48 protein-coding genes and 1 pseudogene (1 of these 49 cut by a window edge) are annotated in these 57,671 nt (G+C 51.3%); 13 read left to right on the top strand and 36 right to left on the bottom strand.

Annotated elements, in window-relative coordinates:
* The 16 genes from ACE5LO_RS13415 to ACE5LO_RS13340 all read right to left on the bottom strand — a co-directional run.
* Window positions 1-679: the 5' portion of an LLM class flavin-dependent oxidoreductase gene (locus tag ACE5LO_RS13415; RefSeq protein ID WP_375520529.1), read on the bottom strand. The gene continues 380 nt to the left of window position 1, outside the view; 679 of the gene's 1,059 nt are visible here — the first part of the coding sequence; the start codon lies at window positions 677-679; the stop codon falls past the left edge of the window.
* Between the two features lie 160 nt (window positions 680-839).
* A complete protein-coding gene (locus ACE5LO_RS13410) occupies window positions 840-1,856 on the bottom strand; it encodes an SDR family oxidoreductase (protein WP_375520528.1) in 1,017 nt (338 codons plus the stop codon).
* A gap of 150 nt (window positions 1,857-2,006) precedes the next feature.
* The gene (locus ACE5LO_RS13405; protein ID WP_375520527.1) at window positions 2,007-2,738 is read right to left on the bottom strand and encodes a hypothetical protein; all 732 of its coding nucleotides are present in this window, start codon (window positions 2,736-2,738) and stop codon (window positions 2,007-2,009) included.
* Window positions 2,739-3,033: 295 nt separating this feature from the next.
* Complete coding sequence (locus ACE5LO_RS13400) at window positions 3,034-4,071, bottom strand: FecCD family ABC transporter permease (RefSeq protein ID WP_375520526.1); 1,038 nt, start codon at window positions 4,069-4,071, stop codon at window positions 3,034-3,036.
* Complete coding sequence (locus ACE5LO_RS13395) at window positions 4,068-5,093, bottom strand: FecCD family ABC transporter permease (RefSeq protein WP_375520525.1); 1,026 nt, start codon at window positions 5,091-5,093, stop codon at window positions 4,068-4,070. The genes ACE5LO_RS13400 and ACE5LO_RS13395 overlap by 4 nt, the downstream gene beginning before the upstream one ends.
* A gap of 146 nt (window positions 5,094-5,239) precedes the next feature.
* Window positions 5,240-6,286, bottom strand: coding sequence for an ABC transporter substrate-binding protein (locus tag ACE5LO_RS13390; RefSeq protein WP_375520524.1), 1,047 nt, complete (start codon window positions 6,284-6,286; stop codon window positions 5,240-5,242).
* Between the two features lie 122 nt (window positions 6,287-6,408).
* Complete coding sequence (locus ACE5LO_RS13385) at window positions 6,409-7,749, bottom strand: LLM class flavin-dependent oxidoreductase (RefSeq protein ID WP_375520523.1); 1,341 nt, start codon at window positions 7,747-7,749, stop codon at window positions 6,409-6,411.
* Entirely contained in the window at window positions 7,746-8,378 is a 633-nt protein-coding gene (locus ACE5LO_RS13380; RefSeq protein WP_375520522.1) for an RraA family protein, read from the bottom strand. Before ACE5LO_RS13380 ends, ACE5LO_RS13385 begins: the two co-directional genes overlap by 4 nt.
* The gene (locus tag ACE5LO_RS13375; RefSeq protein ID WP_375520521.1) at window positions 8,365-10,302 is read right to left on the bottom strand and encodes an IucA/IucC family protein; all 1,938 of its coding nucleotides are present in this window, start codon (window positions 10,300-10,302) and stop codon (window positions 8,365-8,367) included. The genes ACE5LO_RS13380 and ACE5LO_RS13375 overlap by 14 nt, the downstream gene beginning before the upstream one ends.
* Window positions 10,292-12,124: an IucA/IucC family protein gene (locus ACE5LO_RS13370; RefSeq protein ID WP_375520520.1), complete on the bottom strand. Its 1,833-nt coding sequence runs from the start codon at window positions 12,122-12,124 to the stop codon at window positions 10,292-10,294. Before ACE5LO_RS13370 ends, ACE5LO_RS13375 begins: the two co-directional genes overlap by 11 nt.
* A gap of 8 nt (window positions 12,125-12,132) precedes the next feature.
* A complete protein-coding gene (locus ACE5LO_RS13365; RefSeq protein ID WP_375520519.1) occupies window positions 12,133-13,407 on the bottom strand; it encodes an MFS transporter in 1,275 nt (424 codons plus the stop codon).
* Window positions 13,408-13,512: 105 nt separating this feature from the next.
* Entirely contained in the window at window positions 13,513-15,429 is a 1,917-nt protein-coding gene (locus ACE5LO_RS13360; protein ID WP_375520518.1) for an IucA/IucC family protein, read from the bottom strand.
* On the bottom strand, window positions 15,423-16,793 hold the full coding sequence (locus ACE5LO_RS13355; protein WP_375520517.1) for a diaminobutyrate--2-oxoglutarate transaminase: 1,371 nt from the start codon (window positions 16,791-16,793) through the stop codon (window positions 15,423-15,425). The genes ACE5LO_RS13360 and ACE5LO_RS13355 overlap by 7 nt, the downstream gene beginning before the upstream one ends.
* A gap of 146 nt (window positions 16,794-16,939) precedes the next feature.
* A complete protein-coding gene (locus ACE5LO_RS13350) occupies window positions 16,940-17,377 on the bottom strand; it encodes a LuxR C-terminal-related transcriptional regulator (RefSeq protein WP_375520516.1) in 438 nt (145 codons plus the stop codon).
* A gap of 39 nt (window positions 17,378-17,416) precedes the next feature.
* The gene (locus tag ACE5LO_RS13345) at window positions 17,417-19,300 is read right to left on the bottom strand and encodes a helix-turn-helix domain-containing protein (protein WP_375520515.1); all 1,884 of its coding nucleotides are present in this window, start codon (window positions 19,298-19,300) and stop codon (window positions 17,417-17,419) included.
* Window positions 19,301-19,420: 120 nt separating this feature from the next.
* Window positions 19,421-19,963 (bottom strand): hypothetical protein, encoded by a 543-nt coding sequence (locus tag ACE5LO_RS13340; protein WP_375520514.1) that lies wholly within the window; start codon window positions 19,961-19,963, stop codon window positions 19,421-19,423.
* 98 nt (window positions 19,964-20,061) lie between these two features.
* On the opposite strand from ACE5LO_RS13340, the gene ACE5LO_RS13335 reads away from it, so the two are divergent.
* The gene (locus tag ACE5LO_RS13335) at window positions 20,062-20,976 is read left to right on the top strand and encodes a phosphatidate cytidylyltransferase (RefSeq protein ID WP_375520513.1); all 915 of its coding nucleotides are present in this window, start codon (window positions 20,062-20,064) and stop codon (window positions 20,974-20,976) included.
* A gap of 52 nt (window positions 20,977-21,028) precedes the next feature.
* Here the strand turns inward: ACE5LO_RS13335 and ACE5LO_RS13330 are convergent, their stop codons facing one another.
* Both ACE5LO_RS13330 and ACE5LO_RS13325 read right to left on the bottom strand, forming a co-directional pair.
* Window positions 21,029-23,416 (bottom strand): GH36-type glycosyl hydrolase domain-containing protein, encoded by a 2,388-nt coding sequence (locus tag ACE5LO_RS13330; protein ID WP_375520512.1) that lies wholly within the window; start codon window positions 23,414-23,416, stop codon window positions 21,029-21,031.
* A 106-nt stretch (window positions 23,417-23,522) separates the two neighbouring features.
* Window positions 23,523-23,999, bottom strand: a complete 477-nt coding sequence (locus tag ACE5LO_RS13325) for a DinB family protein (protein WP_375520511.1) — start codon at window positions 23,997-23,999, stop codon at window positions 23,523-23,525.
* A 147-nt stretch (window positions 24,000-24,146) separates the two neighbouring features.
* Here ACE5LO_RS13325 and infC point away from each other — a divergent pair, with 147 nt between their 5' ends.
* On the top strand, window positions 24,147-24,665 hold the full coding sequence (infC, locus tag ACE5LO_RS13320) for a translation initiation factor IF-3 (protein ID WP_375520510.1): 519 nt from the start codon (window positions 24,147-24,149) through the stop codon (window positions 24,663-24,665).
* A 51-nt stretch (window positions 24,666-24,716) separates the two neighbouring features.
* Here infC and ACE5LO_RS13315 read toward each other — a convergent pair whose 3' ends face one another.
* Window positions 24,717-25,874: a glycerate kinase family protein gene (locus ACE5LO_RS13315; RefSeq protein ID WP_375520509.1), complete on the bottom strand. Its 1,158-nt coding sequence runs from the start codon at window positions 25,872-25,874 to the stop codon at window positions 24,717-24,719.
* A gap of 198 nt (window positions 25,875-26,072) precedes the next feature.
* Between ACE5LO_RS13315 and ACE5LO_RS13310 the strand changes: the two genes are divergently transcribed.
* Complete coding sequence (locus tag ACE5LO_RS13310) at window positions 26,073-27,512, top strand: SEC-C metal-binding domain-containing protein (protein WP_375520508.1); 1,440 nt, start codon at window positions 26,073-26,075, stop codon at window positions 27,510-27,512.
* 82 nt (window positions 27,513-27,594) lie between these two features.
* On the opposite strand, the gene ACE5LO_RS13305 is transcribed toward ACE5LO_RS13310, so the two are convergent.
* From ACE5LO_RS13305 to ACE5LO_RS13265, 9 genes and pseudogenes are all read right to left on the bottom strand, one after another.
* Window positions 27,595-28,809 carry a Fic family protein gene (locus ACE5LO_RS13305; RefSeq protein ID WP_375520562.1) on the bottom strand — a complete coding sequence of 405 codons (1,215 nt, stop codon included), beginning with the start codon at window positions 28,807-28,809 and terminating at the stop codon, window positions 27,595-27,597.
* A gap of 334 nt (window positions 28,810-29,143) precedes the next feature.
* Window positions 29,144-30,412 carry a PTS ascorbate transporter subunit IIC gene (ulaA, locus tag ACE5LO_RS13300; RefSeq protein ID WP_375520507.1) on the bottom strand — a complete coding sequence of 423 codons (1,269 nt, stop codon included), beginning with the start codon at window positions 30,410-30,412 and terminating at the stop codon, window positions 29,144-29,146.
* A 27-nt stretch (window positions 30,413-30,439) separates the two neighbouring features.
* Complete coding sequence (locus ACE5LO_RS13295) at window positions 30,440-30,706, bottom strand: PTS sugar transporter subunit IIB (RefSeq protein ID WP_375520506.1); 267 nt, start codon at window positions 30,704-30,706, stop codon at window positions 30,440-30,442.
* Window positions 30,703-32,772, bottom strand: coding sequence for a BglG family transcription antiterminator (locus ACE5LO_RS13290; RefSeq protein ID WP_375520505.1), 2,070 nt, complete (start codon window positions 32,770-32,772; stop codon window positions 30,703-30,705). Before ACE5LO_RS13290 ends, ACE5LO_RS13295 begins: the two co-directional genes overlap by 4 nt.
* Window positions 32,773-33,355: 583 nt before the next feature.
* Window positions 33,356-34,213, bottom strand: a complete 858-nt coding sequence (locus ACE5LO_RS13285) for a hypothetical protein (protein ID WP_375520504.1) — start codon at window positions 34,211-34,213, stop codon at window positions 33,356-33,358.
* Window positions 34,214-34,521: 308 nt separating this feature from the next.
* Window positions 34,522-35,982: a sensor histidine kinase gene (locus ACE5LO_RS13280; protein ID WP_375520503.1), complete on the bottom strand. Its 1,461-nt coding sequence runs from the start codon at window positions 35,980-35,982 to the stop codon at window positions 34,522-34,524.
* Window positions 35,979-36,692 (bottom strand): response regulator transcription factor, encoded by a 714-nt coding sequence (locus ACE5LO_RS13275; RefSeq protein ID WP_375520502.1) that lies wholly within the window; start codon window positions 36,690-36,692, stop codon window positions 35,979-35,981. Before ACE5LO_RS13275 ends, ACE5LO_RS13280 begins: the two co-directional genes overlap by 4 nt.
* A 214-nt stretch (window positions 36,693-36,906) precedes the next feature.
* Window positions 36,907-38,883 carry a polysaccharide deacetylase family protein gene (locus ACE5LO_RS13270; protein ID WP_375520501.1) on the bottom strand — a complete coding sequence of 659 codons (1,977 nt, stop codon included), beginning with the start codon at window positions 38,881-38,883 and terminating at the stop codon, window positions 36,907-36,909.
* A gap of 190 nt (window positions 38,884-39,073) precedes the next feature.
* Window positions 39,074-39,247, bottom strand: a pseudogene (locus tag ACE5LO_RS13265) (ABC transporter permease); the annotation flags it as partial.
* A gap of 424 nt (window positions 39,248-39,671) precedes the next feature.
* On the opposite strand from ACE5LO_RS13265, the gene ACE5LO_RS13260 reads away from it, so the two are divergent.
* From ACE5LO_RS13260 to ACE5LO_RS13250, 3 genes are all read left to right on the top strand, one after another.
* A complete protein-coding gene (locus ACE5LO_RS13260) occupies window positions 39,672-41,225 on the top strand; it encodes a reverse transcriptase domain-containing protein (RefSeq protein WP_375520500.1) in 1,554 nt (517 codons plus the stop codon).
* A 738-nt stretch (window positions 41,226-41,963) separates the two neighbouring features.
* Window positions 41,964-43,169, top strand: coding sequence for a glycoside hydrolase family 10-like protein (locus ACE5LO_RS13255; RefSeq protein WP_375520499.1), 1,206 nt, complete (start codon window positions 41,964-41,966; stop codon window positions 43,167-43,169).
* Window positions 43,170-43,742: 573 nt separating this feature from the next.
* Window positions 43,743-44,024: a hypothetical protein gene (locus tag ACE5LO_RS13250; RefSeq protein WP_375520498.1), complete on the top strand. Its 282-nt coding sequence runs from the start codon at window positions 43,743-43,745 to the stop codon at window positions 44,022-44,024.
* 712 nt (window positions 44,025-44,736) lie between these two features.
* On the opposite strand, the gene ACE5LO_RS13245 is transcribed toward ACE5LO_RS13250, so the two are convergent.
* The gene (locus tag ACE5LO_RS13245; RefSeq protein ID WP_375520561.1) at window positions 44,737-45,429 is read right to left on the bottom strand and encodes a GntR family transcriptional regulator; all 693 of its coding nucleotides are present in this window, start codon (window positions 45,427-45,429) and stop codon (window positions 44,737-44,739) included.
* A 150-nt stretch (window positions 45,430-45,579) separates the two neighbouring features.
* Between ACE5LO_RS13245 and ACE5LO_RS13240 the strand changes: the two genes are divergently transcribed.
* Window positions 45,580-46,113 carry a YbhB/YbcL family Raf kinase inhibitor-like protein gene (locus ACE5LO_RS13240; protein ID WP_511227994.1) on the top strand — a complete coding sequence of 178 codons (534 nt, stop codon included), beginning with the start codon at window positions 45,580-45,582 and terminating at the stop codon, window positions 46,111-46,113.
* A 199-nt stretch (window positions 46,114-46,312) separates the two neighbouring features.
* Here ACE5LO_RS13240 and ACE5LO_RS13235 read toward each other — a convergent pair whose 3' ends face one another.
* Window positions 46,313-47,233: a LysR family transcriptional regulator gene (locus ACE5LO_RS13235; protein ID WP_375520496.1), complete on the bottom strand. Its 921-nt coding sequence runs from the start codon at window positions 47,231-47,233 to the stop codon at window positions 46,313-46,315.
* Window positions 47,234-47,355: 122 nt separating this feature from the next.
* On the opposite strand from ACE5LO_RS13235, the gene ACE5LO_RS13230 reads away from it, so the two are divergent.
* Entirely contained in the window at window positions 47,356-48,096 is a 741-nt protein-coding gene (locus ACE5LO_RS13230; RefSeq protein ID WP_375520495.1) for an SDR family NAD(P)-dependent oxidoreductase, read from the top strand.
* A 40-nt stretch (window positions 48,097-48,136) separates the two neighbouring features.
* Here ACE5LO_RS13230 and ACE5LO_RS13225 read toward each other — a convergent pair whose 3' ends face one another.
* The gene (locus tag ACE5LO_RS13225) at window positions 48,137-48,583 is read right to left on the bottom strand and encodes a MerR family transcriptional regulator (RefSeq protein WP_375520494.1); all 447 of its coding nucleotides are present in this window, start codon (window positions 48,581-48,583) and stop codon (window positions 48,137-48,139) included.
* Between the two features lie 177 nt (window positions 48,584-48,760).
* On the opposite strand from ACE5LO_RS13225, the gene ACE5LO_RS13220 reads away from it, so the two are divergent.
* From ACE5LO_RS13220 to ACE5LO_RS13205, 4 genes are all read left to right on the top strand, one after another.
* The gene (locus ACE5LO_RS13220) at window positions 48,761-49,615 is read left to right on the top strand and encodes an SDR family NAD(P)-dependent oxidoreductase (RefSeq protein WP_375520493.1); all 855 of its coding nucleotides are present in this window, start codon (window positions 48,761-48,763) and stop codon (window positions 49,613-49,615) included.
* A 126-nt stretch (window positions 49,616-49,741) separates the two neighbouring features.
* Window positions 49,742-50,152: a MarR family winged helix-turn-helix transcriptional regulator gene (locus ACE5LO_RS13215; RefSeq protein WP_375520560.1), complete on the top strand. Its 411-nt coding sequence runs from the start codon at window positions 49,742-49,744 to the stop codon at window positions 50,150-50,152.
* Between the two features lie 3 nt (window positions 50,153-50,155).
* Window positions 50,156-50,794 carry a nitroreductase family protein gene (locus ACE5LO_RS13210; protein ID WP_375520492.1) on the top strand — a complete coding sequence of 213 codons (639 nt, stop codon included), beginning with the start codon at window positions 50,156-50,158 and terminating at the stop codon, window positions 50,792-50,794.
* A 47-nt stretch (window positions 50,795-50,841) separates the two neighbouring features.
* Window positions 50,842-51,147 (top strand): putative quinol monooxygenase, encoded by a 306-nt coding sequence (locus tag ACE5LO_RS13205; RefSeq protein WP_375520491.1) that lies wholly within the window; start codon window positions 50,842-50,844, stop codon window positions 51,145-51,147.
* Between the two features lie 292 nt (window positions 51,148-51,439).
* Here the strand turns inward: ACE5LO_RS13205 and ACE5LO_RS13200 are convergent, their stop codons facing one another.
* From ACE5LO_RS13200 to ACE5LO_RS13180, 5 genes are all read right to left on the bottom strand, one after another.
* Entirely contained in the window at window positions 51,440-52,090 is a 651-nt protein-coding gene (locus ACE5LO_RS13200; protein WP_375520490.1) for a hypothetical protein, read from the bottom strand.
* A gap of 74 nt (window positions 52,091-52,164) precedes the next feature.
* The gene (locus tag ACE5LO_RS13195; RefSeq protein ID WP_375520489.1) at window positions 52,165-53,562 is read right to left on the bottom strand and encodes a sensor histidine kinase; all 1,398 of its coding nucleotides are present in this window, start codon (window positions 53,560-53,562) and stop codon (window positions 52,165-52,167) included.
* A gap of 2 nt (window positions 53,563-53,564) precedes the next feature.
* A complete protein-coding gene (locus ACE5LO_RS13190) occupies window positions 53,565-54,218 on the bottom strand; it encodes a response regulator transcription factor (RefSeq protein WP_375520488.1) in 654 nt (217 codons plus the stop codon).
* A gap of 141 nt (window positions 54,219-54,359) precedes the next feature.
* Window positions 54,360-55,301 (bottom strand): SMI1/KNR4 family protein, encoded by a 942-nt coding sequence (locus ACE5LO_RS13185; RefSeq protein WP_375520487.1) that lies wholly within the window; start codon window positions 55,299-55,301, stop codon window positions 54,360-54,362.
* A gap of 128 nt (window positions 55,302-55,429) precedes the next feature.
* The gene (locus ACE5LO_RS13180) at window positions 55,430-56,074 is read right to left on the bottom strand and encodes a TetR/AcrR family transcriptional regulator (protein ID WP_375520486.1); all 645 of its coding nucleotides are present in this window, start codon (window positions 56,072-56,074) and stop codon (window positions 55,430-55,432) included.
* Between the two features lie 134 nt (window positions 56,075-56,208).
* On the opposite strand from ACE5LO_RS13180, the gene ACE5LO_RS13175 reads away from it, so the two are divergent.
* Complete coding sequence (locus ACE5LO_RS13175) at window positions 56,209-57,438, top strand: FAD-dependent monooxygenase (protein WP_375520485.1); 1,230 nt, start codon at window positions 56,209-56,211, stop codon at window positions 57,436-57,438.
* Window positions 57,439-57,671: the final 233 nt, after the last annotated feature.

Here is a 57,671-nt window from a genome sequence, read left to right as displayed (position 1 = left end):
AGGCGTCATGTCCGGCATGGGCGGCTGCTTTCTTATACAGCTCCACGAGCGGCTCGAACTGAACCGGTCTGCCGCCGATGATCGCCAGCACGAGCGGCAGACCGAGCAGGCCGGCGCGGATGACGGATTCCGTATTGCCCCCACTGCCGATCCACACCGGCAGTGGATTCTGTACCGGGCGCGGATACACACCCAAATTGTTGATGGCTGGACGATGCCCGCCTTTCCAGGTCACCTTCTCGGACTCCCGCAATTTCAGGAGCAGCTCCAGCTTCTCGTCGAACAGCTCGTCATAATCATTCAGATCATAGCCAAAAAGTGGGAACGATTCGATAAAGGAGCCGCGACCTGCCATAATCTCCGCCCGTCCGTTGGAGATGCCGTCCAGTGTGGCGAAATCCTGAAACACTCGCACCGGATCGGCGGAAGACAGCACTGTAACCGCGCTGGTCAATCTTATGCGTGTCGTCTGTGACGCAGCCGCAGCCAGCACCACGGCAGGTGAGGATGCCGCATAGTCCTGACGGTGATGCTCACCCACCCCATATACATCCAGCCCCACTTTATCCGCAAGGACTATTTCTTCAACCACCTCACGAATGCGCTGCGCATGACTTATAAGCTCACCGGTTGCAACATCTGGCGTTGTTTCTACAAATGTGCTAATCCCTATTTCCACTGAACTGTCCCTCCTGGTTCATATCCTTTTTTAGCAAAAGCTTGCCGAAAGATAACATTAAATCGAATATCTTTATATTGAACCATTTTCCGCAACTTTGCAAGTCCTTCTGTTTGTGATCCAACGAAAAGAAGAGTGCCCAACAAGGCACTCTTTAATTTCAACTATTCAATTTGTCAAATCCCTGCTGCATTGTGGAGATGACATCATCACACCATTGATCAAACTCCGGGTCTTCCTTCTGGAATTCGGGATGGGCCAGGATGTACTGAACTGTCCGCTTGATCCCCTGATCGAGACGGGTGGTGGCAGCAAAGCCGGGAACGAGCCTTTTTAGCTTCGAATTATCAAAAACAACGGAATTCGCCTTGTCCCCCAGCAAAGAGCCTCTGAGATCCTGCTTGCTGCAAGCAGCCAGGAATACGGATGGAACATGCACTGCGTTCAGCTTGACACCGAGCGCATCAGCAATGATTTCATAAATCTGATTCCAGGTCACCGTCTCGTCCGAAGTAATATGAACGGTTTCCCCGATCGCATGAATATTACCTAACAGTCCAATAAAACCCTTGGCAAAATCGCTGTTATGCGTCATCGTCCACAACGAAGTTCCATCGCCGTGAACAATAACGGGTTTATTCTCCAGCATGCGTTTGGCCACCTGCCAGGAGCCATTGCTTCCATGAACCCCAAGCGGGATGGAACGTTCGTCGTAGGTATGGCTTGGTCTTACAATCGTTACCGGAAAGCCGTGATCACGATACTGATTCATTAAATACTCTTCGCAGGCAATCTTGTTTCTGGAATACTGCCAGTATGGATTGGACAAAGGCGTTCCTTCCGTGATTCGGTAATCGGACAAAGGCTTTTGATACGCAGAAGCCGAGCTGATAAATATAAACTGTTTTGTTTTTCCCCGAAACAGGCGGTAATCACGTTCTACATGGGCGGGCTCAAAACCGATAAAATCAACCACTACATCAAAATTCAGGCTTTCAATCAGCAGGGCTACGTAGTATTCATCATTAATATCCGCCTGAAGGATATGCGCCCCCTTCGGCAGCAGCTCATTCCGGCTACCCCGATTCAGCAAATATAGCTCGACCCCTTGCTTCAATAGCTGCCTGGTGATCGCTGAGCTGATCGTTCCCGTCCCTCCGATAAACAGCGCTCTCACAACTGCACCTCCCAGAATGAATGAAATGAGCCAGATGAAAACTTATATGCTTAATCTTTTTTTACCATACCACGTGTACCCGGCAATCACAATTTTTTCAAAAAGCGGCTTAACTCCTTCTTTGGGGTCCGAAGCGTCGTTCCTCCAAATTTACGGTGTCCACTGATCGTGCACGATTCCTACAAGCGCATGATCCGGTCCGATCTTCTCGAAGACCAGACGCAGACTGCGCCAATCCATCCCGTCCGCTCCGGGATCGGTACCCCTAATATAGTAGTCCACAAAATCATATTGATCGGCAGGATATACCTCGTTCAGGTTGTTGATCGTCGTGCCCTCTCCAAGCACCTTGTTGACCGAAATCTCAGCGTCCTCCAAAAAGTCCACATCGTAGACAAACTGCTTATGATACTCCGCATACGGCATCTTGATCAACTCTCCGGAACCTGCAAACGTGCGCCATACACGCTCCGTAGGGTCTTTCATCAAACCCTCAAGCTCATCCCGCTTGAATACAAGGTCTGTTTTGGTATCGACATAAGCATAGGGCGAGAAACGGACCCCTTTCTCGGCATGGGCCCATGCCGCAATCTGGCTCATATCCCCATTTTTAAGCGATCTCATTACTGTCGTTGCCGCTTCCGTTACAGTCGGAGGCTGCCCCTCCAGGTCATCCAGCGGCTGATTTTGTGACGGCTCCTGCGGCTCTTGCACCTGCTCCTGAGGTTGCTCCTCCGCCTGCTCCTGGGGTTGCTCCTGCGCCTGTTCCTGAGGTGGTTTCTGTTTCTGTGGCTCCGTAGCGGCTTCGGGCGATCCGCTGCAGGCGGCCAGCAGAAGAACAACGGTCAGTACGGCCATCCAGCTTATGTTTTTAATCATCATTAACTCTCTCCTTCGCGGTCGGTCTTCCTTAACAGACGGATTATACCACAAAAAGGTTCCGCTTCCATTTCAGATCCTTGCAAATGATGTGATATCAATAGATGTACTCTCCGATGCGAACATGAACCTGAAGAGTTGAACGCTCTCCACCTAAAGCCATACGCTTTTGAGGAGAGGGCTTCTCGCCTTCATTGACAAAAAAGGGCAGTCCTCAAGTCATTTTGACCTGGGGACTGCCTTTTTAAAGAATGTCGAGACCGCCCACCTGTGGCATGGACATCACTCTTTATCCTGTTTATTGGCGACGATGGCGCAGAAGCAGCATGATAAAAAATGGAGCGCCTATTGCCGCTGTGAATACGCCTGCCGGAATATCCAGCGGCTGAAACAGCGTTCGTCCCGCGGTGTCAGCCAGCAGCAGCAGCAAAGCTCCAACCAGTGCAGCAGCCGGCAGCAATCCGCCATACGAAGGACCGACAAGCCTGCGTGCGATATGGGGCCCGAGCAGGCCAATGAATCCGACGGCTCCAACAAGCGCAACCGCTGACCCGGCCAGCGCCACAGTAATAAGAAGCAGTCCAAGGCGCTGCCGCTGCACAGCTGCGCCCACGCCAGCCGCCACATGCTCTCCCAGCTCATGCACGTTCAGATGCCGTGCCCCTGTCATCGCCAGCGGTATGAACAGCAAGGTCCACGGCAACAGAGTCAGCACCTGCTCCCATGAAGCTCCGTACACGCTGCCGGCCAGCCAAATATACGCCTTGCTGGCGGTAGTGATCGAGCTGAAGGACAGCATGAACATGGTCAATGAGCTTGCCCCGGCCGAAATACCGATGCCGATCAGTACGAGACGGATCGGCGATACCCCGTTCTTCCAGGCAAGGGCATAGATCATGCCTGATACAAGAGCCGCGCCGGACATGGCGGCGACCGGCAGCCAGCGAATGCTGAGATCGCCACCCGAAAAGGCAATAAAAGCAACAGCGGCGACGGATGCGCCACCAGTCATCCCCAGCACATCCGGTGAGGCGAGCGGATTGCGGATTACTCCCTGAAGCACAGCCCCGGCGACACTCAGTCCTGCTCCCGCCAATATAGCCAGTACAAGCCGTGGCAGGCGCAGCGTACCGATGACGAAAGCAGAATCGCCCTTATAGCCAACAAGCGTACGCAGCACCTGCAGCGGCGATTCCCATTTGCTGCCCAGGCAGGCTCCCAGCACGAATGCAGTCAGCAGGAGGAGCGTCAAGGCGAGCAGCGTCAGGGCCGTCCGCTTGTCTGCAAGTATGGACACCCTCTCCCGGCTGCTGCGAATCGGAATGAGACGGCTCATCCTGCTGCCTCCTTCCCGCGAAACCCGGTACGGGCGATGTAGATGAAGAACGGCATGCCGATCAGCCCGGTTACGACACCAAGCGGAAGTTCTCCTGGCTGTACCGGAAAACGGGCGACAATATCAGCGGCGAGCAGCAGGATTGCCCCAAGCACGGCACTGTAAGGAATGATCCAGCGATAATCGGTTCCGGCCAGATAGCGGGCAAAATGCGGCATGACCAGGCCAACGAAGCCAATCGCTCCAGCCGCCGCCACCGCACTGCCGGCGAGCAACACGACCGCTGCCGCGGCAACCGCCTTGACCAGCACAATGCGCTGTCCGAGGCCTTTCGCCACATCCTCGCCGGAGCTAAGTACAGTCAGCGGATAACCTAGCGCCAGCGCCGCAATACCACCGGTGATCATGTATGGCAGCAACTGCTGCAGTAGCGGCAGCTCTTTGCCGGCAACCGAACCCGCAAGCCAGAACAGTACATTTTGCAGACCTGATTCGTCCAGCGCAAGTACACCCTGGGTGATTGCACCGAATAATGCGCTCAGTGCAGAGCCGGCCAGCACGAGGCGAATTGGCGCCAGACCGCCGCCCCCCAGCGAACCGAGCGCATATACAAGCAGCGCTGCTGCTGCAGCGCCTGCAAAGGCCGCCCATACCAGCTGCGACAGCGAAGACAGCGGCAGGAGCGTGAGAGCCAGCACAACCGCAAGCACGGCGCCGGCATTGATGCCGAATAGCCCCGGCGAGGCAAGCGGGTTGCGTGTGAGCGCCTGCATTAGCGCCCCGGCGGCCGCCAGCGCTGCTCCGACTGCCAGTGCAAACGCAGCGCGCGGCACACGCGTAGTCATGATGATAACTTGCTCATTGTCGGCCGGGTTGTATTCGACGAGCGCCTCCAGCGTTTTGGACGGAGCGATTGACGTCGTTCCGAGTGCGATGCTGGCGATGAAGGCGACTGCCAGCAGCAGTAGTGCAGCCGCAAGGCCGAGCAGCTTGCTGCCGTTACGTTGCAAAAGTGGCTTCACGGTGATCCTCCCCTATATCATGTTGCAACAACTGGCGACAAAAGCGAAAAATGCAGAAGCGGCAAGCCGTATCGGCCGCCGCTATCCGCAGCAACAGCAGCGTTTCCGTAGAATACCGCTTAGCTTTTTCTGCTGCTTGCCGCTCATTAATCCAGTTCGTAAAACTCCTTAAGATCCTTAAGCATCTCTTCCGCCGCCAATGGACCTGAGCCGTTATTCCAGACAGCCGTATCGACCTGGTAGACACGGTTCGCCTTTACTGCCTTGAGATTCTTCCAGAGCGGGTGCTCTGTCCACTCCTTACGCAGGTCCAGTCGGCCATCATCCCGGTCTGTGCTCGTCTGATCGAAAATGATGTCAGCATCCATTTGCGGAATATTTTCCTTCGATACCAGCTTAACTCCCCAATCCTCACCCTTTTGTACCTCTGGACGCGCAATTCCGAGCTCGTCCAGCACAAGTGCCGAGAAGCCGCTGTAGACAATGCGGGCATGGTCAGCGCGGAAATCGACAATACTAACCTGCTGATTTAACTTGTCCCCCATCTTCTCCTTGAAATCGGCAACCTCGCTCTCCCAACGCTGCACAAACGCCTGCTCCTCAGTCTTCTTGTTCAGCGCATCGGCTGTCAGTGCCAGCGAGTCCTTCCAGATATGCACTTCCTCTGTCATGACCGTCGGTGCGATGGCGCTGAGCTGATTGTAGATTTCCTCGTGCCGGGTTTTGGAGGCGATAATCACATCTGGTTTAAGGGCGGCAATCTCCTCCAGATTGGGCTGATTCTCCGAGCCGAGATTCACGACACCGTCCATCCGGTCGCGGATGTAGTTATACCACGGCTTTTCAATCCACGCCTCGACAGCACCAACAGGCTTGACATCAAGCGCCAGCGCTGCATCTGTTGCCCCCTGGAACAAGGTGACGACCTTCTGCGGCTTGCCCTTGATGACAGTCTCGCCCATCGCATGCTGGATGGTTCGCTCTTCTCCCTCATTCGCTGCGGCAGAGGCTCCCTGTTCCGTCGAAGACGATCCTGCCTGCGCACTTGGCGACGATGAAGCTTCGCCGCTGCCGGAGTTTGCAGTATTCCCACCGCCCTGACCGCATCCGGCCAACACTGCCAGCACAAGCAGACAGGCGGTAAGCATAACTCCGGAGCGTCTCCGAAGTCTTTTGTGGAACAAGCTAAGCATGAATATGACACTCCCCTTTTTATATCTTAGCCTTAATTGATATTGATTCTCATTATTGCATGAAGCCATCCGCTTGAAAATGAACTTTTGCGTCACCCGTTCTGGACATTTCCGACAGCCATTCAGACAGGCTGAGGGGCAGACATCCCGGTTAACCCTAAATGCTCGCGCAGTGTATTCCCGCTGTACTCTGTACGATAAATGCCGCGATTTTGCAGTTCAGGAACAACCTTGCTCACAAAATCCTCAAGACCGGACGGGAGCAGCGGTGGCATCAGATTGAAACCATCGGCAGCACCTGCCTCCAGCCATCGCTGCATCGTATCCGCAATCTGAATAGGCGTACCCGCCACCGTGAAGTGCCCGCGGCCGCCTGCCGTGCGGATAATCAGCTCGCGGATCGACAGCTTTTCCTCGCGGGCAAGATTGACATAGAGCTGAAAGCGGGCCTGCTGGCCCTGCACCTGCTCTGGCGCGGGCAGCCGCTCATAAGGCAGCGGGCCATCCAGCGGACAATCGGACAGATCCGTCTGCAACAGCGCCGACAAATTGTACAGGCCGTAATCAGATACGCTCAGCTCATTCAGCTCCCGCTCCTTCTCCTTCGCCTCTGCTTCCGAATCGCCGATAAAGGGGATGAGCCCGGGCAAAATTTTCAATTGCTCCTCGTTGCGTCCCCACGCTTTCAGCCTGCCCTTCAGATCAGCATAAAAGGCAATCGCCGACTCTATGGAAGGCTGTGCCGTGAACACCAGCTCCGCCCACCGTGCAGCGAACGACCGGCCGTCCTCGGAGGAGCCTGCCTGTACAAGTACCGGCACCGCCTGCGGTGAGCGCGGCAGATTGAGCGGACCGGCCACCGATAGATGCTTGCCCTCGTAATCAGCGGCCTTGATCCGGCTCATATCAGCATAAAGACCAGCCTCCTGGTCGATCAACAGCGCGTCCTCCGCCCAGCCTGTCCACAGCCTGACCGCCGCCTCGACGAACTCATGCGCCCGCTCGTAGCGCAGCGAATGATCCAGGTGCCTCTCCCTGCCAAAGTTGCGGGCAGTCGCATCACCGGTCGAGGTCACAATATTCCAGGCCGCACGACCGCCGCTAATATGATCCAGCGAAGCAAACTTGCGCGCGATATGGTAGGGCTCATTGTAGGTGGTTGAGGCGGTCACGGTCAGTCCGATTTTCTCGGTTACCGCCGCCAGCGCCGCCTGCATCGTGAACGCTTCAAGCTGCGGGATGACCCGGTATTTCGTCATTTTATTCAATCGGTATTTCTCCGCAATAAAAATCGAATCCATCTTCGCCTGCTCAGCCAGCTGTGCCATCCGCTTATAGTAGCGAAAATCGGCTGCCAGCTGCGGACTGGCATCACGATGGCGCCAGCTTGCTTCATGATGCCCGGTGCTGAGCATGAACAAATTCAGGTGAAGCTGACGTCTCCCCCGCTCCGCTGCACTCATACTCCATCTCCTCCTTCTCCGATATGCCCGTATCCGAGCTTTTCACGGCTGCGTTGCTCCCGCTGCTGCTTCTCCAAGGCCTTCCGTCCCAATTCCTCCGCACGCAGCGGATCAATGGCGAACAGGCCGTCCTCGTCGCCGATGATCAAATCGCCTGGACGTACCGCCACGCCGCCGACGCTGATACAGGTGTTGACCTCCCCTTCCAGCTCCAGTGAACGGGTTGTCAGGGCACTGATGCCGCGAGAGAACACCGGGAAGCCCAGCTGTCTTAGCGCCGCTGCATCGGAGACGCAGCCGGATACAACCGCACCGGCCACCTGCTTGCCGATCGCCTTATAGGCCCGGAATTCCCCCCAGCAGGCACGCTCTTCGTCGCCTGACATGTCGATGACGAGCACATCGCCCGGCTGGGCCAATTCAAGCGCCTCGCGCAGAGCCGCAGAATCCATATGGGGGAGGCGCACCGTAAGCGCTGAGCCCAGCAAGCGGATCGGATGAAACAACGGCCGCAGCCCGCGAATATAACCGAAATCGGTCAAATGTCCGATTGTGGAGGGCTGTATGCCGCGATACAGCTCCAGCAGCTCCGGCGCAAGCGGCTTGGCATGAGGTTCAATGCGCAGCATATGGCACCTCCTCCAACCTGGCCGCACGCAGCGGATTGGGCATCTCGCCCTTTCCGTACGGCATGCTGCCTGGCACCTTGGCCGTTTGCGCGAGCAGCGGCCGTACTACCTGTTTCCATGGCCAGCTCTCATCTTTGAACAGGCAGCTTGAGATGACCGCCTTCTGCAATCCCGGCAGCGCCGCCCGCTTCAAGGCTGTCTGCAGCGCTTCCTTCAGCTCCGTCCACATCCGCTCCTCAGAGAGGCTGTAAGCGTTGGACAGACTGTCCATGATGGAGAACAGATTCACCTGAATGCCAAGCATCTGGAAAAAAGCCATCAGCTGCTGCGGCGAATCATGATACAGCGAATTCGGTACACCAGGGCGCAGCATATATTCGGGATCAGCCAGGCCCTCTGCATGCAGCCACGGCACATGGACGCGCAGGGCATCATGATCACGCAACAGAAGGCCGCATACTCGTCCTTCCTGGAGAACGAGGACTGCATTTTGTCCGTGCGCCTCTGGCACGAGACCGAAACGCAGCAGCCGCAGCGACAGCTCGCCGAACGTCTCCGCAATCTCGCGGAACAATTCAAGCGCCGCCTCCGCTGTATTTGGCAGACCCCGTAATTGCAGCCATTCAGCGAGCAGCAGTGCCTGACGGCTATCCGCAGCGAGCGCCGACATCGGCACGAGACACTTCCTGTTGTCGCTCATTAACTCTTCGGGATAAGTGCGGATCAGTGCAGAGAGGTGGCGCGGATCGTCCGCGAACAAGTCATTGTCCTGCGGCTTCAATGCCCACCAGCGCCCTTCCTCACATAAATACAGCCGCTCGTTCAGCACCGGATCAAGCTGCCTGGCCTGCCGCAGCAATCCTTCGGCCCGTACGCCGTTCATCATCTTGATGGCCGACAAATAGCGCAGGCCGCCGAGTGAACGGATGCCAAGCGGCAGCTTCACATGCCGCGACGGCTCGTCGTCGAGGCTCATCAGCGAGCGCACGGACGAAGTAGCGTAAAACGTTCCTGCCTCTATATCCAGCGGAACACAAACACCGCTGTCCAGCTCCGGACGCAGTCGCTGCGGCAGCATCGCCTCCATCTGCCATGGATGGACGGGGAGAACGATATGCGTGCCGTTCAGCCCCCGCTGCGTGAGCTCCTTTTCCAGCTCCTGCTGCTCCGCAGCCGACAACAGCAGCGATTGTGGCAGCACGTTCGCCGCGTCATCACCGCTCAGCAGCCGATCCCGCCGCACGGCCATCCAGCGCAGCCGGATCGGCTGCCCCGCCTCCGCCGTAAAGCGGCCGCATTCGTCGCGCTCCCAGCCGAGCTTCGCCTTGGCAACAGGATGAAACGGGCGATCCCTCCCTGCAGCATAGCGTTCCAGAGACAGCAGCGCACGATCAGGCGGCAGCGACAGCAGCGCGGAGTACGGATGACTCCGCTCCAGGGACCAGGCGATCTGTGCGACGGTCTGCTGCAGCATGTCGATGAACACCGCTGTGCCCTCGGGATGTATCCCCGCTGCTGCGGCATGACTGTCAGCAACAAGACGCATCAGCTCCGGCGGGGACAGCAGCCGCGCGCGCCCATCAGCAACATTTGCCGCTACAACGGCTTCCGGAGTACAGCGCCAGCGCTGTACGACCGAGCGGCGAAGTCCGAACATGACTGCGGTTCCATCACCATCCGGACGCCATAAACCGATCAGCGCTCCTGCCAATTCTGCATCTGCTCCAGCCTTATCGGTGGCTGCCGCTTCGCTGCACAGCAGACTCCAGGCCGCAGCGAACACATCGTCTGATTCAGCCAGCTCGGCACAGGCTGAAGGGGGCAGCATCTGCAATCCGTCCAGTAACTCCTCTGCCAGCAGCGCGTTTAACAGATCCTCCATCACACGTCGCTTTGCTTCCTGTTCAACCAGCTTATTTGGCATGAGCGCTCACTCCTTTCACTGCGCGAAACGCATAGAGCGGATTCGGCACCCACCGGGGATCAACCTGTGTGTCCGGCCACAGGCGGCGGCGGGCCAGCTGCTCAATGCGAATCGTCTCCGAGAACAGATCATACAACCCGTACTGTGCTGCGAATTCGGGATGGCGATGCTGATAATCATGGATGATACCTGCTACACGCTCCCAGAATGACTCCTCCGCTACCCCGAGGCGTTCGTGTAAAAACAGGGCAAGATCTCCGAGACAGACGAAAAAGAACGCACTGTGCAGAAAATCCCGCACGGCATGCGGATCATCTGTCTGCATATAGGAATGCCGATTCTGAGCCAGGTGGGCAGCAGGCTCGGGATGCAGCTCCGGACAGAGCTGCGGCTGTGGCAGCAGATGACGGCAAAACCGCACGCCATCATGAAAATCGCGCAGCACGATACGCACCGGACGGCCGTCGCGATGCAGCAGCAAAATATTTTGCGCATGTGACTCCAGCGCCACCCCATGGGCATACAGCAAATGAATCAGCGGCGTAACCGACGCCTGCAGGAGCTCTCCAAGCCATTCATCCACTCCGTAACGGGAAATCCATTTCTTAACCACTGCTGCCTGCTCGCCCTCGGGATGTGACAAGGCAGCAAACGGAAGTGCCTGCTCCCCATCCCGCAAGATCGCTCCCACGCCCCGTCTCATGATCGCTCCCAGCGCACCATAGGCACGTTCGCGCACTGAAGATGGCAGCTCCTGCGTATCCATTGCGATACCTGCATATTCATCAAGCAGCGCAAAATCCGGCTTGTCCGGCGTTTGATCGGAGGCCAGCAGGTCGTGCAGCCAGTCCGACACCAATGCAGCGTTCAGTACCGTATGCCGTGCCAGCATGCGTCGAGTGGATGTGTTGACAATACCGAGCGCAAGCTTCAGCGTCGCTTTGCGGCGGTCGCTGACATTTTCCAGACTGCGTATGGATTGCTGTGCCCGATAGACATCATCCGAACGCCCGAGCGGAAGCAGAATGCCATCGGCAATCTCCCCATGCAGCGCAGGTACGACCATATGCTCCCATTGCCACGGATGCACAGGCAGCAACAAGTAGTCTTCGGGACGATGGCCGTTATGCAAGATCACAGAGTGAAACCGCTCCAGAACAGCTTCGCCCAGCTCCTCCCTCAACCATTCGCTTTCTTCCAAACCACGCCGCAGCGACAGCTGCGCATGCGAACGGGCCACAGCCACCCATAACGGCCGTAGCAGCTCCCCAAATTCCGGGCCGTACAGACGATTGTCGGCGGAATCAAAACCGATGCGGGATTTGTAGCAGGGATGGTACGGATGGCCGTCCAGCTCTCCTTCCGCGTGATCACGCAGCCGCTGCGCTCCTTCGTGTGCCCGCCACGCCCGGGATTCCGTATCATGCAGAAGCGTACGGGACAGCTCCTCCTGCAAGCGAAGCAGCAGCTCTCCTTGCTGCTGTTGTCCGAGCACTTCATCCACAAAAAGCGCCAGTCGTGCGGGTGACGTCCTCCCGTCCGGCGCAATGCGCTGCAGCGATTCACGTTCCAGGCGGATACGCCCAAAGCTGAAGCTGCGGCGGCAGGAAAAGCGGTAAAGAACGGCTTCTCCGGTCGCCGATCGGCCAGCCAGCTCCGTGATTCGGGTCTCTCCTGCCTGCGGCAGTCCTTCATCCGGCAAAGCGATTTCTTCATACAGCACCGCTTCAAGTAATTGTCTCAGTACGCGCCGCTCTGCCGCCGCGTATTCATCGGAGCGGATGGCCAGGCTGCGCGTATCGATTTCATTCCAAGGTTTCATATTTTTTCTCACCTCGCGTGATTTCGTTTATACGTTGTTTCTTGTATTTCAGCCGTATTCACATTCGCAAGCATAGTGTGCCGATCCGCTGTCTTCATCCAGACCAGATTGACTGCGAGCAGTATGGCTGAGCCAACAAATATATAGTGCAGACCAAAGGCCGCGGCCAGCCAGCCCATGCCGATCGAGCCGAGCAGGCCGCCGGCCATTTGGGCACAGTTGAGATAGCTGAAGGCACGGCTTTCCATGCCTGTCGGAGCGCAACGACGTACAAGCACATTCAGGGACGGACCAAGTCCGCCAAGGCAGGCACCACTGCAAAAACGCAGGACGATCAGCTGCCACAGCTGCTGTACGAAGGTCTGCGGAATCATCAGCAGCACAGCTCCAAGCAGCGATCCGCTCAGCACGCGGCGCTGTCCGTGACGGTCGCCCAGTCGCCCCAGCTGCGGCGCGGCAAGCATATTCGCCACGCCCATCGCTGCTGCAGTGAAGCCGGCGAGCAATGCCACATTGTCGCTGTCAGGGGCTAGCATTTGCACGTATAACGGGATAAACGGCAAGGTGCCCACCATCGCCGCACGCTGCAAAAAGGCGGAGACGAGCAGCGCTGGCATGGCACGACGGGACATGATTTCCTGGAAATCACCCCTCAGTCCATTCATCTGCATCTCGGCCGGTCTCTCCTCCCGCTGCTCATGTACACCAAACAGCACAACCAGGGAAGCGGCAAAAATGCCAATGCCGATATACAGGAACACCGAAGCAAAGCCGAATTGATCGGCCAGCACACCACCGAGCAATGGGCCGCATATCGTCCCTCCGACCGAGCTGGAGTGCAGAAGACCAAGCGCATAGCCGCTTCTCTCCTGCGGCGAGTTCTTGGCGGTCAGTGCTATTGCAGCCGGACTGAAGCCGGAGAGCATACCGTTAAGCAAGCGGAGCAGCAGCAGTTCCAACGGATTGCTCACCACGCTCATGAGCGTAATGGTCAACGCCATGCCAAAGCCTGAACGCAGCAGCATCGGCTTCCGTCCGTAGCGGTCAGCCAGCCGCCCCCACAATGGGCCCAGGAAAAAGGCACTGAGCAGATTCGCACCGTAGATCGCTCCGGACCAGAGCATCACTTCTGCCTGCCCATGCACACCGAGCTCTTGCAAATACAGCGGCAGAAACGGCGTCACACAGCTGACGGAGGCCATCGCCAGAAACTGACCCACGCACAGTATGTACAAACTACGCTTCCAACCTTCCATCTCCGCCAGTCTTCCTTTCGTTGTCATTCCTTTTTTTGCACCATACGTGCTGCAGCACCACAAACCCGTCAGCCAAGCCAACAGTCACTTACATCACAGCTGCTTCCTTGTATACAAGCGATCCATAGCCATTCAGCGCCGCTCGCCCAGGATCGGATTCGGAATGGAGATATATAAAGGCGTATCTCCTTTGTTGGCCAGACAGCTGGAAAAATTAGCTTTCGCAGGCAGCGTTTCCCCGTTCAACAGTTCGTCTACATACGGGCGCAGCCGTTCGCTCGCACGTTCGCGCTCCTCAAGCAGCAGACTGCGGACTACAGCCCAGCCCTCGCGCTCTGATCGGCCTTGCCAGAGAGCCAGCGCATGAATGAGCGAGCCAAGGTGGTTGACGAAAAAATAATATTTAGTGCGATGCCACGCTTCGTCCGGGGCGTATAACAGCGGGCTGTCCTCCCCTATCGCCCTTCCGACCCACCCTGCCTTGCGGGCAAGCTCACGATCCACACTCATCCCTTCCAGATCACGGGTGTAAAAGCAGCTCGGCCAGCCGTCCTTAAGCGACAGGAGCGAATTTTGCGCATGTGCCTCAAAGCTGATGCCGAAGCGGTCCCAGACACGCAGCAGCGGCAGCATGGACAGCCGCAAATAGCGCTCCAGCCAGTGCTTTATGTCCGGTATGGCCAAGTCTCCCCCGGCCTGTGCGCTTGCTGTGATCACCTGAGCCAGCTTGGGTGTCTGTTCACCCGGCCAGCTCTCCAGAACAGAGGCCAGCACAAATGTCGCCGCTGGCTCGAAATCCATGGGTCTGAACAACACCGTAAAAGCCGGGTCGGTTCGTTCCTCACCGGGGGCTATTATGCCGGCATATCCCGTTTCCGGCAGCAATCCCGGCAGCTCCTTTGCCAGCTCTTCCCCCAGATTCGCGGTCAGCCGTGCGGCGTCTAGCGTACGTGCTGTCTGCTCCGGTGTATTAACACGAATCAGATTCGTAATACGCACCTCCAGTGGCAGCTTCCAGCCACAGCCGCTCTGCGGCTCCCATACGGTACGCACCGAAGAGGTAGGAAATACTCGCGGCCCGAGCGGGCCAAGCGGGATGATTTTCCCCTGCTGTATGGACGCACGAACCCAAGGCCGCTCCAGCAGGCGAAGCGCCTGCCATGGGTGCATGGGCAGCGGCCTGTACAGTGCTTCCGCCTCGGCGCCCAATCGATCCGACAATGCCTGCTGGAACGGTGCAAGTGCCTCCGGCGGAAAGGCGCGGCTCTGTTCGCCCGGCAGCCACTCCCCGCACAGCTCAGAAGCGTGAACAGCAAAATAATACAGGGCAAAGTCAACGCCGCGCTCCGGGCTGTAACGCTCCTGCTCCGGCTCGCTCATTCCTTCGGAGCTTTTCGGATAAGGGTGAAACGGATGCCCGGCAAATACGCTTTGCTCCGACGTAATATAATCCAGTCTGCGCACGTCCCTGCCAGCCTTCCCTGCTTCCATCCACCTCTCCAAATGTCCGCTTAACTGGGAGACGCTGCGGCGGATGCGCTGCAGCACCGCTGTCGTGTTCTGGTCAGCACCCAGATGGAAACGCAGCGCCAGCTCAGAGACAAGCACCCCGGCCAGTTCGTCGAATGTCAGCGGATGAACGGAGCCGTCACGCTCCAGCATCCAGCCTTCCGCATACAGATGCTGTCCTGTCAGCGAGGCGTAACGGATCATACCGCGAATTCGGTCACCATCCGCCAGTCGCAAGCTCAGCGGGAAGGCTTCGCCACGCTCCGCCGCTTCAGCAAGTTTGCGAGGATATTCTACCACATCTCCGTTTTCCCGCAGGAAAGCATTAAGTAATGAACGTACGGCCATGCTCTCGGATATCCTCATGTTCTCTGCCGAACTCTCCGTCCTACTGTACAGCGAACTATCCCTCGTACTCCTCACCGCATTCTTCGCCGTATTTGCCGATAACTCGTCTGTTTTTACCGGCAGCTCGTCCGCCAGCTTCTCCTCATACCTCCCGCCTTTCGTTGGCGAGGATGCTCCACGCCCCATTAGCATGGCAAAGCCTTGCGGGCTGCCCGCACCGATTCGCTGAACCGATCAGCGATATCGTCCAGTTGCTCCTCCGTAACGATGAGCGGCGGAAGAAAGCGCACAACGGCTGAATGCCGTCCGCCAACCTCCAGAATGAGTCCACGCCGCAGACATTCCTGCTGGATTTGCGCAGCTAACCGTGGAGCGGCAGGGATATGACCGAGATGGTCCGGCTCGCCGTACTCATCAACAATCTCAACCCCAATCATCAGCCCAAGTCCGCGCACATCCCCAATACAACGCTCCTGCTCCGCCAGCGCCCGCAGCCGTCCTTGCAGCCGCTCACCCAGCTTGCGAGCCCGCTCCGGCAGTTCCTGCTCCTTGATATAGCGCAGCGCTGCCAGTCCGGCAGCCATGGCCAGCTGATTGCCACGGAAGGTGCCGATATGCGCGCCCGGCCGCCAGACGTCGTAGCGCTCATGGTAGACAACGACGGAAAGTGGCAGGCTGCCTCCAATGGCCTTGGACAGAACGATGGCATCCGGCTCGATTCCGGCATGCTCGAAGGCGAACAGCTTGCCGGTACGGCCAAGCCCGGTCTGTACCTCATCCACAATCAGAGGAATGTCCCGCTCCCGGGTAATACGGCGCAGTCCGGCGAGCCAGGCCGCTGGAGCGGGTATTGAGCCACCTTCTCCCTGAACAGGCTCGACAATCATCGCCGCTGGCGGCACGATGCCACTTTCCGGATCACGCAGCACATTCTCGATATAACGAAGGCTCAGGCGCTGTGTCTCATCCCCTCCAACACCGAATGGGCAGCGGTAAGCGTATGGATACGGCAGAAAATGAACGTCCGGCATCAGTCCTGCGACATGCTCCTTCTGTCCAAGAGTACCGCTGATGCTCATCGTTGCATGGGTCGAGCCGTGATAGCCCCCGTGAAACGCCAGCACACTGCGCCTGCCGGTCGCCGTCTTCATCAGCTTGATCGAGGCCTCGACGGCGTCGCCTCCGGTAGGACCGCAAAACTGGATACGGGCATGACGGGCAAAAGACGGAGGCAGACTGGCAAATAGCTCATCTATAAAGCTCTCCTTAAGCGGAGTTGTGAGATCAAGCGTGTGCAGAGGATATTTCTGATCGAATACCTTCCTCATCGCCTCAATCACCACAGGATGATTATGCCCAAGCGCCAAGGTTCCGGCGCCGGCTAAGCAATCATAATAGACCTTTCCGTCCATATCCCTGATATGGACTCCCTCCGCTTCGGCGATAACGATCGGAAGACGTCTGGGATAGGAGCGGGCCGAAGATTCACGCTCCTGCTGGCTTTGTAAATAGCGGCTGTTAGCAGATGCTTCAGTTGCCGCTGTAGCTGGATGCATACGGGTTCACTCCTTTGGCACAATTTCATCAACCAATCAATAATGATAATCATTATCAACAAGTTAGGTAAATCATACCATTTCGCGTACCCGGCTGAATATTATCCTGACAGATTATATTAATACTTCTATCGGATAAATTCGCTTTAATCAAACGCACGACTGCCCCCTTGCAGCTTCTCAGCCAGCAAAAAGACGAAATCGCCTCCTGTCTGCTCGATACACAGGGTCTTTTTAATGTTTTGAATATGCTTCTTCACCGTATTCACACTGATATATAACTCCTCGGCAATTCTCCTGATACTGTAATGGCGGCACAACAGCTCGGCGATCTCAAGCTGCCTTCCGCTAAGCGCAGCTGACTTCGAATCCTCCTCTGACTGTGGGCTGCGCGGGCTTGCAATCACAGGGAAGGCCTCCTGATCATCAGCCGCTACATACTCCATCTTCACCTGAATGCAGTCGCGGATATTCATTTGCACAACCCAATTCATAATGATCCTGTGCAGCTCGGCCAGCTCCTCGCGTTCCCGTTCATTGCTCACGCTGGAGGCAACCGTTAAACTCAGTTTAGTAACAGGCATAGGTCCCTCACCGTCCGAATTGGAGTGTTTTGAAAAAAATCATAGATTATGAATATGAAAATTAGAGGTAAAGGGCGATAGCAGGGTCTCGGCAATTTCGTCAACGACCCTATTCATTGCCAGCGGGCCATAATAACCAGTCCAGAGTGCTGTATGACAATGACGGACCCGGCCGCTGCGAACCGCGCTCATGCTGCTCCATAAAGGGCTTTGCTGATATTGCCGGGTCTGCTCCCGATTCTTATTGTCGGTCAGGACGAACAGCCGGTCTGCCTGCAGCCCCGGCAGTGCCTCCAGCGGAATCAACGAACTGGTGCCTGGCTGCTTCACCGCGAGCGGTGGAGGTGCAAGACCAATATCTTCATAAAGCAGGCGGGCGGTCCGGTGTCTATCGGTATGCAGGCGTATGCTGCCGTCACGCGGCCGGATCAGCGCTACGGTCTGCTCACCGCCACCCTCAAGTCCGCGCCGCAGCCGATCCAGCTTGGCATTGAAGGTGTCAAGTGCCTCCAAAGCCTGCTGCTTTCGGCCAACCAACTCTCCAAATCTGAGCAGTGTCAACCGCCAATCTTCATAGCGGTCGAACATCACGGTCGGGGCTATAGCAAGCAGCTCTCCGTAGCAATGCTCCTGAAACGAAGTGCATACAACGAGGTCAGGCTGCAGCTCAGCCAGCGCCTGCAGATCGGGCTGCTCTTTCGTCCCTAGACGGACCATGCTTCCCATGGATTCCATTAGGGTGACCGGGAGCCCGTCGGTCTCGACACTGCAAGCAACGCTGCCTGCCGGGCAAATGCCAAGTGACAGCAATTGATCTGCATATTGGTAATCAAGCACAGCGATCCGCTGGGGCTCGCGCTCAAGCTCAAGTGTTCCGCGCATATGCGGAATACGAATCCTGCCATCTGCGTAAGCCAGTCCTCCGGTGCACATCAGTGTCAGGGACAACAGGTCCCGGAACGATTGCGTAGCGCTTCCCCTCTGATGATAACTATCGAATCTGGCGGGAACAATGACAGTTTGCGACACCGCACTTGGAGAAATGCGACAATTTGTGCATTTTACTTCTGAAGATAGGTTGCCTGCGGTCAGTATCTGCTTATAGCCCCTCGGTGACAGGCCGGTCTTTTTTTTGAACAAACGGCTGAAATAATAGCTATCGGGATACCCCACCTCCTCAGCGATCTGAGCGACAGGCCGGTTACCCTGCTCCAATAGCCGTTTGGCATGCTCCAAGCGAATTCCGATCAGATGCTCCATCGGGCTGTGCCCGAAGCGTGCCTTAAAGCCTCTTTGCAGCTGGCGCGGGCTTATGCGAAGCCGCTCGGCCAAGGAAGACAATGTGAGAGGCTCGCTATAAAAGGCTTCCATATGCCGGAGCGCAGCAGCGATCATATCCTGTTCCTCTGTCTGCTCCTCAGCTCCCTCCAGCCTTTCCAGTTCGGTCAACAGCAAATGAACGAAGGCGTACAGCCGCTGCTTCGTCTCCAGCCGTGTCAGCGGTTCTTCCTGCTGCCACAACCTGTCCATATCAGAAGCCATGCTCCTATACACAGCTGCTGCTCCGGGGGGGACTGCATAACAGGTGCGGAAGTGTTGGACGGCCGTCAGCGGTTCGGTCAGCCCACCTGGCAACGGGTGTGGAAGCGACGCTTTGAACAGAATCAGGAAGAATTCCAGACCATCCGAAGCCTGACTGATATACAGGCGTGTTCCCTTTTCGACATGAACGACCGGAGCCTCCTCTGCACTGCAGATCACACCGCCTGTCTCAATCCGTGCCATCCCTGACCCCGATACGAGAAAAAGCTCTGCTGGAGCACAATAATCAAATTCTTCCCCTGGCTGCAAGTACCCCCTGCGGATATCCACAATATCCACGGAAGCGCATGACCATAGCAGGATTTGATCGCGTATCGACATCCTTTTCCAACCCCCCAGACTTCCAGAATTTATATTTATTCTATTATAGATTCATTGATAATCATTATCAACAACTTGCTATGACCAACATTGTTTTCCGCAAAGTCATCCGCCCAACTATCAGACCGACGGTTCATACTCGCTCAGCTTGCCTTCGTAAATGAGCTGCAGCCGCTCGCTTTGCCGGAAATCGTCCGGCGTGACGAGCGCGGGCAGCTTGTTCCAGATGTTGATGCCGGACCGCTGCAAAATTTCCGCGACAAACTGCGAGCAAAAATAAGAGTTGCTGAATTCGACCGGCTCCTTCAAGGCGACACCGATCACACCCAGCAGGTTGTACATATATTTCTGACGGCTGCGGATAAAGAAGTGCAGGACCCGTCTCATTTTCTCGACCTCGCGCTCGGAGACCCGCAGCTCATAAATAACACATGTTGTGTTCGGGTACTTGCTGAACGTGCCTGTCTTGATATCCTCCTTCACAAATCCCCCGTTCAAAGGATTGCCGGGATGCTTTCTGCCGAAGCTGTACAGCTCGGAAAGCTCCCGATCAAAGGAAATCGAAGCATGATTGTAGGGTGCCTTCGTATAGGTTTGAATCACTCTCGTAAACAGCGTTCCAGTATTCGTAAGCAGTATAAAAACCGATCTCTCCGCTTCCATTTTACAAAATTACCCCTTATCAAGTTTGCAGTATTCCTTCATAATAGCATAGGGTCCCGGTAAATAAATCTCATTTTGTGATAAGTTGGTGATTGGCCGTGAACGGTTCATACTATACGCTAGCCCTTATATTTGCTGCCCTGCTCGCGATCCAGTTGATCTATTCTATTGTGAGCAAATTACAATCCGGCAAGGATTACACCGCCATCGGTTACCGGATCAAGACGTGGTGGGGCATGTTCTTTATATTCTGCCTGGCTACCCTCTTCAACTCGGTAGTGTCGCTGCTCTCGCTCATGGTGCTTGCCTTCTTCGCCCTGAAGGAGTACTTCTCCATGATCAAGACGAGAAAAGCCGACCGCCGGTTGTTTCTGTGGGCATACCTCTCCATTCCGGTGCAGTTCTACTGGATTTATATCGGATGGTACGGCATGTTTATCGTTTTTATCCCAATCTATGTGTTTTTGTTCCTTCCGCTCCCTCGCTTGATTAACAAAGGCACGGTCGGATTTCTGCGCAGCGTCAGCTCGACCCAGTGGGGACTCATGCTGATGGTGTTCGGGCTCAGCCATCTGGCCTATTTCCAGTTCGCGACGCCACAGTACGGTGCGGGGCTTGTGCTTTATCTGGTCGTGCTGACACAGCTAAACGATGTGGTACATTATCTGGCCTCCATTTACTTCGGCAGGCGGAAGGTGGTGCCGACAGCCAATCCGCATGTAACCTGGGAAGGCTTTGCGAGCGCATTTGTCGTTACAACCGCGGTTTCTTATCTGATCTATCCTTATCTGACGCCGCTGAATCCAATCTTCGCGCTCATTTTCGGCATGCTGATCAGTCTGAGCGGATTCTTCGGCAGCCTGACCGTGTCCGTGCTGAAGCGGGATCTGTTAATCGCCGATGACGATAAATTTGATGCTCTGAAGCAGAGCTACTTAAGCCGGGTCGACAGCCTGACCTATACCTCGCCGGTCTTTTTCCATGCACTCCGTTATTTCGTTGATTTTATGTAAAACAACCTGGATCCTTTTTAAGGACCCAGGTTGTTTTACATAAGCCGGCCTTTTAGATCTCATCCGGAATGTTGACCAGCACCTGATACTCGTTATCCGGCTGCAGGTCTTTCAGAATGCCATCGGTAACAAGGACATCATCGGCATACACCTCGATGGCGTCAAGTCCCGGCACCTTCTTCATGACGATGTGAAGCCTGGCGCCTCTGAAGTCCCGTTTGACCGAAGCCTCTTTCCACCCGGCAGGAAGCTGCGGTTTGATCTGCAGCCCTTCCTTGCAGCCCTGCAGCCCGAACAGCCCGTCGATCAGGCAGCGGTACACCCAGGGAACCGTTCCCGTGTTGAACAGATGGCTCGAACGGCCTGCAGTACGCGGGAACTGCCCGTAAGCTCCGCGATAATAGTTCGGTATAAATACAGGCAACTGGCCGCGCTGCACAATATCCTCCAGCTCCGGTCCGGGAATCATTTTGCGCAGCAGCCGGTAGGCATCTTCCTTCTCACCGACGGTATAAAGCGCGTAAATGTAGAATGCCGCCGCATGATTGTAGACCGCGCCGTTCTCGGCGGAGCCCGGATGCTTCTGCGTAACCCTGCCCACATCCTCCCGCATCGAGGTGAAGGACGGTGCCAGCTTTTCTACACCATACGGCGTCTCCAGCTGCTCCGTGACCGCCCGCATCAGCTTGCTTTGCTTCTCCTGGTCGGCGGCACCGCTCAGCATGGACCACCCTTGTGGATTGATGAAGATGCGGCCCTCCCGGTCGGTGCTGATCCCGAACTTGACGTTGTCATCGGTGATGCCGCGCGCGTACCACTCGCCATCCCACAGATATTGGTTGACGACCTCATTGGTCTTTTGCGCATCAGCCCGAAATTCCTTGGCCTTATCCGGATGTCCGCTGCTCTCGCATATCCCTGCCCATACGTTGAACGCATAGGCCGTCGCGATGGTCAGCCAGCCGGAAACCCCTTTGCCCTTGTAACCGACCATATTCATCGGATCACACCAGTCGCCCTGGTTGATATAATTCAATCCCCGTTCATCGCGGTCGTTCATCAGCCAGAACATGGCCTTGTTGATATGCTCGAATACGGATTCCGTTTCCTCGCTGTCGGCATAAGGCACCTTTTCTTCCAATATGGAGTAATCGTTCGTCTCATCCAGATAGGTGCTCAAGCAAATGGGCAGCCAGACACAATGGTCCGTATGCGGAACCTGATTAATGTACTTCAGCTCCGCATCCTTGTGCAGTATGATGCCGTCCGGCATGGCACCGTTTGCATTTTGCTGCCTTAATGCGATCAGGAAGGCCTCTCTGGCCGTCTGTGGCTTGATGTAGCTCATTCCCATATGGTCCTGCAGGAAATTGCGCGTCTGCGGATCGGTTGTGAGGCGGTTCGTTTGTCCGTGATAATACATTTGCCGTGGCAGCCAGTGATTGACGAAGTTATCCAGATCCGGGTCCGGCGTTGCAATCTCGATGCGGCCTCTGCCTTCCCGTATGTAGCGATCATATTCCCGTTCAGCGGCCGTAAAACCGTCTTCGCCATCAGCATTGGTATTCAGCAGGTAATTGCTGCGGATTTGGGCAACCTGCTCTTCATCCCTGGCTGGTCCGAAAATGAATCTGTAGGCCTCCTCTTCGCCTGGGGCCAGCTCTATTCGATACTGCAGGACGGCGGCCGGCGTTTCGTACCTTGCATCCCCCTTGGACAGAAGCTCCTGATCCCGGATTCCGCTTGGCATGGTAATGCCGCCCTCTCCTTCGAAGACCTCCTGGTTCACTTCCCAGGCCGCAGGCTTCCGCTCCGCGATCAAAAAGGTTTTGTCGCTGAATTCCTTGATTTTAGAATAATCCTGATATTTCTGATATGGCGTGATCGAAGTACATACAATGGCTTGCAAATCCTCGTGGTATTGACCGGACTGGTTCATCCATGACATATACCCTACGGTGAAATAAGGGTAGATACTTAATTTCCGCGGGGCTCCTGACAGGTTCTTCACCTTCACGCGCCACAGCTCCAGGGCGTCCTCCCGCGGCAGGCTCAAGCTCATTTCGACATGAATGCCCTTGCATTCCACCCTCCATACCATGCTGCTTTTCCCGATTGCAAAAGTGTATTGATCCGCCTGTTCGCGCACAGGCTCATAAGGGGCGGAGAAGACTTCGCCGCTTTCCTCATCCTTCACGTACAGAAAACGTCCGGGATGATGCGCATAATACGGCTGCTCAGGCTGCATGAACGTCTTCGCTTCCAGATTGGGGGCGTGAGAATACTTGGCAGGCTCAGGCTGCATGAACTGGGCCACGACGTATCCGCGGCAGTTCACATGGATCATCATCTTCTCATTCCACAGAAAGCCTGAAGCCTTGGGAAGGGCGGTAGGGGACAACAGCTCATAAAACTCTTGATCTTCCGATGGTCTGATCATTTTTTCATACCTCTTTTCCACAGGTTATACAACGATTCAGCAGATTGGAAGCAGTATGTGTCCGTTTGATTCTATCAATCTGCCATAAATTTTCCTGTCTATTATATCACTTTGAATGATTGCCCTGCAGCTTCCGGATCAATACGATTTGCCCAATATGATAAGCATTGTGGGTTGCCGTATTGCTGATCAATTCCCACCAGACTGCAGGCACCGGGAACCCCGCCACTGGCGCTTCAAGCCTTTCAACACTAAGCAGGTGTTGCCATTGCAGAAGCACATTAAGAAGTCTGTCTCTTAAATTGTGAAATGGGACATTCTCCGCTACGATAAAGCTTTTATTGTTGTCTTGCACCGCGACTGCCGCATCCATGCTCCCCTCCATGAATCTGGTCAGCCATATCTCGTTCCAATACAGCAGGTGCTGTGTGATCTCGGCGATGCTATGACAACCCGGAGCAGGCTTCCAATAGGCTTCCTCCTCCGAAACTCCTTCAACAGCCTGTAAGAAAGGCAAGTGCCAGCTTGGATCATTCGCATTGGCCAGAAGCTGATTCGCAAGAACTTCCTGCGCATGTACCAATTCATTTCCCCCTTTTCGTCACTCCCTCAATCATAACGCAGACGAACGAAAACCGGCGATCTTAATTTAAAAAAATTACCCTGATTTGAATCTCAGACCGCTAATGGATATGATAGCTTTAACATTGTTTTGGGGAGGCTTCGTTACGTGGCAGTCTTAATCAACGAGCAAATAAAAGCTTCCGAGGTGGTGCTCACCGGACTACATGGCGAGAATCTCGGTATCTTCTCCAGAGAAGAGGCGCTCTCCATGGCCCGCTCTCAAGGATTGGACCTTGTCTGCACCTCGCTCATGAGCAGTCCCCCGCCCTGCAGCCTGGTCGCCAAGGGCAAGGGAAAGGCGCTCTCACAGCAGAAGAAAGCGGCAGCAGGCAAAGCGGACAGTGGCAAGCCTGCGGGGAAGAACGCTAAAGAGAAGGTCAAGGAGCTGCGCTTCACCGCCCATATTGAGGAGCATGACTATGACACCAAGCTTCGTCAGGCGGACAAGCATCTGCGTTCCGGCAAGCCGGTGCAGCTGGTCGTAAGAGCAAGCGGGGCCAAAGAAGCCGCTGTCGCCAAGATGGTGCTGGAACGGCTGCTGGCTGATCTGAAAGAGACCGGAGTGAAGGAAACGGGCATCCAGACAAGCGGCAAAGGCTCGCAGGTAAAAGTAAATCCGCGCTGAACGGTCAAAGCCGCACCATGGCATCCATATCCATAGTGCGGCTTTTATAATCTATACCCGCTCCTGACGATGAAATAGGTTCATCCATCTGACAGCATTTTCAGAGGCTCTTTCCAGGTTGCGTTGACCCTGCGCCAATGCTTCCTCCAGGGAAGAAGCACCCTGCATAATCCCGAAAATTGCATCGATTTTCTCATACAGCACCTCAATATCTTCCCCGACTCTCCCTGCAAAGGCAACAACCGGCTTGTCATATTTCTTGGCTATGGTTGCCACCCCATATGGGGTTTTACCGTATCGCGTCTGGGAATCAAGACTGCCTTCCCCCGTCCATACCATATCAGCGCTTTTGATTTTCTCCTCCAGCCCGGTATATTCAATAACAATGTCAATTCCTTTCTTTAAAGAACCATTCAAGAACACCATCAATCCTGCACCCAGACCACCTGCAGCACCTGCTCCGGGCACGTCGGCGATGTCTTGATGGAGCTCTGCTTTAATGACATTTGCATAGTTTCTTAAATTTCTGTCCAGAATCCCGACCATCTCCGGCGTAGCACCCTTTTGCGGCCCAAACACGGCTGAAGCCCCCCACGGACCGCAAAGCGGATTGCTGACATCACAGGCGACCTCAACGCTAACCTCCTGCAGGCGCTGATCGAAATTCGTCAAATCAATACGGGCTAATCGTCCCAGCTCTCCCCCGCCGTATCCCAATTCTGAGCCGTTGCGGTCTAACAGCCTTCCTCCCAGTGCCTGAACTACCCCGGCCCCGCCATCATTCGTGACGCTGCCGCCGATCCCGATCAGCAGCTTTTTTACACCATGGTCCAGACAGGCCTTGATCAATTGCCCGGTGCCATAGGTGGTGGTGATCAGCGGATTCCTCTCCTCCGGGCGGACGAGGTGAATGCCGCTTGCACTGGCCATTTCAATGACCCCTGTGGCTCCGTCTCCGAATATTCCGTAAGAAGCCTCCACTTCCCTGCCCAGAGGCCCTGTGACACGCGCCGTATATTTCTTTCCGCCTGTCGCGTCGATCAGCGATTGCATCGTGCCTTCACCGCCATCCGCCATCGGAACCTGAATGCAGGCAATACGAGAATTCGCTTTCTTAATCCCTCTCTCCATCGCCTCACAGGCCTCTTTCGCCGTCATGCTCTCTTTAAACGAATCCGGAGCCAGCAAGATCACAAAATCCTTTTTCATCCCCATCTCCCTTTCCGTCATCTATGATTGATAACGCTTTCTTATCCAATCATAGTACAAACGTGGCTGTTTTTATATATGTGAAAATGAAAAATCCATAGCTAAACAATGTCTGCTTTTAAATAATCTCTGAAATTGCTATCCTATAAATAAAACTTGTCTATTCGGCCAAAATAAAAAAATTGAGGTGAATTTAAAATGAGCAGTATCGGTAGAAATGAGCTTTGCCCTTGCGGGAGCGGGAAAAAATACAAAAAATGCTGTCTGGAGAAGGACCGAGCTTTGGAGCAAACGCATCAGGCTGCCCCTCCTGCCACTATGAAGGATGAGGATATCGGCAGAGAGCTCGCTTCTTTTGCCAAGTCACCCGCCAAGCTGCGTGAATTCATAGGCCAGTTTGATTGGCCGAAGCAGGCACAGCGGCAATTGGCGGAAGAACTGGCTCTGGAGCTGTATGCAGAGTATAAACCAAGTTCTGCAAATACGCGCGAGACACTCGCCGGAACCATTGTGATGTGGCACAGCTTTTGCGAGGATACGAATCCTGGCTTCCGTAAACCGGGCGGTTATAAAGCGGCTTTAGAATTCTTTTTTCTGATCGATGCCCTGGAGGATTTTCCAAACCAAAGCGAGCTGGCCATTAAGCATGGCATTTCTGCCTCCACACTGACCAACTGCTTGAACAAGCTGGAGGATCATTTTGAAGAAAAAGGTATCCAGGCATTGAATGAACTCGAAGACGACCCATTCCTGCCATCTCCCGCTTTTTCGAATCTGGAGCATGAAGCAAAGATAGCCGAGATAACCAGTCTGCTGAAGGCCCAAAATTTTGATAGCATTGAGGATGTCCAAGCCTTTTTATCCGCTCAACTCAGCAATCCATCTGCTCAGCAGGCCTTCTCACCTGCGATAAATACGGATAAAGTCCTGGAGCTCCTGGTTGCCGCCGATAACGAGTCATCACCCGCCAAACGCAAGAAGCTGCTGGAGCAGGCGATTCAAATGGATCCTGAGCATCCCGATACACTCATTATGTTGTCAGAGGATGCGCCAACCATTGGCGAGTCCATGAAACTGGCCCAATCTGCCATGGAATCAGCAGCCAAGAGATTGGGAGAGGCTTTCTTCAAGGAAAATCGCGGACATTTCTGGGGACTCATTGAAACCCGGCCGTTCATGCGTGCCAAAGCCGCCTATGCCCATTTATTATCATTGTCCGGCAGACTGGGCACGGCTTGCGAGCATTATGAACAACTCCTTGAATTGAATCCGAGTGACAATCAGGGAAACCGCTACGATCTGCTTATGCATTATTTGCAACTGGAACGATTGAACGAAGCTGACCGGCTGCTCAAATCTTACGGGGATGAGGCTACCTGTTTTATATTGTATGACAAGCTGATCCTGGAATACCTGAGAAACGGTGTGACAGAACATCTTACTTTCTTATATCGATTGGCACGAAAAGAAAACAAGCATGTTCCCGCCTACCTTCTCGGGCAAAAAAGACTTCCTTCAACTATACCGACCTCTTATTCGCTGGGCAGTACGGAGGAAGCGGTCACCTACGCCTTTTCACACGCACGAATTTGGGATCAACTGCTCGGTTTAAAAGATTGGATGGCAAAGACAAGATAAAACTTCCCCCAATTCACGAGGTCTCTATGGAGTAACGGGCTCTAACGAAAGGTCCGTTACTTCATGGACTGGTGATTGGAGCTTAGGATTCGAAATATTTTTGTTTAACATAGTAATATGCCGGCTTTTCACCCTTCTGATCTATAAGTGACATTTCAATCAGTTCTTTTATCATTTTTCTGATCGTTGCTTCCGACTTGGAAAAAATTCCGGCCAGTTCCTTAATGGTAAGACCACTGCTTGAGTCAAAGAAATGATTTTGCGCTAATACGAACATCATGTCTGTATAAGTTTTATCCATGTTCTCAAAAATAGGATCTTGATTTAACTTTTCATAAGCCATTCTTAACAGTTCGCTCTTTTCTTTTAATTCAGCAGTCATTTCAATTAGGGCCTCTAAGATAATTGCTAAAAACGTTTCAATAAAATAATTCAGCTCACCTCTGCTTTTTATACTATTTGAAATTTCAAAAGCCTCTAAATATTTATTTCTATATTTATTACATCCTCTTGACAAAGAAAGTGTAGAAATGCTCCCTAATGCTTCAGTTAAATACATATTGCTTATAAAGCGTGAAGTCCTTCCATTTCCATCATAAAACGGGTGTATATACCCAAAATAGTAGTGGCCAATTGCAACCTTAATTAAAGAAGGCACATCATCGTTTTCATTCATAAAAAGAAGCAATTTCTCTACAGCATTCATGATGGCTGTTTCTGGTGTAATGCCATGATGAATGACTTTTCCCGTCCCCGACTTTTTTAGCACATACGTTGATTCTCTTCTGAAAACCTCCCCATCCGGTAATTCTCGCCAATCTAACTCCCCTTCTGTGATATGATCATAAATTTCTCTAACATCTTGCGGCTTTTTAGGAAAATGAACATCATCAGTAATGAGCGTCAAATAGGATTTGATCATGCTCTCAAATCTTTTTTTTGATTTTTTATTTAACTGTACCTCTTTAGTGCTTCGGGCAATTTCCTCTCGGGTGCTTTTTACTCCTTCTAATTCATTTGTATTGAATAACTCTTCGACTAAACATTCATTAATAAACTGATTTTGGGCAGCCTTGGGAAGAGCATCAAATTTTCTCTGGAATTCCGCAGAAATCAAATGAATCTTACTTACTGTTTTGATCATCTCATTTGAGGGTATGTAAAACAATTCATATACATTGGGCTGGCTCATTGGCTTAATATTTAACCCCAAATGAAAAGCCGAATCGTAATTAAATCTCTGGTCATATATTTTATTGAAGTCACTACTTGTTTTCTCATGGAATATTTTAAACATATATCTCACTCTGAACACCCCCATTTCTTATATAAGAATAATTTTTACACATGCTCCTATAAGTGTCCAGATCTATTTGCAAAAAAGTTCTTGTTTTTTGAATTAAGATACCTCGCAAGAGCATCTGCCATTGCCATTCTTTTTTACCTTGACTCTTTTATTACAGTATGGACAGACTTTTTTTGCAAATACCCGCGCGGTTGTATTGGTCTGCGTACCCCCGACCCGTAAAACACAAAAAAACACCAGAGGATAAACCCTAATGGATCAATCCTCTGGTGTACTGCTCCCGGCTCTTGGCGGTGCGCAGTCGTCCTGTCTGAAAGCGGTCTTATTACGCCGCGCCAAACAGCTTCATAAAGCCCATAATGATAATGCCGACTACACCGAAATCCGTATCGCCAAAGGTGGTGCCGCTGAAGCCTACGCTGGACATGAATACCAGCATGATCGCAGGCAGGAAGCTAATCAGTAGGCCATTCGCAAATGCGCCAAGCATCGCTCCGCGCCGTCCTCCGGTCGCGTTGCCGAATACGCCAGCAGTAGCGCCGGTGAAGAAGTGTGGCACCAGCCCCGGGATGATAACCTTCAGGCCGACGAGCGGTAAGATGAACATGGATAGCAGTCCGGCCAGGAAGCTGAAGATAAAACCGATAATAACCGCATTAGGCGCAAACGGGAATACCGTCGGGCAGTCGAGCGCTGGCTTGGTGTTAGGCGCAAGCTTCTCTGCAATGCCTTTGAACGCCGGCACGATCTCGGCAATCAGCATCCGCACACCTGCCAGAATAATGTAGACCCCGGCGGCGAAGGTAATGGCCTGCATCAGTGAAAATACGATAAAGTTGGAGCCGCCGGACAGCTCGGATTCGATATATTCACGTCCGGCAAACAAGGCGACCACCACGAAGAACAGCGTCATCGTCAAGGAAACCGCTACCGAAGTATCACGCAGGAAGCCCAGCTGCTGCGGTACTTTGATCTGCTCGGTCGTCTTTTCCTTATTGCCCAACCATTTACCGATGGTAGCGGCAGTAAAATAACCGACCGAACCGAAGTGACCGACCGCAAAGTCATCGCTGCCGGTAATCTGGCGCACATAGGGCTGCAGCAGCGCCGGGAACAGAACCATGCAGAGACCGAGAATGATGGAGCCGACCACAACCAGCGGGAATCCGTTCATACCGCCGATGGTCAGCGCTACTGCGATCAGACAGGCCATGAACAAGGTATGATGGCCTGTCAGAAAAATATATTTCAGCGGTGTGAACCGGGCCAGGATAATGTTAACGATCATGCCGAAGACCATAATCAGGGCTGTCATAGCGCCGAAATCGCTTTGGGCGGCGGCGACAATTGCCTCATTCGTAGGCACAATGCCTTCCACCTGGAACGCATGGTTGAACATCTGGCTGAATATATCCAGCGAACCCGTTAACACCGTCGCCCCGGCACTAATAATCACAAACCCCATAATGGTCTTCAGGGTGCCGGACACGACCGTGGCGGCAGGCTTACGCTGGAGCAGCAGTCCTGCCAGGGCGAACAGTCCGACCAGAATGGCCGGCGTGCCCAGGATGTCGTTCATAATTAAGTTCATCATGTTGGCTGGACCTTCTTTCGGTACGGATTAGGATAAATGAGGCTCAAGCTTTGTCTTGATTTCCGGAATGCTCATCATGTTTTCCAGCGATATCACCGTACGGCTGCCGTCGTTCAGTTGGGCCATAATGTCGGCTGCGCCGATGAAGATATCCGCCTGCTCCGTTTTGGCAGAAGACAGATCAGTATGATCCACATCTGCCGTTTTGTCCATCTCGCCAAGCGCTTTTTTGATATTCATCTCCATAATGAAGCTGCTGCCCAATCCGTTGCCACATACGACCATAATTTTCATTGTTGTTGTTCCTCCTTGGAATATTGTTGGATATAGTTCAAGACCACCGATTTGTCGGTGCTGTTCAAGATGTCCTCGATATTGGCAGGCTCGCCCAGCAACTGTGTCAACTGTACGAGCGCTTTCAAATGTGAGGAACGGTCGGCCGCTGCCAGGATAATCACCAGTCTGACCGGCTTGCCCGGGCCGAATTCCACCGCCTCATCCAGCCGCATGAAGCTCATCGACAGCGAGCGTACCCCCTGATCGGGACGTGCATGGGGAATCGCCACGCCTGGCGTAATTACCACATACGGACCATTTTCTTCAATGGATCGAATCATGGCCTCGATATAGCGGGGTTCAATCGTGCCCATCTCCAGCAAGGGCCGTGAAGCCAGCCGGATCGCCTCTTTCCAGTCGGAGGCCCGGGTTTGAAAAACAATATTCTGTTCTGTGATTAATTCTTCCAGCACTGGTTTCTCCGCCCCCTCCAAGGAATGCTTGTTTGTTTTGTGCGCATGCGCATAAATATGCTGCTGGAGTGCCTTTTCCAGCTCCTCCTCATTGGAGATGACCGCATATTGTGCGATGATTTTCATTAAAGACGATGTGTCCATCTTCTCCACCGTATAACCGTACAGCTCGTTCATCACCTGCTGGCGCAGCTTCTGCTTATCCTGCAACTCAAGAATCGGCGGCACCACAAACAGCGTCTTGTCTGTGCGCAGGTGAACGGTGGAGAAGACCATGTCATATTCCAGAATGCATTCGGCCGCATCACGGACGGATAACGCATCCAGAAAAAGAATGTCCGGGAACAGCTCACGCAGCGTATAAATCAGAATGTTGCTCATCCCGATCCCGTTAGCGCAGACGACGACCGCCCGCTTGCGGTCATCCAGCAGCGTGCCCTGCCTGCGCAGCCAGCCGCCGAAGTGAACCGTGAAATAAGCGGCCTCGCTCTCCGGCACCGGATGCCCGAGCACCGTCTCCAAGGGCTGCAAAGCCTTCCGGGTCAGTTGGTACAGATCCGGATACACCTTGCGGATGCGTGCGGCCATCGTGTTCACGACGTGAATGCCGTACAGCATCCGGTAATAAGCCGGGCGGAAATGGATGTACAACTGCCGGTAAAAGCTTTCCCGGTCATGCAGGCTGACACAAGCCCAGCGCTCAAATTCGTCCGTAACCTCTGTCATCAGGCGCCGAATCTCATCGTCTTCCTGCAGTGGCGAAATATCCCGCGTCCGGTTCATGCCCAGCAGATGCAGGGTGGCGTACAGGCACTCGGTCCGGTTCCACTTGCTGCGGAAGGCGTGGCTGGAGGTCATGCGCTCCACCAGCTTGTATTCGTTAGAAGCGGTCAGCTCTCCCCAGCTCCTGTTCTCCTCCAGCACGTCCCCTTTCCCGATCAACTGGTCTGTACACAGCATCAGGTAGGTCAGCTCCTGCAGCCGCTCATCCGCAAAGGTCATGCCAAGCTGCCGCTCGGTCTGCTCCAATTGCTGCTGAATAGCGGCAATCTGCTCCTCCCGGTTGGGCCAAAGGCAACGAATCATCAGTTCCCGGCTGGCACTGTGCAGGATGTCCGGCACCCACTCTTCGACCAGTTGCCTTTTCGCCCGGCTGCTTCCTTTGAAGGAATAACCGTCTTTCTTCGAATATTGCACCTGCAGCTTACGCTCCTGCATGTTACGCTTGAGCCGCTGCAGATCTTTGAGTACCGTATTGCGGGAGACTAAGGCAATGGACTGAAAATGAAACACTGATAAAGGCTCTTCTCCGAGCAGAATCATCAGGCCGAACATCTTCTCCCGGTCCACCTCGGAAAAGGTATACGAACGCCGGGTCAGCTTCTCCGGCAGATCCTCCTCCCGAATGCGATCTGTTAAAAAATAACCCGCCTGCCGCTCATACCCAATGGGCTGGTATCCATGATGTAACAGCCAATCGTTGACTTTACCGATGCTGTACTGCAGTTGTCTTCTGCTGAGCCCCGTCCGTTCCTGAAGCTCATCCATCTTGAGAGAGGGCGACTGCTGCAGGAGCTGCAGCACGTCAGCGCTTCGTTCGTCCAGGTTCATCTTGATGCCTCCCTTGCTTTAACGATACAACAGACGACGCAAAATCCCCACTGTTTTTGAGTCCGATTATTGTTTTCATATTTGCACACAATTATATACTTCAAAATTTTAGGAATCGCTTGCGGGATGGAACTTCTGGTCTTAGTGAGGGATTGAATATCATTTCTGGATTTAGTGGTTCTGTTGCTTATAGCGCTAGAGGTGGAAGAATTCGTTATTATGTGTTGGAGATAGTACCGGATTCAGGTGTAGATGGCTCTGATTTTTGCTGACTGCTGCAGCCTACGATCAAACTAAACAACAATGCCGACGAAGCTAATAGCAGTGCATGTTTCTTAATGATAATCCTCTCGCTTCCATAATTTTTACCTTAATTATACATAACTTATTCCTCTTGTGATTAGTCATGCGAGCAGGTTGCTGAGATCTACAAGGCACACTGGGGTGTCGAATTTTTTTTCGATGGATCAAGCAAAACCTCAATGTGCCTGTTTTGTTTGGCACAACGCAGAACCCAGTATCTGGTTAATCAACAGGCGTGCAAAAAACTGCATTAAAGCCAAAGCTTTTATGCAGTAATTCACTACCACACTTTAAATGTAAACCGATAGATTTCACTCGAGTCCAGTGTGCTTCCACCGACAAATAGACTGTCTTCCAGCCAGGTCAATTTGTAGAAGCTTTGAATGTTACGATAAATGATCGTATCCGACTGAAGTATATCATTTCTCAGGTAGGCGACATGTAGCTCGTTCTTGCTTCGCTGTTCATCCAGCATCTGCATGTAGGCAAGTCGTGATCTACTCTCATCCCATTCAAAGCCAAGAAAGTCACCTTTCTTTAACATCTTATACTCCTTATTGCTGGAGTCATACAGGAAAATCCCACTAGTTCCATTTACTCTGCCGTTCAGCATAATGTCTCCATTATTTAGTAGGGAGTATTGCAGGATTTCTTCGGCACGGACAATTAACTCATCATTCTTATCGTCTTGCAGTGAGTAACGGTAGATACCTTCATTGTTTTGCCCAAGAGCAAAGACCATAAATATATGGTTCCGATCCTTACTGATTGTCATACTGTCAGGATTAGTCACCACTCCATTTTCGGATACGTTAGCCACGAATCGGGACAAACGAGAAGGGAACTCTTTATATGTAAATAACTCTCGTTCCTTACCGGACGACAAATCGACTTCTTTATAACCAGTATCGTCAAAACCGACATAGACATTCTCATTTAGAAATATGCGCTTGTACGCCTGATTCTGACCCAGCTTTTGACTTACTCCATTCTTCCAGTCATAGGTGAAAGTCTCGGGATTTTTGCTACCTTGCTTGTATCGAGTGTATATGATTTTCGTGCGATCATAGGTAAAATCAACTCTGTAGTCCGTATTGGTCACGATGTCCTGTACAGCATTGTCATCCATACGCAACAAGGAAAGTCCAATTCCCTGATAAGAAGGGTATCTCCTGTTAAGTAATATGGTATTGGAATCTGCGACCCAGAACCCGTACATTGGATATATATTACTCTGTTTCGTCGCGCTTTCAATGAGAAATGAAGAGTTCGACGGAGGCATGAGAGGCTGGCTTACAAGACTTTCTGGCAGGATCGTGAGCCTAGACTTGGAATTCATCTCTGTGAATAGACCACTGATAGCATATAGCCCAGACACAAAGAACATTAACAACCCTGTAAGGATGAACGCGTCTCTATTCCCCTGCAACCATTTGCGAATGTGCCTCATGTGCGATGCACCGGCAGGACAATTTGTAATTCACTTCCCTTGTTCAATGTGCTCGCCATCTTAACCATTCCTCCATGCTGTTCAATTGTATTCTTGACGATGGATAATCCTAGTCCTGCACTTCCCTTTTCCTCCCGATTCACATCGTTATCACGATAGAACGGCTCGAAAATACGCTCCAACGCCTCCTCTCGAATGCCCTCCCCCTCATCACGAATGGTAATGACAATCTCATTGCCTTGCTTGAAAGCATGGACTTGAATAAGCGAATTCACGTACCCATACTTAATGGAATTATCCAATACATTAATGAATACTTCCTTTAACTTGTTCCTGTCACCTTGCATGAACAAGGGGTTCTCCATCTGAACATTTACGGATATATTGTATTTGGCCGCTTTCAGGGACATTTCATCACAGGTTTCCTGCAAGACATCTATTATGTTCATATGCTCAAACCGAAAAACCTGCCCTGGTGAAGCAGCGACGGATACATCCAAAATATCTACTACCATCGTATTAAGACGCTTGGTTTCATTAATAATAAAATTTATTCCCTTTTCATAAAAAGCGTAATCTGTAAAACCGTTATCTCGCAAAATCTGGGCATATCCAAAAATCGTCGTCAGCGGGGTCTTTAATTCATGAGTCACATTATCGAAGAAAATCTTGCTGCGCTCCTGAACTTGCTTCACTTCGTCTCGCTCACGCTCGATCACTTCGATCTGTTCTTTGATTCGCAGAATCATGCTTGAGAAACTCATTGCCAATTCCCCAATTTCGTCATGCGAGCTCATCCGGATGTCGGAATTGAGCTTCCCCTCCGATACGTACTTGGCGTGCTGCGTCAAGACCCGTATCGGCTTCGTCATTTTCCGAGAGATCACGATCGCCCCAACAAAGACACACACGAAAATAACAATGGCAAAGGTAGTAATCGTGTTCTGAAACTGCATGCGCTGCATGAATAGGTCAGCATAATCCTTTTCAAAACGGATGATACCAATGACCTTATTCTCTCTTATCAACGGTGCAGACAGGCTTGCCTCAATATGTCCCTTATTAATGCTTGTACTATAAGCAATTTGAGAGTTGGCTGCTGCCTTTACGTCTTCCTGAAAAATAGTAGCCGGCACCTCATTTCCCTGAGCATGTCTGAAGGAAGATCCATCTGCACGGTAGAGATCGACCTCTCCTCCGATAGCCAGACCGATTTGCTTTTCGATCTCATTTACCTCCGCCGCAAGAGTTGCTTCATCCATCCGCTTGTTCAGTAGAAGGAAATATTGGCTGATCGCAATGTCTATATTTTTTTTGTAATTCACCATATCGTTGTCAATCTCGCTATACATATTATCTACACTGACCTTATTGGAAGCTACTAATAAAGCGGCAAAGCCGATGAATATGATGACAGAAAACAACACAACCATCTTGAACTGAATAGTCCATTTCATGTCTGCACCGACGCATCAAGCTTGTAACCTATACCAAAGACCGTTACGATCATAGACCTTGACGAATGGAGTTGATCCAGCTTCTTACGAATACGCTGCACGTGGATGTCTACAGTACGGCTATCCCCCGCGAATTCGAAGCCCCACACTTTATCCAGTAGCTCTGATCGAGAGAATACTTCCCGATTATGATCCACCAGGAACAATAGAAGATCATACTCCTTGTTAGTTAACAGTACATGAGCTCCATCCTTCCACACTTCACGTTCCTTCCGATATATTTCAATACGATGGTCCAGTCGAATGACTTCACGAGCAGGCTGTTCCATTGGCTCCACTAGTAACTCAATACGCCTGAAGATAGCCCGAATACGAGCGACGACTTCACGAATATTGAAAGGCTTTGTAATGTAATCATCCGCACCAATTTCCATGCCTAATACCTTATCGAGCATATCTGATTTGGCGGTAATCATGATCACTGGTGTTCGGGTCGTGGCAGACAGATGCCTGCATATATCAAATCCACTCATGTCCGGCAGCATGACGTCCAACAACACGAGATCAGCACACTCTCTCTCCAAGAGCATGAGTCCTGCTCGTCCGTTCGGTGCCTCCAGAATGTCGAATCCTTCCTTTCGCAGCGAATACGACAAAATGTTACGAATGCCCTCTTCATCCTCAATAATTAATATCCTTTTGGGTCTCATGCGTCTTACGATCTCCCATCTTCTTTAATATCTGCTCAATTTTATGATTCGTTCATCCCTCTATTTTGTGGGATTCGTCCATGCTTGACTAGCCTTATTTCTGAAAAGTTACAATTTGGAAACACGATGATCAGGCAAATTACCAAGTTTCTGAACTGCGTCTGCCCTACGAAAAAAGGGACAAGAGCCTTAGCTTTTGTCCCTATGGTTCAAGTCACAAATTACCTTTTGACACTTCCGACATCATTCGCACAATTTCTATTCCATAGGTTGGACTGCCTGCCCATGCACCTCCTAATGACTCAACCGTAGTTGCTTTCCCCATTAAATGTGGAAAATGTCTTGGATCTACTGTGTCCGTTCTCGGATAGCCGTTAACACCTGCATACAATGCCAAATGATCAATCTGCGCTCGAACGCCTTCCTCCCAACTGGAGAAGCGTTTATGCGCTCCTTGGTCAATATCCGAGCCACCAGTTTGTGTCTTTAGACCAGCGGGATTCATGAACGTTTCGTCCAATACGCCTCCAAAATTACCATATCCCGTCTCTTTGGCAGACTGGGTGTATACAACGAGCGGGTCTACTCCCACTATTGGAGCCTCACTCCAAACAATATCAGCCAGGTCAATAAATACAGCGCTTGCTCCCTTGGACGCTGCCCACGCCTTGGCCTGTTGGACAGTTGCTCTTGGAGCTGACAATATAGGAGTTACACTCGATAGATTCCCTTTAGGATTGTTGTCAGTATTGTCGTTAACTGATATGGTAACTGCATTATTAGCGGAGTCCCATCGAATGTCCATTCCCACTAGTTCACCCAAAAATCTTAAAGGTACATAGGTATAATCTTGAAATACCACAGCGCTTGTATCCATTTCTAGCTTTGCACCATTAACAACAGCAACTCGATCGCCGATATTGAGCGCTATATTTACTTGATCTTTGGAAAGGCGAACCGTTTTGTTGTTTCCATATTGCTCCCAATCCACACGAAAATTCAAGGTTTCTGCTATGAATCTTAGGGGTACCTGCACCCTGTTGTTAGCGTCTATATACGGTTTCGCATCCGGGAAGCGAACCTTCATATCATTCATCATCAGATAAACTTCACGCTCGACAATAGGACTTACACCACTAGAGCCGGATGAACCACCTGGGGGATTCTTCTCAATGCTCAAGTACATCGCATTTGCCCAGCCTGTCCTACCGTCTGATAGCTTGACACGGTACCAGTCTGCTTTTTTTGCTACAAGGGTTACTTGCGAGCCTTGATTAAGTTGAGTTATCACCGCATATTGCAATCCACTTCCATTTCTAATATTAAGATGATCAACTGCTACTGTTGCCATTGTTGGCTCCATTGTTGGCTCCATTGGTGTTCCATTCGTCGTCTCCGACTCTATTTGATTATGATCCGTTGGATTAGATGGTGTATCGATTTTCACATCTATCCCATTAAGCTGGGACATCGTAACAAATCTGTAGTTTTGAGATTTATAGTAGTCAATAATCTGCGGAAGCGCCTTAACCGTATTCTCCCGCTTTCCTCCACCCGAATGCATGAGCACCGTAATCTTGTTGCTGGAATTGGATTTTATCGGCTTGAGAATCTCGGCAACCGAGTGTCCCGTCCAGTCCCGGGTATCCACGTCCCAGAGAGCCTGAACATATCCTGCTGCCTGAATCTCTTTCTTCACTTGCCCTGAAGTTGCACCATACGGCGGCCGCATTAGTGTTGGTGTAACTCCACTAAACTCACGAATTGCCTTGTCTGTGTTTGATAACTCTTGATGCATCTCCTCTGTACTAATCTTGGTCAAGCGTGGATGACTCCAAGAATGATTACCCACCTCATGTCCTTCTCTCACCATTCGTTGCATCGTGTCGGGATACTGCTTGATCTGCTGCCCTACTACAAAGAACGTACCCTTGACATTGTATTCTTTCAGGACATCCAACACTGCATCCGTATATGTTCTGTCTGGTCCATCATCGAACGTTAAGGCTACCATTTTCATAGGTGCGTTTACTTCACTATTATTCATTTTCAAATCTTTTGGCTTGTTTGAAGCAGAGGATGAGGATGCCTGCGCATGGGATTTACCAATCCCAAACATGAGAAATGGTACAACCGCCAGCAGTATCATGGCGAAAACAACGCGTTTCACTACATCTTGTTCTTGTTTCATTATTAACTCTACCTACTTTCAGTCTCATTCCATGAGTATAGGTAGAATTATAGGCAGTGATTATTTCATAATGTAGTGAACTTGTATCCAAATTGTAACTTATAGCAAAATATTAGAGCTAACTGAATCTCATAAAAAAAGAGCATCCTCGCAGCTAGCGCGATGGATCGCTCTTTTTTAGTTTCCCCAACTATTCGTAACGTAGTGCATCGATGGGCTTGAGCTTGGATGCCTTGAGTGCCGGATATACCCCAAAGACTACTCCGACCAGCACAAAGCTAGTAAAGGAATAGATAACCGGCTGATAAGAGAACTCGATCGGCATGCGCGCGAACTTCTGCAGCAGCTCGGCTGCGCCAATTCCACCAAAGATTAGCTTATGCGGCTGGTTGATGTTTCATGGAGATGCTCCTTGTGCGCGCTGCTCTCCCTACAACCCGAGTAGAAATACTCGACAAAGGGGGAGCGGTGTATTCACATACATCGAACTTTGTATCTGAATGGGCAGGGGAACTCTGAAAGAGGATGCAAAGGAGAGAGAACTCCAAAGCCTCGAAACAGCAGGAAATGGCTGTTGAATTCAGAGGGCAGCAGCCCGTAGTAGTGAGGACAGGCCGCCGACAGTTACTATGCCTAGCGATAGGCGAAGGAGGATACAAACGGCCCGAGCGAAGGGGCATAGTCATGGCGAAGTTTTTTTTTCTGGAGACGAAGCATACAACCGTTAGGGAAGCCGATGCGCAAACCTGACTAATCCCAAAACAATTCCCTCGAAGGAGGTGATTGCTTTGGCCCAACCATCTAACTTATCTGGACCAAGGATTCTATCGACAGAGCAGGATTTGCGAGATTTACTGGACTCTCTGTATGAAACGACGCAAGCGGCTTTGAAAGAGGGAATCAAACCCTGCTTCAAAGGATTGCTGGAGTACATGAAGGCAGAGGTCACCATTCTCACCGCTATTCATAATATCAAAAGCAACAAAGGCAGCGAAACACCTGGTAGTGATGGAGAAACGATGCGGGAGCATATATTGGAAAAGGACTACGCGGGAATCATCGCCCGCGTACAGGCCGGACTGACTCACTATGTTCCTCTCCCCATACGCCGAAAGTATATCCCAAAACCGGAAAAAATGGAAAAGCGCCCATTGGGCATTCCTACCATTATCGACCGGATTATACAGGAGTGTATTCGTATGATACTGGAACCGATCATGGAAGCCCAGTTTTTCAAACACTCCTATGGGTTTCGCCCCATGCGGGATGCGCCTATGGCACTGGAACGAACCAAGCGCGTAGTCCATCAAACCGGATACCACTGGATTGTGGAAGGCGACATCGCCAAGTTATTTGATACCGTTCATCATGCGAAATTGGGAAGGTTCTTATATGGAATGGGCGTGCGTGACCAACGGGTATTGATGATCATCAAAGCGATGGTCAAGACCGGAATCGTGAACGAAACGCCAGTCAATCTGCTGGGGACCCAGCAGGGCGGCATTCTATCCCCTCTGCTGGCCAATGTCTATCTTCACCAGATGGACTACTGGGTAACCCGCGAATGGGAGAACAAGAAAACCCGAACGATCTTCTCTCAAAGCGCAAGTCGAACGACAGTGTTAAAGAAATCCAGCCGATTGAAACCGGCCTATCTGGTGCGTTATGCCGATGATTGGGTGCTCATTGTGCCGTCGAAGCAACAAGCGGAGAAATGGAAACAGCGTATTGCCAAGCAGATCCAATCCGTCCTACATCTTACCCTATCCGAAGAGAAAACAATCATTACGAATGTCCGGGAAAAACCGATTCATTTCCTAGGCTGCGAGTTTAAAGTCGTCAAAGGAAAATCCCGAACCGGCTACATCACCCGATCCCGCCCGGATCGAACCCGATTACAAGCCAAAATAAAGGAACTCCACCGCAAAGTAAACCATTTGAAACGATGTGGTAGCAAAGAACAACTGATGCGGGAAATCTACACGTTCAATGCGGTGATTCGGGGAATTATCCAGTACTACCAAGGAACGACTTGGGTGAATATTGCGTTACGAAAGTACGCACATAACCTGAGAACCAAGGCCATGCGGATACTGGAAAAGTACGGAGGAATCTGGCTACCTGCCCATCAAACCAAGAATCTACCTTCGGTACACGCCGATTACACGGAGAAAGTGCCGGCGATCCTGGTCAAAGACATGTATATCGGCGTAACGTCCCTATCCTTTTGTAGATGGAAGAAAACGGACCTGAAGCGCCCGAAAGAAACTCCACACACGGCAGAAGGCAGGGCGATCTATCGGGAAGAAGAGCAAGAAGCCACGACTGGCACGAGCAGATGATATGCTGGTCGGACATCTGGAGAGATGGGTCCAACACGAAGGAGCGAAAGAAATAGACAACTTCGAGTACGCCCTAAATCGAGCCTATGCGTATAATCGAGACAAGCAGAAATGCAGGGTCTGTGGGGGAGCCATCCATAGCGATGAAATGTCATTTCATCGCGTCAATCCTTACTTGCCTCTGGAGAAAGTCAATCGGGTCAATAATCTCGCCTCGGTTCACGAACGGTGCCACAGGATGATTCATGATGAACAGGACTACTCTACATTAGGGAAGAAACATTGGCGTAAGATTCTGAAATTCAGAGAAAAGTTGTAGCGCTTCGTACCAGCGTCATGATGGAATGCCGTATGATTTGAAAAAATCATGTACGGTGTGAAAGAAGGGAAAAGGGGAGCTGACCGAGTAACGTCGAAGTCTACCCTTACCTATTCTTATTCTAATCAAAAATAAGAATGTGATGTATTTTTCACTTAGCGCTTTAGCGTTACGAGCTTCTCTATTCTGTGGGAAATATTCAAGCTTGAATGGGCTAGAAGTTACAACCTAGATACACGCTTGCCCAATAACGAAACATATGGATATTGCATCCATCTACGAAAAGTTACACTCTCGAAACATATATACGGAGGTATGAAACATCTCTCTTTTACTATGGTTATGAACCACCAATAGACTGAAGAAAGGAGACGCCGTGTTCTAATTGTTTACTATTAACATTTTCGGAGGCATTGCACATGAGAATCATTAGTAAAGTTACACTTGTCTTACTTATTATCATGCTATTGAGTCCCCAAACATTATTTGCAGAAGCCAACTCGAAGTTCATGAAGGACTCCGATGTAAATCGAGAGCTTCGGGGGGCATGGATAAGCACCGTGTACAATATTGACTGGCCTTCCAAACCTGGGCTTTCCATAGCCAAACAACAGAAGGAATATGTAGCGATGCTGGACAAGCTTAAAAGCATGGGGATTAACACCGTATTCGTTCAAGTCAGGGCCGCATCTGACGCTATTTATCCTTCCAAGACCGTTCCTTGGGCACGTTCATTGACGGGAACTGAAGGCAAAGATCCTGGATATGATCCACTTGATTACATGATCAAGGAAACACATAAAAGAGGTATGGAGTTCCATGCGTGGTTTAATCCTTTTCGTGCAAGCACTGCTTCTAGCTTAGACTCACTCAGTATCAATCACCCTGCGAGACAACATCCACAATGGGTCATAAAACATGACAACAAGTTAATCTACGATCCGGGCAATCCCGAAGTACGTCAGCACATCATTAAAGCGATCATGGAAGTCGTAAAGAATTACGATATTGACGGAGTTCATTTGGATGATTACTTTTATCCCTATGGCAATAATACATTTAAGGATCAGCAGTCGTTCGCTGCATATCGGGGAACTACCGAAGATAAGGCAAGTTGGAGAAGGAATAATGTCAACGAATTCGTCAGACAACTCAGCCAGTCTATTAGAGCAGAGAACAAAAATATTGAATTTGGAATTAGCCCTTTTGGTATCTGGCGAAACCAGTCAAAAGATTCTACAGGATCAGCTACAAATGGCAACAGTGCTTATGACAGTCAGTATGCTGATGCTAGGACCTGGATAAAAAAAGGATGGATTGATTATGTTGCTCCCCAACTTTACTGGAGCATCGGTTATAAGCCTGCAAATTACGAGGTTCTCGTGGCCTGGTGGTCTAAAGAAGTTAAAGGAAGCAAAGTTAAATTGTACGTCGGACATGGTCCTTATAGACTTAATAGCAATAAGACGGATTGGGCATCCAGTGATGCAATTATCCGGCAACTTCAACTCAATCAGAACTATCCAGAGGTTGAGGGAAGCATTTTTTTCAGTGCCAAAACATTAACACAGAACAAATTAAATATCGGTAATGAATTAACCGAATTTTACAAAAAATCCAACTAACCAAACCAAATGAAGAGTGTGAAAAGCCGATTAATTATTAACGAGATTATGGTTTTTTCAACTTACACTGGTGGTTGGTCCAAGCTATTTATATATACTTGCGTTTTCAATGGTTCAGATTACAGACAAACTCCTTTGTTTCGAATAAAACCTAGGAGTTTGTCTCGTTTTTTAGCGAGGCTAAGTAAAAATATACTTATTCTGTACTTCGAGCCACCTGAGTTCCTTAGCCAGTTGGTCAGTTCATTTGAAATTTCGCGCACAGCTAAACAAGCATCCTTTTCATAGACACCTTTCTTAGTTCCCGCAAAATCGTCCAATGCATGCCATGCTCTTCTTTCTGCTCTGCAAAATCTGTTTCAAAGCTTTCACATACCATATATTGTTGACATCTTCATCCGTAAGCTCTTTAAGCTGTTCTTTGGATTCAAGTTTTCCCCACCAACTCTGATAGCCATATACGGTGGTACAAAACTTCAGAAATTATGGCATATTAGTAAATAATACCATAATTTATTGGACAGAACGGTCTATCGGATCTATGTGAATTAATACTCTGAAAGGGGAATTGAGATGTTTAAAAAAATAGTTTTCTTGGGAGTGTCTTGTCTACTCTCTTTATCACTCAGCCTGCCAGTTTTTGCTCAAAGCGTTCCCGAAGATATTGAAAGTGCTATCACACAAGACCTCAAGAAAAGCGAAAAACAGATCAGTGAAATCCAGTTTTGCATCAATATGAAGTATACGATTTCGAAGATTTTATTAACAAAATCAAAACTGCCCAAGCAAAAAGAATGCAGGAAGCTGCTCAACTCGATACGAATGAGCCTGTATCTGGCGGGGGGACCGGGATAACTTCAGATGCTCCTTCTTCGGGCAATACTTTGATTTTTCTCATAAGTATCTTTGCTGTCATTGTGGCAGGCACGGTTAGCTTTATTTTTATCAGAAGCAGAAAAAAACATTCTTAGTCGACTAAGAAGCTTAATATCTCAACTTTCGCAGAGCCCAAATTCACTTAGCCCTTTGTAGCTGCTGCCGTGCTTAACATTCAAGCCGCGTCGATCATGGCAAGGGAGTGTGAACCCGCTGCTCAGGGGCTTTGCACGATTATCCCGTTGGATCAGGTACAGAAAAACAGAAAACCGGGAACCGAAATTATACTTTAGGCACGTGGCTGAACCAGTTGGCGCTCGATCAGTCGACAATAGGTAATCGCCCGAATTACCACACACATGTACAGCAACTTCTGCCACATCGTTTCTTCCCCTAGGCCTCCAACCCTCAACGCCTGCATCTGACCAAAAGGGATAATCGTGCAAAGCTGCATCGAGGGGCACTAGACATCAGGCACCAGGCAACGGACACTAATCGCCACACACCACACCCTATAGACACCCATCTCACTCTGGCTACTAGACTCTGGGTGAGTCGAATCCCCTTCTTGCAAGAAAGTTAAGTTAATATGAAAAAAGGAGCAGTTGCCATAGAGCACACTGTTCCTTTTTTATTGCTGCTTGTCTGCAACGGATTTGGGTGAAGGTGGCGATTGGTGAGCATAATCCGCTTACCGGTTGTCAAACAGGATATCTGCGGTGAGCTGGATGTGCGCTCTGAAGATCTCGACGGCACGCTCGCTGTCGCGGTTAAGAACGGCATCTGTTAATGCCTTATGCTCGGCGCGTCCATCGCGCGTTGGCTGCTGCTGGTTGGACCAATGCCGATAAAATTCGCTCAAATCCCAAAGACGTCCGCAAATATCCAGGAGGACCGGATTGGGACATGCGGCGATCAATTCGTAATGAAATTGACGGTGGATGTCGGACCACTCTTCGCGAACGGCAAAGTTTTGATCCACTTCCTCGTACTCGGCCGTTTGCGATAATTTGTGGTGAATGGCGATGACGTTGGACTCCCATGTGAGATCACCGTGGATGATGGACAGGCGTAATGCTGCGGATTCATTGATCAGCCGCGCCTCTATGATGTTATTCAGCTCTTCTTCCGACGCCGTCTTCACTGAAAATCCGTGATTCGGGGTTTGCAAGGCAAGGCCTTGGGTCGCCAACCGGGTCAGCGCTTCGCGAACGACGGCAACGGAGACATCAAAACCTTTGGCTAATTCCGATACGGTTAATGGAGTGCCTGGTTCATATTGCCCGGCCAGAATATCGGACTGCAGCTTCTTTCTGACATTTTCGCTTAAAGTGGACGAACCGTTTCTTTTGGCCATGGAGCCGACACCATCCTTCATACACATCAAGATTATACATGTCTAAATAGTTTACGCTTGAATCTATAAAAAAACAATGGGTATATTCGATAATATATATATTAAACGATTTGTATTTACAAAATCGATTATCAAGTATATAATCGAGTCGTACTTATCACAAGGAGGTTATTTACAATGAACAATAATCCATTTGCCAAGTTACCGGAAGTCTCAGCCTTTCAGGTAGCCAGTAACGACATTACGGAGGGGCTGGCTCTGCCGCCTCAGCAATACTCAGAGATGTCAGGCGTGGAAGGTGCCCGAGATCTTTCGCCCCATTTAAAATGGTCAGGCGCGCCCGCAGGAACAAAGAGCTTCGCCATCACCGCATATGACCCGGATGCCCCGACCGGATCGGGCCTCTGGCACTGGGCTGTCATCAACATCCCGGCCAGCGTCACCGAACTACCGAGCGGCGCAGGTGACGGGCAAGGCAGCGGCTTACCGCAAGGTGCCCTGCAACTGCCAAACGATTTGCGGCTCAAACAATTTATCGGTGCGGCACCTCCAGCGGGACACGGTCCGCATCGGTATTATTTTGTCATTCATGCGCTGGATGTCGAGCAGATCGGCGTTGACCCTGACGCCACGCCAGCTCTCTTAGGATTTACCATGCTGGGCCATACGCTGGGGAGAGCTGTTCTCGTGGCAACAGGGGAAACCAAGTAACCTAAGCCGTTTGCAGTGATAGAGTCGGGGCAGGAAATGTTCAGTGCTCCAAGCGGAACAGCGCCAAGTACGGAGGAAGTTATGAAACTAAACGATCCACTTCAACAAAGCGTATGCCCCATGTGCCAGCAGCCTGTTAAAATTTTGAAGCATACGATCATTTGCGGCTGTGGGAGCAAGATAAAAAACAAAATCAAAGTCAAATAACTCGAACTTGAACCGCCTCGTTCTCTGCAAGTGGACGGGGCAGTCTTTCTTTCAAATATTGATACAGTCTCTGGCCCGCCAATTGGAAAGGATACGCCGCTTCCTTGCACAGCATCCCCATTGTCATGTGGATGAGACTCCCGCCAACCCTCTTGAACGTTATTCCCTTCGTTCCCGGCTCCACCATAATTTTAGGAACCAGGGCCACCCCTAACCCGTCCTCCACATAAAACTTCAACGCCGTCATGCTCCCGATCTCCATGGTGTCGAGCAACACGTTTCCCTTTTCCTGCAGCGTCATCTCCAGCTTTCTCCGATATGGGCAAGTCGCGGATGTAATTAGCAACCGATACCCTTGAAAATCCTCCGGTACAATTACCTCTTTATCAGCAAGCGGGTGTCCCTCAGGCATTAATGCCACAAACTCCTCATGAAATAAGGGCTCATAAAACAACCCCGATCCCAGCTCCGGTGCCGTACAAAGCGCAAAATCAATTTCTCCTTTAAGGATTCGCTCGCTAAGGGTCGGGGTATTCGAAATGTCCACGGAAATCCGGATGTTCGGATGCAGCGACATGAACTTCCCCAAAAGCGCAGGCAAACGGTAGCTGGCCGTTGGCTCCGTTACCCCCAGCCGAATATGCCCCGATTCCCCCGATTTCAGATCCGATAGGCTGATCTCAAGGTGCTCCATATTTTTTATGATTTGCATGCTCTCGTCGTAAAGCAGCCTGCCTGCTTCCGTCAGGGCGATTTCTTTGCCGCGTTCTATAAGCTGAACGCCCAGCCCGGATTCGAGCTTCTGCATTTGCATAGTGACCGTAGATTGGGCATAGTTCATTTCCTGCGCAGCGCGAATAAAGCTTCCATGCTTCACGATCATCTGAAAGGTTTTTAATGATTTGAGATCCATAAGCCATTCTACCTCCGATAATTCACTGAAATTGAACTTCTCGTTCAAATAATTCAATTATACAAATTCAAAGCAGTGGATTAAAATGAAGCCAATTGAAAATAATCGAAGGAGTGAGGCAAATGGAACTTAAAAACAAAGTGGCCCTGGTTACAGGCGGCGGAACGGGGATTGGCAGAGCAACCAGCCTTGAACTGGCTAAACGGGGGGCAGCAGTTATCGTAAACTATTCACGCTCCCAATCCGATGCGGATGAAACCGTGCGCTGCATTAACAGCAAGGGTGGGCAGGCCATTGCTATTCAAGCGGATGTATCCAAAGACGAGCAAGTACGATCTATGGCGCAAGCGGCTGTCCGGCATTTCGGCACGATTGACCTGCTCGTGAATAATGCCAGTGTTACCAGACATCTTGCGATGGATGATTTGGAGTCCGCAACAGAGGAAGTATGGAACGAACTATTTGATGTGAATGTGAAGGGTATGTTTTACTGCGCACGGGCTGCAGCCCCTTTTATGAAAAAGGATAAAAAAGGCGCCATCGTCAATCTTGGCAGCATCGCCGGACAGACCGGGGTGGGCTCCTCACTCCCCTACGCTGTATCCAAAGCAGCCGTTCACGGCCTTACCAAATCGTTGGCACGGGCGCTTGCTCCCGACATCAGGGTGAACTGCATCGCACCCGGAGCCGTGGCAACAAGATGGTGGAAAGGCCGGGAAACGCAGATGAACCGCCTCGCTCCCCATCTCCCCTTGCAGCGCATCTCGACACCTGAGGACATTGCCGCCATGATCTGCACCGCCCTGGAGCAGGAAGCCATGACCGGTCAGATCATCACCGTGGATAGCGGCCAGACGTTGTGACCGCTACATACGTCTCCACTTCGTCTTTGGTCGATTTATATTAACTTGAAATTTTCTGGTACAGGTTAATGCTGTTGAATCTTTCCTTCGGCGGAGCTGCTGGTTCACTGGACGCTCCCTCTGTACATTTCCGGTCTGGCAGTAAGCCTTCCTCCATCTTGGCATCTATAAAATCGAGTACCATTTGCAGGTCCTGCATCTGTTTTTGCACCCGTTCCCGGTGGCTCATCATCAAATCGTACAGCTCCGGAAGCTCATCCATTGTGGCGTCAGGGGGCATATCCAAATAAGGCTTCATTTCCTCCAATGGCATGCCTGTTTTCTTCAAGCAGTTGATGAGCTGCAGCTTGTACAAATCCTCCTGACTGTATATCCGGCGTCCGTTGTCCATTCGCTGCACGCGCGGCAGCAGGCCGATCTTTTCGTAGTATCGAAGGGTATCCTCTGACAATCCGGTCAACTGTGAAGCATTTTTGATGGTAACCATATCAAGCCCCTCCTATCTGCTCATGTATGTATTATAAAACCTGGAGTCAACTCCAAGTCAACGGAAAATACCGGATAAAATAGTTTGGCTCAACCTGCTTGACCTGGAGCCGACTCCAATATATATACTAGCCCCATCAACCGGTTTTACACCGTATCATAATGGGAGGAATTCATAATGAGTGAACATAAATCAACCAAAGTTGCATTGATTACAGGAGCAGGGGCCGGAATCGGCCTGCAGCTGACACGCCGCCTGTTGGGTGAGGGCTGGGAGGTCGCGGCTCTCATCCGGTCCGGATTTGCCGAAGAAGACAGTATGATCCGTGAAGCCATCAGCAAAGGCAAGCTGCGAGTATATAAAGCAGAACTTACAGATTTCAGCCAGCTGCGGCGGGTGCTTAACGAGGTCAATAGCAAAGAAGATCATATCGACATTCTCTTCAACAATGCCGGGGGAAGCCTGCCCGAGCTGCGCTTCTCTCCACAAGGACGGGAGATGCATTATGAACTGCAAACGGTCGTGCCGTATATCGTATTCATGGAGCTGAAAGAGCTGCTGCAAAAAGGGGCCTTAAAAACGGTGGTGAACACCTCCTCTGTAGCTCTCCGTCACGCCAAACGCTTCAATCCTGATGAATTGCCGCGCCCGGCAGAATTTAAAAAGCTGACCGGTCCCTATGCCACGACCAAGCTGGCTCTGTCCCTTTGGACCCGGGAGCTCGCCGCGCCGATGGCAGCAGAAGGGTTTCGTCTGATCAGTGTAGACCCTGGCTCCAATAACACATTGAGACCGACGAAGAACTCCGGCCTCCCGCCGGCTGTGAAGCTGTTGATGCGGTTATTCTTCTCCCATCCTAGCCAAGGGGCCAACCTGTTGTGGGATGCGGCGTTCAAGAGAAGCGGCCACCCGTCGGGCTCGTTTGTGGTGAAAGGACGGGCAGCGGATCTGCCATACGCAGAGACCGGCCCCAAAATTCTAAGCATGATGCAAATGATTTATGAGCAGGAATTTATAACTGTTCGAAATTGAGAAAGAACTGCTTTCCATTTGACAAATCACTATTTTTTTCATATCATTGACCCATCAATAATTGATGGGTCTATTAATCATCTAGGGTCAGGAGGGAAGCCGTTGACCAATTCAGTGGAAAATTCCATGATTGATAGTCTTCAGAACCTGTATATCCAGGTGAATGCCAAATTCGGACACTGTACCGGTGTCAGCCCGTCAAGATTCCGGCTGCTTCAGCAGCTTTATTATAACGACGAAATCAGTCAGACGGGCCTGCAAAAGGAATTGCAGATTGACAGTGCCGCGGTGACCAGGCATTTGAAGCAACTTGAAGCGGACCGCATTGTAGAACGGCGCATGAATCCGAATGACAACCGTGTCACCTTGGTTCGACTCACGGAGCATGGGCGGCAGGAAATTTTGGCTTACCGGGAGGAAAAGGTTCGCTTCATGACTCAGCTCCTCCAGGGCTTCAGCAAGGAAGAGCAGGAACTATTTTCAGGCATGATCCAACGCATGCAGACCAATATCCAGGACTACAAGGGAGAGAAATGACAAATGAGCAGCACGTTAAAAAACAATGATTTTCAAGATATCTTTGGAGGACGGCGCTCCATCAAGGTATACGACCCAACCGTCAAAATCAGCCGTGAAGAGATGACGGAAATCCTTACAGAAGCCACCCGCGCTCCGTCCTCTGTCAATATGCAGCCATGGCGTTTCCTGGTAATCGAAAGCCCGGAAGCCAAAGCGGCACTTGCTCCGCTGGCCCGTTTTAATCAAAGACAGGTAGAAACCTCCGCCGCAGTCATTGCATTATTCGGTGATTTGAACAGCATTGAGAATTTAAAGGAAATTTACAGCAAAGCGGTGGAGCTTGGCTATATGCCGCAGGAGGTCAAAGAGAAACAGTTACCGATAGTATCCGCTTACTACGGCAACATACCGTCAGAAGTAAATCGGGACACTGTTCTGATTGACGGCGGGCTGGTAGCCATGCAACTCATGCTGGTGGCCCGTGCCCACGGCTACGATACGAACCCGATTGGCGGCTATGAAAAAGACAAGATTGCGGAAGCCTTCGGCCTGGATCCGGTTCGCCATGTTCCGGTTATGCTGATTTCCATCGGCAAAGCGGCGGACAGCGGTTATCCATCCTACCGTCTGCCAGTTGACAAAGTCGCAATCTGGAAATAACACGTTAGCAAAGCATTCACACTATCTGTATAGGAGATGGACCACCGATGATCATTATTCATGCTGTTATGCACGTAAACCCGGTCAATAACGAGGGATTCTTGCAGGGTATTCAAACCCTTATTGCCGCTTCCAGAGAAGAAGACGGCAACATATCGTACAGCCTGCATAAGGATACCGAAAAGGAATTCACTTACACGATGATTGAGGTGTGGAAAGGTCCTGATGCCGTCAGCTCCCACAATCAAAGCGCACATTTTCAGGCTTTTGCGGCCAAAGCCCGGAGTTATCTCACCGCTCCATTGAGTATCAAGGCATACACAGGTGAGCCGCTGGAGATTCCGGCCGGTTAGTCCCTGATAGAACCGCTCTGCAGTGAATACTGTTCCTATTGCATATAAAGGCCCGGTTAGCTCCCATTACAAGCTAGCCGGGCCTTATCTGTAACTGTCTCATGCACTTCCTTTCATACAACGTGTCATACGGCATGGATACCCTCTACCCCCTTCGGCCAGGACTTCTTGTCTAACGAAGCTGCACCCTCCCCGTCCTGTTTGCTAGAAGATTTTGGCATAAGATAGGCACAAAATCAACCAAAAAATGCCTGCCCTCATAAATAAAGGGCAGGCACTGCAATAGGCTGTATTAGTTGGCCGGCTCAGCTGGCGCTGTTGGCGCTACTGTATCCGATGACGCTGTCGGATTTTTTTCAAGGGAAACGACTTCGCCAGTTTTGGAATTTACAAATGCGATGTAGATATCCGGGTTGTCACCATCACCTGCAATAGAGAGTTGCACAGTCTCACTGACCTTACTGGTCTCACTGGAGCCGGTTTCTCCATTTTTAGCCACTACAGCCGGCTGGGCATCTACAACCTGGACATCCGCGAACGATACAAAATAAAACGTTCCCTCCATATCCTCTCTCGTGCAGAAGACCGGGAAAGCCTTCATGCCATCCAGGGATACATCAAATTTCTCCTCAAGCGCTTCCTGGGCAATGTCCACCGCTTTGTCCTCGCTCATATCTTCGCTTGTTTTCTCGGGAGTGGCCGAGAAGCCTGGTGATAATGCGAAGTCACTGACTGACCCTTCCTTGCCGCTTGTTTTCTCGGGAGTGGCAGGGACCGCAGGACGAATTTTGCCCTCAAACTCTGTTTGCTGATGCTGACCGGTCACCTTTACACTGGGAGCCGTATCATTGGCAAACGCATAGGTTGACAATGCACCGTTCCCCGCGATTAAAGTCACTGCCGCTCCGACCGTAAGTGCTGTGGCATAAAGCTTCTTTTTCATTTTCCTTACCTCCGTCATTTGATTGATTGGGATTTCGTAACTACAAGCTCATTATGAGGGGGGCGTATTATGGACTAGAGTTCGAGTTGTAACGAAGCTGTAAAATGAACGGACACCTTCGTATACTCGTGTTCTTTGGATTCAATCCACAGCTGCGCATGGTGGAGCCGGGCAATTTGACTGCAGATGGACAGCCCCAGCCCGATGCCTCCCAGCTCCTTGGAGCGGGATTTGTCCACGACATAAAAGGCTTCGGTAATTTTTTCGATATCCTTGTCCGGTATGCCCTTGCCGTAGTCGCTCACCTCGATGACGACATGCGGGTCCCGAAAACGGCTTTTCAGATGAATTGTGCTCCCGTCAGGAGAGGCCTTGATGCTATTTTCCACCAGGTTCATGAACAACGTCTGCAGCAGTACGGGATCTCCATATATCCGCTCAGCCCCGCATTCCTTCACCAACGTAATCTGCTTTGCTTGCAAAGCATACTGCTCCATCTGTTCCACATAAGCAAACAAGGCTTCAACCTCCACGGGCTGCAAGGTAATCTCCTCGTTCTTCAAATACAGCAGCTCCATCAATTTTCCTGACAGCAAATCCAGCCTGGCCACATGCTCATGAATGTAATCAATCGCCATTCTGCGGTCCTCCTCCGTGCTGTTGGCATGATTTAAAAATTCGCTATACCCCTTGATCGCCGTAATCGGCGTCTTCAGCTCATGAGTCAGATTATTGATGAAGGTTTCCTTGTCTTCGTTTGCTTTCTGCATCGTTTCAATATTTGTGGATACTGCATCCACCATTTTGTTGAAATCCCCGGCCAATTCGGCGATTTCGTCGCTTCCGCTAATCTTGACTCTTTGGTGATAAGCTCCCGCAGCGATGTCCCTTACCCCTTTGTTCAGATTTCGGATCGGGGCAGTCAGCCGGAACAGCAGCAGAATGAGCACGGCAGATAAAACGACGGAAATGACCACACTCAAGGTTATAAAATAGCTGATCAGCGTATTGTAATAATCCTGCAGATAAGCGGAGCTCCTGGATATGACCAGCTTGAGCCCGTTAAACTCCATGCTACCGCCCACAAAAATCCACAGCTCCCCGTCAAGCTTCCGATATACCGTTTCGCGCTGCTCTCCCTGCAATTCCTCGCGCGCGCTCTCAAACTGATAGGCATTGGAGAAGACCAGCCGCTCCCCTTCATACACCTCCATCAGAACGCCCTCTGCAAAGTAATTATCAGCAAAACCGGAAATCACAAGCTCATAAGCCGTACTGCCGGTGCTGTTAGCAAAAACCTGCAGGATATAACTTAGCGAGTTATCGATGCTCTCATATTCGCTTACACCTCTGGACATATCCATCTGCTCGTTTAACTGGTAGCTTTTTTGCAGCAAGGCATAGGCCCCGATATCAAAAGCGATCAAGAAAACCAGCAGCACACACAAATACGTTTTCTGCCAAAATTTCACCTTTACACCTCAAGCCTGTAACCGTATTTGTACACCGTCTTGATGCGGTGCTCCCAGTTCAGCTTCTTTCGCAGCCGCTGAATATGCACGTCCACGGTTCTCGTTTCCCCATAGAAGTCAAAGCCCCAGGTCTGCTCGATGATCTTTTCGCGGGAAAGCGCGATATTTTTATTTTGAATGAGAAATTCGAGCAGTTGAAATTCTTTATTGGTCATTTCCACGACTTGTCCGTTCACCGTGACGATATGCTTGTCCAGATCCACCGTCGTCCCGTCCAGACAGAATTCACTTGTGTTCTTCTGGTTTCGGCGCAGCACCACATGAATCCGGGCAATCAGCTCCACCGCCTCAAACGGTTTGACGATATAGTCCTCCGCCCCACTTTCCAGGCCGTGCACTTTATCTGAAACGGCATTTCGCGCTGTCAGGAAAATCACCGGAATGCCCCGTTTCACAAAGCTTCCCACGAGATCAAATCCGTCTCTGCCCGGCAGCATCACGTCCAGAATGACCAGATCAATCCGCATTTTGTTCAGCAGCTCCGGGATTTGCTCGCCGCTGTACAATTGAACGTACTCATGCCCGACCATTTTCAGATTCAGCGCAATCAGGTCGTTTATTGCCTTCTCATCATCGACGATCAAAATTTTGGCCATCTTATCACACTCCACCGCCATGATACCAAATCCCCGCTTGAAAGTTATTAATGAGTTGTAAATTTTTTGGGCATGCGTTCCAAATGAAGCGGCATAAAACAAAAAAGAGCCTGAACGAATCAGACTCTTAAATGTATGGGTTTATTCCTTCACCAGCCCACGAATAAAGGCCTCAAAGCTTGGCGCAAGCCGTGTGATTGCATAATTGTTGGCTTTATCGACATGCACAACCTCCGGTGCGCCGTCATTGCCGGAGTCGCGGTAATCCAGCATAACCGCTGCCGCTTCCGAAGGACAGTCACAGATGATCACGCCAAATTCAGGGTATCCCTCCTGTTCAATCCGGAAGCGGCTGCCTGCTTCTCCGCACAATGAACGCTTCTTCTCTCTGCCAATGCCCAAAATGCCGGAAATGACGATATGCCCCATCTCCCCGGAGACCGGGTCAGCCACCGCGAAGCTTCTGCTGCGGGGTACACCCCCGTTATGCTGCTTCATCATCTGTACATAGAAGGCTGGCAGCCTGAAAACAAGCTCTTCTTCCACTGAAGCGATCTGCTCATCGGTCGGCGGGGCCATCACATATTGCTCCAGCGCCAGGTCGCTGTCCTCCCAAAAGTCCGTGAAATCAGCATCCGATTCCAGCGCAGCTTCAGGTGCGCCATCGGCATAGGCAGAGACACGGGCAGGGACATCGGCAGGGTCTGGGGCCGCTTCTTCCGGCGGCTGCTGCGGCACCTTATCCCGGATCAACTCCAAAAACTCCTGAATTTCCTCATCCCCAGGCTCCAGCCGGTCTGCCGCTTCGAAGGCGCGTAGGGCCTCCTCGTATCGATCCAGATAGTAGTAGGCAAAACCTATACGATACTGCCACAACGGGTCCACTTTGCCCTCATCCGCCACGGACAGGAACTGCTCGACCGCCTCTTCATAACGCTCGAGATTGTTCAGCGCTCGACCCAAATGGTTGGTCAGCTCATAATCCCTTTCCTCCGCAGGAATGTCCATCACGGCATTTACGATTTCCTCGAATTCATCCTCTTCATGCCACGCCTCCAGCTTTGGCAACAGCTTGTCCTGCATCCACTCGGCCCCCTAGTTTCGTTCTTTGTACAATTTTAACATTCCCGGCAGCCCCATCTCCAGCCTGCAAAGCATGTATAATGGCTTTCACTTCTCTCTATCATACCCTATGTCTGGCAGGGAAGCGGCTATTTAAGGACAAGCGGTAAAAAAATATCGTCCACAATCTCTGTAATGATGTGTTCAGTTAACTCCTCATGGGCGATGAGCACTTCGTAACGAATCAAATCAAAGGGAAGAGATATAACTCTCTCTTTCATGGTTTGCAGAGTCACCTCTCCCCGTGCCTCAGCATTTTTCATAATCGTCTTCATAGCCAGGGTCAACGGGTTCTCCTTGCTCCGACTCACCGTTTGCGGCAAAGAAGAAATGATCTCCTTATCTGGATCGTCGACCAGCATGCCGTGTATCGTTTCAGAACCGATCGCTCGCATAGCAGCCGCTATTCCATTAAGCAAAGTGATCACATCACTGCGCAGTTCGCCTGTGTCCGGAGCTTCAAGGGAAGGCCTCGGTACAAATTTGACGGCTGCGGCTGCGATAAGTTTGGTTTTATTGGGCCAACGGCGGTATACCGCATTTTTGTTGGTCTTCGCTCTCGTCGCAACTGCATCTATAGACAGACGGGCATAACCAACCTCCTGCAGCTCGTCCCAAGCGGCCTGCAAAATGGCATTTTCCAGAACCTCTCCGCGCCGCCGTGTCGCTGTATTCCGTGCCTCATCCTGTGGCGGTTCGGGAGTTGCGGAGCTCTCATTTCTATTTCTCTCCATACTTAATCCCTTCTTTCAAAATATTTCTATTATACTTTGAACGTTTTTACATTTGCATTTCTGATGAATCTATAATAACATCTATTTAGGGTACTTATAGTACCTTATAAAAAACAATGAGAGGTGCTTTTACAATGACTGATAAATCAATCTCCCGGGCTTCCGGAAAAACGGTACTGATCTCTGGTGCAAGTATTGCTGGCCCAACCCTTGCCTATTGGCTGTGCAAATATGGCTTTGATGTCACCGTGGTCGAACGCTCACAGACGATTCGGGGCGGCGGCTATCCTATTGATGTGCGGGGGACGGCGATCGACGTAGTCGAGCAAATGGGATTACTTCCACAGCTTCAAGAGGCCCATATCCATTCGAAGAAGATTTCTTTTATTCATGCCGACGGCAGCATTGCCGGTGCAATTAAACCAGAGGATATCTCCGGCGGAGTAGAGGAACGGGACATCGAGCTGCCGCGCGGCAGACTGACGGAGCTGTTATATGATCTGACAAAACAGCAGCCGGTCCGCTACCGGTTCAATGATTCCATCGCCACCCTGAACGATGACGGCAGCGGTGTAGATGTCACCTTCAAGAGCGGCAAAAGCGGCAGATATGACATCATCATCGGGGCAGATGGCTTGCATTCAAATACGCGCCGGCTCGTATTCGGCCAGGAGGAGCAGTTCACCCGATACCTCGGTTACTGTTTTAACGGCTTTACCGTTCCGAATGATCTCGGCCTGTCCCATGAGTCTATTGTCTACGCCACACCAGGACGCTATGCCATATTGTCGGCCGCTCGCGACAGCGACACACTGCATGCTTTCCTGAACTTCGCATCCGAGAAACCGCCGATCTCAGATCGGCATGACGCCGACCAGCAGCGCAGGCTGACTGCAGAGATGTTTGCCGGACACGGCTGGGAAGTCCCTCAGCTTGTGAAGGCGATGATGGAAGCAGACGATCTTTATTATGACGTTGTCGCTCAAATTCACATGCCCCGTTGGTCGGCGGGCCGCGTAGCGCTGGTGGGTGATTCCGCCTTCGCGCCATCTTTCCTGACCGGACAGGGAACAAGTCTTGCGCTGGTAGGGGCGTATGTTTTGGCTGGCGAGCTGGCTTCCTATGATAAGCCTGAAGAAGCTTTTGCAGCCTATGAGAAACTTATGCGCCCGTTTGCTGAAGCTAATCAGGCTTTGGTTGACAGCGGTGCAGCAGCCTTCCTCTTCCCACGCACCAATGAGGAGCTTGATGTCCGCAATCAGGCGCTTGCGACCATCCAGTCATCAGCTCGGGGCAGCATGCCTGGGGATGAATCCAGAGATGTTCACAGCTCACTTCGCCTGCCTGATTACCCTTTGAAATAAACAATAGCTGCAATCAAGTATCGTTTGATATAGACTTGAGACGTTTACTGGATGACCCGCCCCGACGGACCAGAGCGCCTTTATTTGCCCCAAAAGACGGAGTTTTATTGTCTGAGCGGACTGGGAGGGCTTTATTTACCCGAAAATGGCCCGAAACATGCGAATAATTTATAATTAAAGACGGTGGAGTCCGCTAACATTCCACAAATGCTTAATTTCGCCGAAATAGCGGC

Origin of the sequence: Paenibacillus medicaginis (assembly GCF_042138635.1) — a bacterium.
GTDB lineage: Bacteria > Bacillota > Bacilli > Paenibacillales > Paenibacillaceae > Paenibacillus > Paenibacillus medicaginis.
The sequence above is the reverse complement of the archived record's forward strand: the minus strand, read 5'-3'. Positions and strand labels throughout refer to the sequence as shown.

Bases quoted from the DNA above. Each gene is read 5' to 3' on its own strand.
- ACE5LO_RS13355 (WP_375520517.1), bottom strand. From the start codon at position 16,793: ATGCATCCAGCTACAGCGGCAACTGAAGCATCTGCTAACAGCCGCTAT.
- ACE5LO_RS13240 (WP_511227994.1), top strand. From the start codon at position 45,580: ATGAACAATAATCCATTTGCCAAGTTACCGGAAGTCTCAGCCTTTCAG.
- ACE5LO_RS13345 (WP_375520515.1), bottom strand. From the start codon at position 19,300: ATGTCGATACGCGATCAAATCCTGCTATGGTCATGCGCTTCCGTGGAT.
- ACE5LO_RS13185 (WP_375520487.1), bottom strand. From the start codon at position 55,301: ATGCAGGACAAGCTGTTGCCAAAGCTGGAGGCGTGGCATGAAGAGGAT.
- ACE5LO_RS13280 (WP_375520503.1), bottom strand. From the start codon at position 35,982: ATGAAATGGACTATTCAGTTCAAGATGGTTGTGTTGTTTTCTGTCATC.
- ulaA (WP_375520507.1), bottom strand. From the start codon at position 30,412: ATGATGAACTTAATTATGAACGACATCCTGGGCACGCCGGCCATTCTG.
- ACE5LO_RS13250 (WP_375520498.1), top strand. From the start codon at position 43,743: ATGTTTAAAAAAATAGTTTTCTTGGGAGTGTCTTGTCTACTCTCTTTA.
- ACE5LO_RS13210 (WP_375520492.1), top strand. From the start codon at position 50,156: ATGAGCAGCACGTTAAAAAACAATGATTTTCAAGATATCTTTGGAGGA.
- ACE5LO_RS13360 (WP_375520518.1), bottom strand. From the start codon at position 15,429: ATGCTAATGGGGCGTGGAGCATCCTCGCCAACGAAAGGCGGGAGGTAT.
- ACE5LO_RS13290 (WP_375520505.1), bottom strand. From the start codon at position 32,772: ATGAACCTGGACGAACGAAGCGCTGACGTGCTGCAGCTCCTGCAGCAG.
- ACE5LO_RS13375 (WP_375520521.1), bottom strand. From the start codon at position 10,302: ATGCCAAATAAGCTGGTTGAACAGGAAGCAAAGCGACGTGTGATGGAG.
- ACE5LO_RS13380 (WP_375520522.1), bottom strand. From the start codon at position 8,378: ATGCTGCGCATTGAACCTCATGCCAAGCCGCTTGCGCCGGAGCTGCTG.
- ACE5LO_RS13215 (WP_375520560.1), top strand. From the start codon at position 49,742: ATGATTGATAGTCTTCAGAACCTGTATATCCAGGTGAATGCCAAATTC.
- ACE5LO_RS13350 (WP_375520516.1), bottom strand. From the start codon at position 17,377: ATGCCTGTTACTAAACTGAGTTTAACGGTTGCCTCCAGCGTGAGCAAT.
- ACE5LO_RS13340 (WP_375520514.1), bottom strand. From the start codon at position 19,963: ATGGAAGCGGAGAGATCGGTTTTTATACTGCTTACGAATACTGGAACG.
- ACE5LO_RS13200 (WP_375520490.1), bottom strand. From the start codon at position 52,090: ATGAAAAAGAAGCTTTATGCCACAGCACTTACGGTCGGAGCGGCAGTG.
- ACE5LO_RS13315 (WP_375520509.1), bottom strand. From the start codon at position 25,874: ATGAAAAAGGATTTTGTGATCTTGCTGGCTCCGGATTCGTTTAAAGAG.
- ACE5LO_RS13235 (WP_375520496.1), bottom strand. From the start codon at position 47,233: ATGGATCTCAAATCATTAAAAACCTTTCAGATGATCGTGAAGCATGGA.
- ACE5LO_RS13305 (WP_375520562.1), bottom strand. From the start codon at position 28,809: ATGTTTAAAATATTCCATGAGAAAACAAGTAGTGACTTCAATAAAATA.
- ACE5LO_RS13295 (WP_375520506.1), bottom strand. From the start codon at position 30,706: ATGAAAATTATGGTCGTATGTGGCAACGGATTGGGCAGCAGCTTCATT.
- ACE5LO_RS13180 (WP_375520486.1), bottom strand. From the start codon at position 56,074: ATGGAGAGAAATAGAAATGAGAGCTCCGCAACTCCCGAACCGCCACAG.
- ACE5LO_RS13230 (WP_375520495.1), top strand. From the start codon at position 47,356: ATGGAACTTAAAAACAAAGTGGCCCTGGTTACAGGCGGCGGAACGGGG.
- ACE5LO_RS13255 (WP_375520499.1), top strand. From the start codon at position 41,964: ATGAGAATCATTAGTAAAGTTACACTTGTCTTACTTATTATCATGCTA.
- ACE5LO_RS13385 (WP_375520523.1), bottom strand. From the start codon at position 7,749: ATGAGTGCAGCGGAGCGGGGGAGACGTCAGCTTCACCTGAATTTGTTC.
- ACE5LO_RS13220 (WP_375520493.1), top strand. From the start codon at position 48,761: ATGAGTGAACATAAATCAACCAAAGTTGCATTGATTACAGGAGCAGGG.
- ACE5LO_RS13330 (WP_375520512.1), bottom strand. From the start codon at position 23,416: ATGATCAGACCATCGGAAGATCAAGAGTTTTATGAGCTGTTGTCCCCT.
- ACE5LO_RS13405 (WP_375520527.1), bottom strand. From the start codon at position 2,738: ATGATGATTAAAAACATAAGCTGGATGGCCGTACTGACCGTTGTTCTT.
- ACE5LO_RS13225 (WP_375520494.1), bottom strand. From the start codon at position 48,583: ATGGTTACCATCAAAAATGCTTCACAGTTGACCGGATTGTCAGAGGAT.
- ACE5LO_RS13400 (WP_375520526.1), bottom strand. From the start codon at position 4,071: ATGAGCCGTCTCATTCCGATTCGCAGCAGCCGGGAGAGGGTGTCCATA.
- ACE5LO_RS13190 (WP_375520488.1), bottom strand. From the start codon at position 54,218: ATGGCCAAAATTTTGATCGTCGATGATGAGAAGGCAATAAACGACCTG.
- ACE5LO_RS13370 (WP_375520520.1), bottom strand. From the start codon at position 12,124: ATGAAACCTTGGAATGAAATCGATACGCGCAGCCTGGCCATCCGCTCC.
- ACE5LO_RS13390 (WP_375520524.1), bottom strand. From the start codon at position 6,286: ATGCTTAGCTTGTTCCACAAAAGACTTCGGAGACGCTCCGGAGTTATG.
- ACE5LO_RS13245 (WP_375520561.1), bottom strand. From the start codon at position 45,429: ATGTGTATGAAGGATGGTGTCGGCTCCATGGCCAAAAGAAACGGTTCG.
- ACE5LO_RS13175 (WP_375520485.1), top strand. From the start codon at position 56,209: ATGACTGATAAATCAATCTCCCGGGCTTCCGGAAAAACGGTACTGATC.
- ACE5LO_RS13275 (WP_375520502.1), bottom strand. From the start codon at position 36,692: ATGAGACCCAAAAGGATATTAATTATTGAGGATGAAGAGGGCATTCGT.
- ACE5LO_RS13365 (WP_375520519.1), bottom strand. From the start codon at position 13,407: ATGACAACGAAAGGAAGACTGGCGGAGATGGAAGGTTGGAAGCGTAGT.
- ACE5LO_RS13310 (WP_375520508.1), top strand. From the start codon at position 26,073: ATGAGCAGTATCGGTAGAAATGAGCTTTGCCCTTGCGGGAGCGGGAAA.
- ACE5LO_RS13205 (WP_375520491.1), top strand. From the start codon at position 50,842: ATGATCATTATTCATGCTGTTATGCACGTAAACCCGGTCAATAACGAG.
- ACE5LO_RS13270 (WP_375520501.1), bottom strand. From the start codon at position 38,883: ATGAAACAAGAACAAGATGTAGTGAAACGCGTTGTTTTCGCCATGATA.